Annotated in this window: 33 protein-coding genes and 1 pseudogene (1 of these 34 running past the window's edge); 23 read left to right on the plus strand and 11 right to left on the minus strand. The window is 45.4% G+C overall.

What is annotated here, in order from left to right; translation table 11 throughout:
• From C9991_RS13775 to C9991_RS13785, 3 genes are all read left to right on the plus strand, one after another.
• Positions 1-422, plus strand: partial view of an HlyD family secretion protein gene (locus C9991_RS13775; protein WP_198643821.1) — the end only. The gene continues 715 nt to the left of window position 1, outside the view; 422 of the gene's 1,137 nt are visible here — the last part of the coding sequence; its start codon lies off the left edge, out of view; it ends in the stop codon at positions 420-422.
• The gene (locus C9991_RS13780; protein ID WP_106813096.1) at positions 422-2,119 is read left to right on the plus strand and encodes an efflux MFS transporter permease; all 1,698 of its coding nucleotides are present in this window, start codon (positions 422-424) and stop codon (positions 2,117-2,119) included. Before C9991_RS13775 ends, C9991_RS13780 begins: the two co-directional genes overlap by 1 nt.
• 110 nt (positions 2,120-2,229) lie before the next feature.
• Positions 2,230-3,105 (plus strand): AraC family transcriptional regulator, encoded by an 876-nt coding sequence (locus C9991_RS13785; protein WP_106813097.1) that lies wholly within the window; start codon positions 2,230-2,232, stop codon positions 3,103-3,105.
• On the opposite strand, the gene C9991_RS13790 is transcribed toward C9991_RS13785, so the two are convergent.
• The 5 genes from C9991_RS13790 to C9991_RS13810 form a co-directional block, all read right to left on the minus strand.
• Positions 3,098-4,807: a T9SS type A sorting domain-containing protein gene (locus tag C9991_RS13790; protein WP_106813098.1), complete on the minus strand. Its 1,710-nt coding sequence runs from the start codon at positions 4,805-4,807 to the stop codon at positions 3,098-3,100. The genes C9991_RS13785 and C9991_RS13790 overlap by 8 nt on opposite strands.
• A 274-nt stretch (positions 4,808-5,081) precedes the next feature.
• Positions 5,082-6,491 (minus strand): RagB/SusD family nutrient uptake outer membrane protein, encoded by a 1,410-nt coding sequence (locus C9991_RS13795; RefSeq protein WP_106813099.1) that lies wholly within the window; start codon positions 6,489-6,491, stop codon positions 5,082-5,084.
• A 57-nt stretch (positions 6,492-6,548) separates the two neighbouring features.
• Positions 6,549-9,812 (minus strand): SusC/RagA family TonB-linked outer membrane protein, encoded by a 3,264-nt coding sequence (locus C9991_RS13800; protein ID WP_106813100.1) that lies wholly within the window; start codon positions 9,810-9,812, stop codon positions 6,549-6,551.
• 33 nt (positions 9,813-9,845) lie between these two features.
• Positions 9,846-12,416, minus strand: coding sequence for a zinc-dependent metalloprotease (locus tag C9991_RS13805; protein ID WP_198643822.1), 2,571 nt, complete (start codon positions 12,414-12,416; stop codon positions 9,846-9,848).
• A 163-nt stretch (positions 12,417-12,579) separates the two neighbouring features.
• Positions 12,580-13,620, minus strand: a complete 1,041-nt coding sequence (locus C9991_RS13810) for a carbohydrate porin (protein ID WP_106813102.1) — start codon at positions 13,618-13,620, stop codon at positions 12,580-12,582.
• Between the two features lie 280 nt (positions 13,621-13,900).
• Between C9991_RS13810 and C9991_RS13815 the strand changes: the two genes are divergently transcribed.
• Complete coding sequence (locus C9991_RS13815) at positions 13,901-16,330, plus strand: PCMD domain-containing protein (RefSeq protein WP_106813103.1); 2,430 nt, start codon at positions 13,901-13,903, stop codon at positions 16,328-16,330.
• 270 nt (positions 16,331-16,600) lie between these two features.
• Here C9991_RS13815 and C9991_RS13820 read toward each other — a convergent pair whose 3' ends face one another.
• A complete protein-coding gene (locus tag C9991_RS13820) occupies positions 16,601-16,813 on the minus strand; it encodes a purine biosynthesis protein PurH (protein ID WP_106813104.1) in 213 nt (70 codons plus the stop codon).
• 40 nt (positions 16,814-16,853) lie between these two features.
• A complete protein-coding gene (hrpB, locus tag C9991_RS13825) occupies positions 16,854-19,367 on the minus strand; it encodes an ATP-dependent helicase HrpB (protein ID WP_106813105.1) in 2,514 nt (837 codons plus the stop codon).
• A gap of 136 nt (positions 19,368-19,503) precedes the next feature.
• Between hrpB and C9991_RS13830 the strand changes: the two genes are divergently transcribed.
• A complete protein-coding gene (locus C9991_RS13830; protein WP_106813106.1) occupies positions 19,504-21,798 on the plus strand; it encodes a S8 family serine peptidase in 2,295 nt (764 codons plus the stop codon).
• A 90-nt stretch (positions 21,799-21,888) separates the two neighbouring features.
• Positions 21,889-22,785 (plus strand): M48 family metallopeptidase, encoded by an 897-nt coding sequence (locus tag C9991_RS13835; protein ID WP_106813107.1) that lies wholly within the window; start codon positions 21,889-21,891, stop codon positions 22,783-22,785.
• Positions 22,786-22,992: 207 nt separating this feature from the next.
• On the opposite strand, the gene C9991_RS16765 is transcribed toward C9991_RS13835, so the two are convergent.
• Together C9991_RS16765 and C9991_RS13840 are read right to left on the minus strand one after the other, a co-directional pair.
• Complete coding sequence (locus tag C9991_RS16765; RefSeq protein WP_157949491.1) at positions 22,993-23,154, minus strand: hypothetical protein; 162 nt, start codon at positions 23,152-23,154, stop codon at positions 22,993-22,995.
• Positions 23,155-23,334: 180 nt separating this feature from the next.
• Positions 23,335-24,900 carry an ATP-binding protein gene (locus C9991_RS13840; protein WP_106813108.1) on the minus strand — a complete coding sequence of 522 codons (1,566 nt, stop codon included), beginning with the start codon at positions 24,898-24,900 and terminating at the stop codon, positions 23,335-23,337.
• A 390-nt stretch (positions 24,901-25,290) separates the two neighbouring features.
• On the opposite strand from C9991_RS13840, the gene C9991_RS13845 reads away from it, so the two are divergent.
• The 8 genes and pseudogenes from C9991_RS13845 (at position 25,291) to C9991_RS13875 (ending at position 32,051) form a co-directional block, all read left to right on the plus strand.
• Positions 25,291-25,596, plus strand: coding sequence for a hypothetical protein (locus tag C9991_RS13845; RefSeq protein WP_106813109.1), 306 nt, complete (start codon positions 25,291-25,293; stop codon positions 25,594-25,596).
• Positions 25,597-25,616: 20 nt separating this feature from the next.
• On the plus strand, positions 25,617-26,162 hold the full coding sequence (locus tag C9991_RS13850; protein WP_106813110.1) for a hypothetical protein: 546 nt from the start codon (positions 25,617-25,619) through the stop codon (positions 26,160-26,162).
• 40 nt (positions 26,163-26,202) lie between these two features.
• Positions 26,203-26,670 (plus strand): NfeD family protein, encoded by a 468-nt coding sequence (locus C9991_RS13855; RefSeq protein ID WP_106813111.1) that lies wholly within the window; start codon positions 26,203-26,205, stop codon positions 26,668-26,670.
• A gap of 42 nt (positions 26,671-26,712) precedes the next feature.
• Entirely contained in the window at positions 26,713-27,669 is a 957-nt protein-coding gene (locus tag C9991_RS13860; RefSeq protein WP_198643823.1) for an SPFH domain-containing protein, read from the plus strand.
• A 375-nt stretch (positions 27,670-28,044) separates the two neighbouring features.
• Entirely contained in the window at positions 28,045-30,213 is a 2,169-nt protein-coding gene (locus tag C9991_RS13865) for a BspA family leucine-rich repeat surface protein (protein WP_106813112.1), read from the plus strand.
• Positions 30,214-30,414 (plus strand): annotated as a pseudogene (locus C9991_RS17210) (BspA family leucine-rich repeat surface protein); the annotation flags it as partial. It abuts the gene before it with no gap.
• A 48-nt stretch (positions 30,415-30,462) separates the two neighbouring features.
• Entirely contained in the window at positions 30,463-31,839 is a 1,377-nt protein-coding gene (locus C9991_RS13870; protein WP_368356641.1) for a BspA family leucine-rich repeat surface protein, read from the plus strand.
• Between the two features lie 14 nt (positions 31,840-31,853).
• The gene (locus tag C9991_RS13875; RefSeq protein WP_106813114.1) at positions 31,854-32,051 is read left to right on the plus strand and encodes a toxin PIN; all 198 of its coding nucleotides are present in this window, start codon (positions 31,854-31,856) and stop codon (positions 32,049-32,051) included.
• 177 nt (positions 32,052-32,228) lie between these two features.
• On the opposite strand, the gene C9991_RS13880 is transcribed toward C9991_RS13875, so the two are convergent.
• Positions 32,229-32,612, minus strand: a complete 384-nt coding sequence (locus tag C9991_RS13880) for a desulfoferrodoxin (protein WP_106813115.1) — start codon at positions 32,610-32,612, stop codon at positions 32,229-32,231.
• 401 nt (positions 32,613-33,013) lie between these two features.
• On the opposite strand from C9991_RS13880, the gene C9991_RS13890 reads away from it, so the two are divergent.
• The 3 genes from C9991_RS13890 to C9991_RS13900 all read left to right on the plus strand — a co-directional run bounded on the left by C9991_RS13890 (position 33,014) and on the right by C9991_RS13900 (position 36,247).
• Positions 33,014-34,093 carry a UDP-N-acetyl glucosamine 2-epimerase gene (locus C9991_RS13890; protein ID WP_106813117.1) on the plus strand — a complete coding sequence of 360 codons (1,080 nt, stop codon included), beginning with the start codon at positions 33,014-33,016 and terminating at the stop codon, positions 34,091-34,093.
• 63 nt (positions 34,094-34,156) lie between these two features.
• Entirely contained in the window at positions 34,157-34,861 is a 705-nt protein-coding gene (locus C9991_RS13895; protein ID WP_106813118.1) for an SIMPL domain-containing protein, read from the plus strand.
• A 42-nt stretch (positions 34,862-34,903) separates the two neighbouring features.
• Complete coding sequence (locus tag C9991_RS13900) at positions 34,904-36,247, plus strand: MATE family efflux transporter (protein ID WP_106813119.1); 1,344 nt, start codon at positions 34,904-34,906, stop codon at positions 36,245-36,247.
• 466 nt (positions 36,248-36,713) lie between these two features.
• Here C9991_RS13900 and C9991_RS13905 read toward each other — a convergent pair whose 3' ends face one another.
• Positions 36,714-40,958, minus strand: coding sequence for an AAA domain-containing protein (locus C9991_RS13905; protein WP_198643824.1), 4,245 nt, complete (start codon positions 40,956-40,958; stop codon positions 36,714-36,716).
• A gap of 127 nt (positions 40,959-41,085) precedes the next feature.
• On the opposite strand from C9991_RS13905, the gene C9991_RS13910 reads away from it, so the two are divergent.
• From C9991_RS13910 to C9991_RS13935, 6 genes are all read left to right on the plus strand, one after another.
• Complete coding sequence (locus tag C9991_RS13910) at positions 41,086-42,984, plus strand: heavy metal translocating P-type ATPase (RefSeq protein WP_106813121.1); 1,899 nt, start codon at positions 41,086-41,088, stop codon at positions 42,982-42,984.
• A gap of 137 nt (positions 42,985-43,121) precedes the next feature.
• Positions 43,122-43,991 (plus strand): tetratricopeptide repeat protein, encoded by an 870-nt coding sequence (locus tag C9991_RS13915; RefSeq protein ID WP_106813122.1) that lies wholly within the window; start codon positions 43,122-43,124, stop codon positions 43,989-43,991.
• Between the two features lie 316 nt (positions 43,992-44,307).
• Complete coding sequence (locus tag C9991_RS13920) at positions 44,308-45,138, plus strand: prephenate dehydratase (RefSeq protein WP_106813123.1); 831 nt, start codon at positions 44,308-44,310, stop codon at positions 45,136-45,138.
• Between the two features lie 50 nt (positions 45,139-45,188).
• Positions 45,189-46,364 carry a pyridoxal phosphate-dependent aminotransferase gene (locus tag C9991_RS13925; protein ID WP_198643825.1) on the plus strand — a complete coding sequence of 392 codons (1,176 nt, stop codon included), beginning with the start codon at positions 45,189-45,191 and terminating at the stop codon, positions 46,362-46,364.
• A 14-nt stretch (positions 46,365-46,378) separates the two neighbouring features.
• The gene (locus C9991_RS13930; RefSeq protein WP_106813124.1) at positions 46,379-47,446 is read left to right on the plus strand and encodes a bifunctional 3-deoxy-7-phosphoheptulonate synthase/chorismate mutase type II; all 1,068 of its coding nucleotides are present in this window, start codon (positions 46,379-46,381) and stop codon (positions 47,444-47,446) included.
• 188 nt (positions 47,447-47,634) lie between these two features.
• Positions 47,635-48,426, plus strand: coding sequence for a prephenate dehydrogenase (locus C9991_RS13935; RefSeq protein WP_106813125.1), 792 nt, complete (start codon positions 47,635-47,637; stop codon positions 48,424-48,426).
• Positions 48,427-48,727: the final 301 nt, after the last annotated feature.

Consider the following 48,727-nt stretch of genomic DNA (forward strand, 5'->3'; position numbering starts at 1 on the left):
CAAAGCTTAACCTGTCTTATTGTGTAGTTACTGCTCCTTGCGATGGCAAACTTGGTCGTCGTGCATTGGAGGAAGGACAATTGGTTAACGCTGCTCAGACCATTACATATATTATGCCTGACACACAGAAGTGGGTTATTGCCAACTATAAGGAGACACAAGTGGAGAAGCTATATGTAGGACAGAAGGTGACAATGACCGTAGATGCTTTTGAGGGTAAGGAGTTTCAGGGCAAGATAACAGCTATATCAGGTGCTACAGGCTCTAAATACTCGCTTGTACCTACAGACAACTCAGCTGGCAACTTTGTAAAGATTCAGCAGCGTGTGCCAGTGCGCATAGAGTTTGAGGGAATATCCAAGGAAGACAACGATAAGTTGGCTGCCGGAATGATGGTTGTAGTAAAGGCTCAACTTAAGTAATGACACAAGCAGAGATATATACGGCGGTGCCTGAGCATCTGCCTAAGAATTTTCCGTTCTATAACTGGGTGCCAAAGCCTCTTGGCATTGCCTTTCTCGTCATTCTTTTCATACCTATCATGACGGTAAGCGGTGCCTACACCGTAAACAGTAGTGAGATGGTGGGTGGGCTTGGCATCCAGTCGGAACATATTGCGTTCATTAGCTTTGTAACGTCAATAGGTATGGCGGCATTCTCGCCATTCTTCTATTCACTGGTTAGTGTACGACGTCAGAAGCTAATGAGTTTGGTAGGCTTCTCTTTGCTTGCCATACAGAGTTATATATGTGCCAATACAGACAGCCTGTTTATCCTTGCTCTCAACAGCTTGATAATGGGTTTTGTAAGGCAGACATTACTGATGTGCAATCTCTTCACGCTTATCAAGTATGGCTTTGGTATAGAGGCAACGCGCAACGTTACGCCTGGCAATGAGCCAATGGATGAGGCAGGATGGGATGCACTTGATACAGAGAAGAAGGCGAGTCAGCCTATTATCTACTTCTTCTTTATGTTGCTGGGACAGATAGGTACGTGGATAACAGCATGGTTTGCATACAACTATCATTGGCAGATGGTGTACTATGCAATGTTGGGTGCCATACTTGTGGCGCTGCTGATAACATTGGTTTGCATGCCTTATAATCCGTATCCTACCAAGCGTGCGCCACTGTCGTTCTCTAAGTTTGGCAATGTGGTAGTGTTCTGTCTGATGTGCTGTTCGTTTGTATATGTTGCTGTATATGGCAAGGTGTACGACTGGTACAGTTCTCCATTGATATGTTGGGCTACTGTGATATGCGTGGTTTCCACCTTATTATTTATATATCTGGAGAAGACACGCCGTTCGCCATACTTTATGCTTAAGGTATTTAAGTCGCGCAGCATTAAGGGAGGTATACTGTTATTCATCGGACTGATGATATGCAACTCGAGTTCGATGCTTGTAAACATATTTGTTGGTGTGGGCATGAAGACAGACCAGATTCAGGTGGCAGCTCTTGGCAATTGGGTATTGCTGGGCTACTTCATAGGATTGGTAACTATACTCATCCTTAACAATAAGGGAGTTCACTTTAAGTGGTTCTTTGCCCTTGGCTTTATACTGATTGCAGCAGCCTCGCTGTTTATGTACTTTGAGGTGCAGACAGCCGGAATGTTGGAGCGTATGAAGTGGCCTGTAGTAATACGTGCAACGGGAATGATGCTGCTATATTCGCTTATAGCTGTTTATGCCAACCAGCGTATGCCGTACAAGTTGCTGTCTACATGGGTGTGCATAATGCTAACAGTACGTATGGTGATAGCACCAGGCATTGGTTCGGCATTGTATCAGACGGTGTTCCAATATCGTCAGCAGTATTATATAACACGATATGCCCACGATTATGACCGTACAAATATAGAGACAGCCATGACTTATGATCAGACAGCCCGTGGCATGCAGTATCAAGGCAAGAGCGAGACAGAAGCGCAGAACATGGCTGCAATGTCGGCTAAGGGCAAGGTACAGGTACAGGCAACGTTGTCGGCTATAAAGGAGATGTCGGGTTGGACAATATATGCATGCCTTATACTTGCAGGCTTGATGCTTGTAGTGCCTTGGCCTAAGAGGGACATATCTAAGGATACGAGGGAAGGGTATATAGAATATTAATAAGCCCCAACTACAACCGCTCCTCCAATATGGTGGGGCGGTATGTTTTTTTTATTTTTTGTTATTCCATATATTTTTGCTAAATTTGTCGCGTACAAACGGCTAAAGTAATGAAGAATAGCAATAACGACATAGATATACTCGAACAGCAGATGGCCAACAATGAGGACATCTGCTGTTCGTGTGGTAATATACAGTCTTTTCCGAAAATATTTTTTGACAACTTCCGCGTTGCTGATGTGGGCATTATAGTGTGCACATCGGGTAGGTTTAAGTTTAGTTGTGAGGACGTGGAATATGTGGTAAACAAAGGCGAGACTGTTTTTATATCGCACAATGTTTACTTTTCGGTTATTGATCACAGTGCCGACAGCTCTGTGGTTATTATTCTTTATCGCGTAGATTCTATACGCGACATCCTTGGCAGTACCGTTGTCGGGATGCGATTCATAGAGATGCTTAATCCAAGGGCGTGCTGGGTGATGCACACAGGACATGAGGATGAGTTGACAAAATACTCAGAACTATTGGCTGTGGGCAACCGATACAGTAATGTCTTTGCCGCTAACGAACGTAGACTGCTATTGCTATCGCTTACGTATAGGCTTTGCAGCATATTCCATGAAATGTCGAAGGAAGGGGATAATGCGCCAAGTAGAAAACTTGAGACATATATGCAGCTGATGCAGTTGATAGACCAATATTATATAAAGGAGAGGGGGGTGAGGTTTTATGCCGACAGGTTGTGCCTGTCGCCAAAATACTTGACCTCGCTTGTTAAGTCGGTGTCGGGCAACAGCGTTCAGCAACTTGTGTTCAAGTCGATAACAAAAAAGGCCATCTCCTTAATCTCTACTACAGATAAGAGTATTAAGGAGATAGCCGATTATCTAAATTTTCCCAATGCATCAGCCTTCGGCACATTCTTTAAGAAACAAGTGGGAATGTCGCCTATGAATTATAGGCAGAGCGAAATGATTACTTAACAATCTTGATGGTCTGATTGCCAGCCTTAACCATATAGATGCCAGCTGCTACATTAGCGAGCGACATAGAAGATGCATTGTTAGCCTTCTTTACAAGCATGCCGCTTGCGGTGTAGAGGTAGATATCGGCAGCCTTAGCGAGGGTAACGGTGTTGTTGTTCCAGCTAATAGTGTTGCCGTTTGCAGTGAGCTGCTTAACACCAGTATCCTCTCCATCTTTGTAGAAGTTGTATGTATATACGCCTTCTGTAGGATTCTCGTCAGCCTTGTTGTCACTTTGAGTGATAGTATAAATATCGTTGTGTGCTACAGAGGTGGCAAAGATAGCATCGGTACCAGCCTCAACCTTCATCTCAGAAGGAACAGTTTCGATATCGATATAGAAGTTGAGAGGAGTTTCTACAACATGTCCGCTTGTTTGTTCTGCCCAACCAGTAAGCTGCACATCACCATTAAAGACAGCCATGCCAGTTACAACCTCAGCCTTCTTGTTTACATCACCCTCATCGTAACCACTTGTAAGTGCCCAGTTCTTAGACAAGTCGGTTGCCTTAATACTTGCAATATAAGTATCGCAACCACCAACGTATGCCTTGGTATTATCAAACGGGAAAGTCTCATTGAATGTACCAGCCAAGTAGATATTGCCATTGTATAAAGTCATCTGGTCAATAGTATTGAACTTGGCATCGCGCAGATTGTTGTCAATCTTAGAGTGGTATGTCTTTGTTGCTGTGATGTTGCCATTCTCGATAGTAGCAAAGATATAGGCGTGCTCGTATTTGGTCTCCTCGCCTGTAACACTATTAAGCAAGTCGGTAATCTGCTTAGAATCGTTAGCCGACTTCAAAGTGAGATCGTTGCCATAAGCCACGAAGGCAGCATATACCTTAGAGCCATCAGTTGTGAAATTGGCTTCATCAGCTCCGTAACCCACTTCTGTCTCCATATCTGTTGCAGCCAATTGTGCTACAAGCTCGGCATTGTCAAAGTTGGCTGACAATGAAACGATAGCTAAAGTAGGAACATCCCATGTGTAAATGCCAAACAAACTTCCGTACTGACCAACCAAAGCAAGGTTGTTAATATTGACGTTGCCTTGGAAAGAAGCGGCAAGATAAACCTTTCCGTTTGATGCTATTAGTTTAGAAGGGATGAAGTTAGGGTTTGGATCGCCGTATCCCTCGTCATTACGAGCCTGTTCTGGAATTACAACCTTTGAAGCCACATACTCACCTTCCTTGTTGTACTTAACGATGAAGGCAGAAACCTGAGCAGTCTTACCATCCATACCATTGATAATCTCCTTAGAGTCGCCATTGCCGTTGAGAATCTCAACCTTATCGGCGAACACGCCTGCAGCATATACATTGCCTTCAGTATCGTTGGTGACAGCTGTAATGGTGGCAGCACCCTTCAATCCGGCAGCCCACTTCTTGTTTCCTGCCTTGTCGTACTTAGCAATGAAAGCACTTGTTGCGATAGGCTCAAGATAGCTGCTTGCAAACTCAATATCCTTAGTATAAGTACCAGTAACAATGGCATTGCCCTCATTGTCTATAGTCATGGCTGAGCCACGCTGCATGTCGGCTACCTGCTCTGTTGTAGCAAGGTTGGCTGTCCATGTAGGAGCTGCATTCTCTTCTGCATTGGCAACTATCGTAGCCAATGCCAACATAACAGAAAAAGTAAATTTCTTCATATGCTAAAAATTTTTTAGTTTGTATACCTTATTATATATGTATATTATACCTTATTATATATATGGAGGGTGTGTCAAAAGTTTCAAGTGGTACGCCCCGAAGGGGCAGAAGCGTTGATAATGAATGCTTTTGCCCTTACATGGCGTATTATTATAATATCCGTTTACCCGGCGCTGCCCTGGGCCAGGAGCAATTTGGGCTTTCAGCCCGCATTGTTTGAGTTTTGATACACCCTCCAATTTAAGTCAAGCACTGGAGTACTGATTATTCCGGTTATTTATTCCACTTCTCGATATTGGGGTTAGCCTCTACAGCTTCGGTCGGGAATCGGAGTGTATAACGCGAGTCGTTCTCGTTGAGTTCAAAGTTGTGTACGATTTCTTCGTCACCCTTTTTTTCCTTATAGCTCTTGCTAAGTGCAGGGCGAGTGGTGCGACGAAGATCAAACCAACGATGTCCCTCAAAAGCAAGTTCTGCTGTGCGTTCGTTGTATATAGCCTTAAGCAAGTCGGCCTTCTGCATATTGTCAAGTTCTTTGGCATATGTTTTATACTTGGCAGATGCATATCTCTTAACCATAAGATCCTTGAGATATGTGCGTGCATCGTTAAGGTTATTGTCTGTAGCGTCAGCGTTATCAGCAGCCAGATTAGCAGCAGCCTCAGCAGCTATGAGGTAAGCCTCGGCAGAACGGAAGCTGCAACGATATCCATCATTTCCCTTATCGCCATACTTGGTAAGGCTGTATGCGCTGGCAGTAATAGCCTTATAGTATAGAGACTTGCGCTTGTCGCCAGTGCGATAGGTATCAATAAGCGCCTTGTTGGGTTCGCCAATCTTGATATATCCAGAGGTCATAACCTGCTCCAATGCAACGATGCTCTCAACCGACTTGTAGTAGTTAGGCAGAACCTTAGATGTATTAAGGTCTTCCAAGGTGCCATGTTTCTCTATTACTGTCTTGGCTTCTGCCAATGCATTCTGCCAGTCGCCCTTGTATAGATAAACTCTTGCCAATAGTGCGTCGGCCGAAATCTTATTAAATCGATAGGTAAAGCCCTCGTCCCAAGTGTCCACAGTAAGGTACTTCTTGGCATTGTTTATGTCGTCTATCACCTGCTGGTATACCTGCTCAAGACTGTTGCATGACAGCACAGCATTGACATCAGCCACCATAGAGAGAGGAATGCCACGTGTTGTAGCAGGATTGCAGTGTGTATAAGGCTCGGCATAGAGGTTAGCCAAAAGGAAGTGGCAATAGGCTCTCATCATATAAGCCTCGCCCACCAACTGGTTGATCTCGTCGCTTGTGGCCTCAGTAATATTTGTCTGATGCTCGATGATATAGTTGGCTATATATATAGCGTGATAGTATCGACGCCATCCAAACGACACCGTAGTGCTTTGTTGCTTGAGGTCGTTCCATGCCCATATGTCAAAGTATGAGTCGTAATCCTCTGATGATGTTGCATCCTTGCTCAGTGTCATCTCGTCGCTGCGCAATGTAGACAGTCCACGGTCTTCAGGGAAGTTCTTGTATTCGTATGTTAGCAAGGCTCTATATTCCTTGCCTGTCTTGGCTATAACCTTTCCGGTAGGGGTGATGTCGAGAAAGTCGTTGCAACTGGTAAGTGTCAACGCAGCCAAGAGCATGGCGATGCCCATCAGATATTTTCTTTTCATTGTGTTCAATCTTTTAGAATTATATATCCCTTTCTTTTCCAAACTCACGTTTCCTTTTTAGAAGTTTACGTTTACACCAAAGATAAAGCTCTTAGGTATAGGCTGAGCGTATGGGTTGCCCATTGTCTCTGGGTCGAGATAGTTGTCGTAGTTGCTTGCTATTACAAAGAGGTTGCGAGCTTCGAACGAGAGTGAAGCACTCTTTAAGCCAATGTGGTTTATCCACTGAGTTGGAAGCTTGTAGCCAAGACGCAGGCTCTGCAGACGTGCGTAGTTGCAACTCTTAACCCATGTGTCGAGCATACTGTAGAGGTTGTACTCGTTGTATTGTACAAACTCGCGTGGACGCTCTGTGCTTATCATCAGTTTGCTGAACTTGCCCTGTGTATTGTCTGCAGTCCAACGATTAAGTATATCGCGGTTTACATTCAATCCACGGTCGTAGCTTGCAGGCGAATAGCTTGGCTGCACTCTAACCTTCATACCGAGGTTGAATATGAAGTTGATGCCCAACTGCCAGTTCTTGTAGTCGAATGTATTGATGAAACCACCAGTCCACTTAGGGTCAGTGCTACCCATATATGTATACAGGTTGCGTTGTTCTTCAGCTGTAAGAGTACTTGCTCCATGATTGTTAAGCTTAAGGAACTCAGTAGCAGAAACCTTATTGCCATCCTTAGTTACGAATAGAGGATAGCCGTCTGCATCGAGGCCAGCTGTCTTATATGCAAATAGAGCACCTACGGGATAGCCTTCACGTCCAGGGTAAGTGGCGTTCTGTGCTACAGTCTCCTGAATAACCTTGTTCTCGTTGTAGCCAATGTTCAAGTTGGTTGTCCATGTAAAGTCCTTTGTCTTGATATTACGTGTACCAAGAGCAATCTCTACACCCTTGTTGTTCATACTTGCCCAGTTGATGGTAGTAGACGAGAATCCACTCTCAAGAGGCAGCATCTTCAAGCCTATAAGGTCTGTACTATGACGATAGTAGTAGTCTACCGACAGGGTGATGGCATTGTTTAACAAAGCCAAGTCGACTCCAGCGTTCACGTTCTCTGTCTTCTCCCATTTAAGGTTTGGGTTAGGAGCTGTCTCGCTGTTGATGATATCCTCTGTAGTGCCAGGCAGGATAGTGCCTTTCTTAAGAATACCTATAAGATAAGGTGAAGTGTTCTTGTCGATGTTGCCCTGCAAACCGTATGATGCACGTAAGCAAAGGTTGTCGAGCCACTTAACCGACTTAAGCCATTTTTCCTCCTTTGCTCTCCAAAGACCGCTGACAGAGTAGAGTGGCAAGTAACGATACTTCTTGGCAACGCCAAAGACGTCAGATCCGTCAAAACGTACACTACCACCAAATGTATAGCGGTTGAAGAGAGAATAAGAACCAGTGGCATACCAAGACACGTAGGCATTTTCCGATTCTGTTTCTATATGCAGAGGATAGGCATCAGCCCATGTTTGGCTTGGGAATATAACAGGTTGTGTTGTAAGAGTGCGCGAGTCGTAGCCGTAAGCTACACTATAGATAGAGTTAGACTTGGCATGACGCACCTCGGTACCAAGCATAAAGTTGACATCGTGTATGCGGTTGAATGTCTTGACAAACTCAGCCATTGCCTTCCATGTCCATTGACGGTTGTGGTATTCAGTAGTCTTGTGCATACCACCATCAGGCAAGAAACTCTTCTTAACGCCATCTGCACCAATATATTCGGTGAATAGTATCTCCTTGCGCATAGCGTATGTGTTCTCGTTGGCATACTTGCTAAGCGAGTAAGAATCCTCCTGTAATCCAAACTGTGATGTAAGCTTGAGATAGTCGGTAAGTCTAAGCTCGGCATTAAGTATAGCCATCATTGAACGGTCGCGACGCTTGCTGTTGGCATTGAGTCGTTCCTCAAAGATGTTAAAGTTAAGTGATGAGTCTTCCTTACCCTGCACATTGGTATCATAGTTATAGTTGCCGTTCTCGTCGAATGGAGTGAAGTAGGGGTTAGCCAGACGCGAGTAGTATACAGGATTGGTGAATCCGTTGCTGTCGGTAAGATATGTGTTCTGCTTACGCTCGTTGGCATAAACCGAAGCACCTACTTTAAGCATCTTGTTAACTTGATAATTTGTTTTAAGAGTGATGTTATAACGGGTATTGCCCACACCCTTTACGGTACCTTGCTCGTCGTTATAGCCCACAGATGTATAGTAGTCGCTCTTGTCGCCACCACCCGAAATACTCATATTATACTCCTGTGTGAGCGCATTGCGGAAGAGAATATCGTTCCAATCGGTGTTAGTGTTGCGCAACTGGTTTATTTGGTTGCGTGCCGTCTCGCTCAGCGCATCCCATCCGCCGGTCTTATATGCATTGGTCTCGCCAAGAGAGTTTAGAATGCTTGCAACACCACCCTTGTTCTGGCGATAGGTGTAATCAGAAGCCAAAAGACTAAGCTCCAAGTCAACCTTCTCCTTGCTGTTCAGCAGGTTAAGGCGGTCGATATCTGTCTTAGGCATATATGTCAGTTTGCCAGAGAAATTGATAAGCGGTTTGCCGGCACGTCCCTTCTTGGTAGTGATAACGATAACGCCATTGGCAGCTCTTGCACCATAGATAGCAGTAGCGGCAGCATCCTTAAGTACTGTGATATTGTCGATGTCTGAAGGATTAAGTCCAGCTATAGAAGTCTGGTATATGTTGTCGATATCCTTCAAATCCTCCATATTTGGAATATCTGTACCTTCCATAGGAATACCATCGAGTACCCACAAAGGTTCCTGAGTACCGTTGAGCGAGGCAGTACCACGTATACGAATCTTAACCGGTGCACCAGGAGCGCCAGTAGATGTAATAGACGAAAGACCTGCAATCTGTCCTGCCAAAGCTTGGTCGATATTGTTTACAGCGCCAATCTTCTCCTCGTTAATCTTAAGAGTAGTCACAGCCGAAGTAAGCTTACGGCGGTCGAGTTCCTGATAACCAGTAACAACCACCTCGCCAATAAGCTTGTCGTCAGTGTTGAGCACAACTCTATAGTCGTTCTTTCCTGCAACTATTTTCACGTCTTGTGTCTCAAAGCCCATGAATCTTACAGAGAACAAATTGTCCTTGGCATCGATTTTAAGCGTAAACTTACCATCATAGTCGGTAACCGTTCCATGCGAAACTTTCTTGTTTGGTCCGCTCAACACAGATATAGTAGCGCCTGGCAATGGATCGTCGCCCATAGTGCCATCTACCACGATGCCCGTGATAGTGCGCTCTTGTGCCGAGAGCATGTTCATGGTGAAAACCATGAGCAATAGCATGAATGTTCTCATTCTCATTTTTCTCTTTCTTTTTTGTTATCCTTACTATTTTTACTTAATCTCTTGTCCCAATGCAGTTTGTATACGCATTATTACGTCCTCGTAGTGGAACTGTGTGGCTGTATCGCCAGAGTGGCGCTTCGACTTAAGCAAACCGAGAATTCTAATCAATTCGCCACGTTTAATGCTTATTGCATCACTCACACGTGCAGTCTGTGTGCCACCCATGTCTATAGTGCGTGATGCAGAGCTGAGGCTATGGCATGGCATGTTAAATTCAGGCGAGTCGATAATGGCAGGCGAATTGAATATACGCTTGTTAATCTTCACTCCCTCCATCTGTGCAGCTGCTGTGATAAGCGCATCCACAAAGTTCTTCTGAAGCTGACGCTCGTCTATGCTTAGAGTCTTGCCGGCAATGGTATTGCCAAAGAAGTGCTTGTGCAGCATATTCATCATGTCTACAGCACTGAAAGCCTCCTTGCCATTAACTTGCTCGTTAGCAAACATGCGCATAATGCGACTGTTGTCGAGCATATCCCAAAGCATATAGCTCTGCTGATTTTGCAAGGCATAGTCGGGCGACTGTTCCTGTACACCAATCGGAGTGTTCTTGTTGATGAATGTGTATTTGTTGAGCTCGCTTCTGAAGAGCCACTTAGGACATGTAAATACCTCGTCGATAAGGAACTGTACAGCACGTTTTTGCTTGTCCTTCTCTACAAATGTGAAGGTAGGTTTGCCGTCGTCAACAGTAGTGTTGTCGATATACATACCACCCACATTGGCAAGTACATGGTATAGGTAAAGGCTCCACTGGAATATAACACCCTGATATAGCTTAGAGGCCTCGTCGTATGTCTGACCAGATTCGCCGGTGCGTGTCCATTCGATGATGTTAGGCATCACACGCTTTAGGTTCTCTATACCATAGTGAGCCGACTTCATAGCGTCATCGCCAAGGTCCTCGCTCAAAGAACGTGGGTCTATGGCAGTGCGCTGACTCTGTGTCTCGCTATAACGATATTCCTTGCTTGTGTGCTTCTTTAAGAAGTCGTTAAGCTTGGCTGTTGCATCCTTCTCCTCTGGGAACCAACGGTAACCCCATTCTATAGCCATCAAGTCGTATGGACCGATTTGTGGCGAAATCATACGAATGTTGTCTCCAGGCTGTGCTATATAGTTGAAGCGGGCATAGTCCATAATAGAAGCAGCAGTGCCGCCAACACGATCGGTAAACTCTCTTGAGCGTAGCGAGTCGGTAGGGTAGGCATTAGATGCAATCATATTATGGCGCAATCCAAGAGAATGGCCTACCTCGTGGCAAGCAACAAAGCGAGCTGCGTCGCCAATCAATGTTTCTGGCAATTTATACTGACGTGCATCCTTGTTGTATGCGCCAGTCTGTACCATAATCCATTCGCGCAATAGCGACTTAACGTTATGCCACCAGATGATGTCTGCCTCAAGAATCTCGCCAGTACGAGGGTCGATAACCGATGGCCCCATAGCGTTTGCCTTTTCAGATGCATCGTATGTCAAAACCGAATACTTCATGTCGTCGCCCTCTGCAGCAATACTGTCGGTAAGGTCGAACACCTGAACGGCATTCTTGAAACCTGCTTTCTCGAAGGCAACGTTCCAATCGGTCATACCTCTTTTAATATAAGGACGTAGGAATTCGGGTACAGCCTGGTCTATATAGAATACTATAGGCTTCTTTGGTTCTACCAGTTCGCCGCGCATATAAGCCTGTTCGTCCTTAGGCTCCAAGCGCCAACGTGTGATATAATTGTTGCTTGTAACTTCTTGCTGATGGTCGCCATACTGCAATCGAGTTGTTGTGAAGTAGCCTACACGCTGGTTTTCCTTACGAGCCACCATAGGCTGTTCGGGCAAAAGCACCAACGAGCTGCTCACCTCAATGGTGATATTGGTTTTGCTTTTTCCTTCGTGTACAACTGTTGTAAGCTCTGATGTAGCTGTAACGTTGTTGCTGAAAGCCTTGATATCGATAATCTGTGAGAGATCCGAGTCGGCAGAAGTGCCGAGATTGATAAGGTTGAATACGTCGTTAAAGTAAGTCTTCTTGCCGTTAAAGAGGTCGTTTACCTTAAAAATAACAGTAGACGAATCTTTAGCGACAGCCTCTACCTTAAGGCTCGCTATTAATGGGTCGATGTAATTGTTCTCCACCGATGCAGCCATAGCGTCATTGGCATTCACTTCAGGAGTGGCACGCTGTTGACGCACAAAAACAGTTTTCTTCTTCTTGTCCCATTCAAAGCGTATGCACTGGTTCTCGTAGTTGATACCACGGTTAACACCAGCCTCGTTCAGCTCATGAGGAACACGTTGTAGCTTGTTAGATACCAAAAAGACTCTGCCCATAAGCTTTGTTGGCATTTCAAGATAAAAGTCCTGGTCCTTTTTTACAACATTCATTACACCTTTGACATTGACAGAATCGCTGCCAACAAGTTTCTTATAATCCGAATCGGTTTTCTGCTCTACCTTCTTTTTTTTCTTAAAGATTCCCATCTCGGGTATCATTTCTAATGTTGTTGCCTGGCAAGAGCTACCGATAAGTGAGGCCGCAAAAGCCCCTAGTATAATTTGCATTCTATGCATGGGTAAAAACTTATAAATTCCTGAATTTAATGTTATTGATTCGTTTTAACTGTGCAAAGTTAAGTATAAATATCCATTTGTCCAAGAATTTATAGGTTTTTATGACTTGTTGGTGTGCTTGTATGCATAATTATGCAAAAATGTATACAAATTATTAAAAACTATAGTAAAGTCGTGTGCTTAGAACGGTGAAGTCGCCATTTTTGTTATTTATATATTGAAAGTAGGGTTGCAGTGCGATTGATTCTGTCAGTTGTCTTTTCCACGTCAGCTCTAAAGAGCATTCGGTGCCTTGATTGAAGCGGGCATATTGAGCCGATATGCCACACTCGTTTTTACTGTCTTTATAAGCGCATCCAGCTTCGGCAAACCTGTAGCAGCCGTTGCTGTGGTTTGTATTCTCCGAATATTGCAGCATAGCCGATATGTTTTTATCGTCAACCGACCATATTGTTTGTTCGCCATATATCCACCATGCGCAAGTGGTGTTGTTTGTGGCATCGTCAGATGTTGCCATTTCGCCTTCGTCATCAATTTTAAAGTGGCGTGTGTGAAGGGCAGCACCGGCAAAGTAGTGTCCTTTTGGGTACTGGTATTCCAGTTGCGACATATTGAAGATGCCGTCTCTTTTAGGTTTTATTATAAATGGATTGTTGTTGTGCTTCCATCCGTTATAGCCTACACCGTTGTATATACTGTTACGGAATGTCCAACCGCCTTTTGTAACATCAAAATAAATTGTCAGCCCCGATAAGGGATAGTTGGCTATTGGATAGCTTGCCGATATTGTAGGGAATATTCCACCTGAGCCATTGGCAAATAGAGACGTTACGTCAGACGTGAAGAAATCCTCGTTCACATTTCTTACACCAACAAACAGATGTCCCGATTTCCATTCGTGCATATATCCCAAAACGGCAATAGCTGCAAACATATCATCGGCCTCTATATTTGAGAAACCCTGCCAATCGTCAATAATAGTCTCGTTGGTCTTTGCCACATGCAGTGTGGCAGCCTCAAACGAGTCGTTGCCTTTGCCTACTGGTATGCTGAGGTTCAGTCTAAGTTGATTTAGCCAATTGGTTTTGTTGTTAAAATTCCACTGCCATTCCGTAGTATACTCTCCGCTAAAGTTCTGGGCTTGCACGACATAAGCATTCAGGCAAACCAATACTATTATTATTATCCTATACATATCTGTTTGTTTGATAATGCGATTCTTGTATTACTATATAACTCTCATTTTCGTCTGCAAAATTACAACATTTTTCTTTAATACCCAATAGTAGGTATTTTAGAAAATCATTAGAAGTATGTTAGAATCTAATTAGAGTTTTGGGTGTCTGTGTTAGTCATTTTGCGACAATTAGTATTCAAAAGGTCGCTAATTAAGAAAACTTTACAATATATTATGGGTTTCCTTACATTGTTTTTTATTACCTTTGCATCGTTTTATTATACTTAAAAAATAAATTATGAACAAGTTTTACACTCTACTTCTTTTGAGTGGTGCTGCGCTTTCTGTTAATGCACAGCAAATTAATGGTAGTTTTGATGCTGAGTGGGGCAAATGCGTTCCTTGGACTAGCAAGGGCAATACTAATGCTGTAGGCACTACCCCAGAAGGGTGGGCTATTTCTAATGTGTATATTAGTAAAGGAATAACGGCAACGGTTGGTAGTGAAATTGAGGGCAACAATGGAGGAAAGGCTGTTAAACTAACAAATATAAATGCTGCAGGACAGGCTGTGCCTGCTTATATTTCATTAGGTACTCCTTGGGCTACTGCAGAGGTTAAGAATTTTATGCCTACTAATGCCGATGGTGGTACTTGGGGAGGTAAGAAGTTTACATATCATCCTGATGCTCTAAGTTTCGATTATAAGCGCGATAACTCTAATGGCCCAGAAGATGCCACAGTTGTAGCTTATCTTTGGAATGGCACTTGGACACAGAAAGACGTGCCTGGAAATACATCTATTGTTGGCACTGCCAAAAAGGTTGATATGGTAGACCGCGACCGCAATGTTCTCGGTATGCCGAAGACCAATGCAGTTCTTGGTGGAGATGTTACAAGCACAGAGGGTGCAACCTGTGTAGCAAAGATCAACTATGCCATTACCGGCAACACAAAGAAGCCGTTGGCAGATGGTGAGGAAGACAAGAACGAGTATGAGTGGGTATCTAAGACTATCGACTTCGACTATGGTAACAATGTTGATGCCAAGGTCGAAAAAATCAATGTGATATTCTCGGCAACCAACTACTTTGGCGACCGCAAGTATATTGTAAAGAACAACTCGCTCTCTATCGACAACGTTAAGCTCATCTACTGGCATGGCTTAAAGTCGCTTAAGGCTTTTGACAATGAGGGCAATGATGCTGCACTTGAGTTCGACCCTAATGTATATACATATAATGTAAACTCTACTTTTAACGATTGGTATACACCAAAACATACAAAGAAGGGTGCTGGTGCCAAGGTCGAGGCTAAGTATGATGCTAAGACAGCCCAGTATGTCATCACCGTTAAGGCTGAGGACTATGATGCCGAGACCAATCCTGAGGCTATAAGCACATACACAATACAGTATGTAAAGCCGTCGCCAACATTGACATCGCTCTCTATCGATGGTCATGAGTTTGGCGGTGTGTATGGTTTGGCTAACGAGATTAACGTTACAGGCAAGTACAATGATAATGCAGAGGTAACGTATAAAGCTTCTTCAGAATATGCTACAGTAGAGAAGAGCTTTGAAGGCAAAACTCTCACAATCACTGTAAGCGAAGAGGGTACCACACCAACTGTATACACAGTTACATTCGAGGGCAAGGAGAACGATGCTGTTTATCAGATACCTAACTCTAACTTCGAGGCTTGGACAGCAGAAGGCAAGCTGAATGAGGGCTGGAATTCATTCGAGTCGGCAACAGGTGCGTTGGCTTCTTTTGCTGGTCCTATGTCACCAAAACCAAATATGATTGAAGATGGTTTTGAGGGTAAGGCTGTGCGTTTGCGCTCTGCCAATATAATTGGTGTTAATGCCAACGGCAACCTCACTACTGGTACAATAAGCATGGGATCTGCAGACCCTAAAGATGCTGCCAACTACAACTATACCGACCGTACCAATGTAAGTGGCAACCTTCCATTCGCTGGTACACCTGACGCATTTGAGGTTTACGCTCGCTTTACACCGGGTACTGCACGCGACCTGACAGATGAGGAGAAGGCTAACGGTACAGAGATTAAACTCCAGGGACGTATGCAGCTTATCCTTCACGATAATGCTCCTTATCACGACCCAGAGCTTGAGGCACAGGTTGGTTCGAAGATTGCATCGGCAAGTGTTCTTATTCCTGAGACAGCCAAGTGGACTAAGTTTACTGGTGAGTTCAACTATGTTGGCGAGCCTTCTGCTAAGCAGTATATGCTTGCTTCGGCTACAACAAATCCTATACCTGGTGCTTCAAAGGACGACCAGCTCGACCTTGACAACGTTAAGCTTATCTACTGGCACGCTCTGTCAGAGCTTACATTCGACGGTAAGGCTGTAGAGGGATTTAATGCCGACAAGACCGAGTATACTGTTAAGGGCAACCTTGCTGATGACAGCAACAAGATAGCATACAAGGTTAAGGGTAAGGGCGCTAACGCCTCTACATCAGTCGACCTTGAGAACAACGTGCTTAAGATTACTGTTGAAGGCAACGACATTAGCGTTAATGCCGACAGTAAGACAGTATACACAATCCACTTCGACAACACTTCAACAGGTATAGGCTCTATCTCAGCTAATGAGACTAAGAACCACAAGGTATACACCCTTGGTGGTGTGCGTGTCAACGGCAAGCCTGCAGCAGGCTTGTATATTGTTGACGGCAAGAAGACGGTTGTTAAGTAAGGAGATAAGGGTGTGTCAAAACTCAAACAATGCGGGCTGAAAGCCCAAATTTCGCCTAGCCCAGGGCAACGCCCTGGGTAAACGGATATTATAAATAATACGCCCTGTAAGGGCAAAAGCGTTGATAATGAACGCTTTTGCCCTTACAGGGCGCTTTGCTTTGGGATACATTACACCCAGGGCGCTGCCCTGGGCTAGGAGCTTTTGCCCCTTCGGGGCGTACCACTTGCGACTTTTGACACACCCTCAACTTCTTAACTCCTTACCTTCTTACCTTCTAACCTCCTCTTTAACGCTCCCGCCATATCTTTGGCTAAACTCCATGTGTATCTCGGCAAGTTCTTTGCGTCCAAAGATATAGTCGTCGTACATGTCGTCCATGTCGATGCCTTCGCATTCGCCGTCGCCAAAACCCTTGAGCGCTTCCTTTACGATGTCCATGCGCTCGTCTACTGTAGTGTCCTTAATAAGTAAACTCTTCATACTTGATGTTATTTTTTTATTGATTTGTTCCTGTTGTTTTTTATTGTTTTCTCTTCACGCCTCTCACAGCCTCTGCCTCCAACGGATTCTCAGGCCAATAGTGCTTGGGATAACGTCTGCGCAGTTCCTTACGCACCTCAAAGTAGGTGTCGCGCCAAAAGTTGGCAAGGTCTTGAGTAAGCTGTACTGGCTTAAATCCTGGCGATAGCAGTTCCATAAGTATAGGTTGCTTTCCGTCGTTTACGCAAGGTGTCTGTTCCATACCGAAACATTCTTGCAGTCGGACGCTAAGCACAGGTGCCTCGGCTCCTTGTCTGTAGTCTATGCGTATGTGCGACCCCGTAGGCACTTGTATGTGTGTAGGAGCCAGTCGGTCAATCTCCAGTTGCTTGTCGTATGCAATAGTGTTCCATAATATCTCGGCAAGATTCAGTTTATGCAGTTCTGCCGTTGTGCTGCGCACGCGACTGCCGTCATCAAGATATATAGGCAACCATTCTATAGCTGTGCTAAGCATGTGTTCGGTCGAAATATCGGGCAACTCCAGTTCGGGGTGCCATGCCGCCACTTGTGCCACACGGCGCTGTAGTCGTTGAACATTGTCGTTGCTCCAATCCATCATACTCAGTCCGTTCTTTGCCATTGCCTCACACATTATATTAATAAGCAAGTTCTTGTCGGCGTTATGTATGGGTTTGCTGTCTACAACCAGTTTGCCAATCCTTCTTTCCTTCCTCATCGTCAGACAGCCTTGTTTTGCGTCCCACGATACGTTGTCGCGTTGGCTTATGGCATTATCGTCCAGCTCGTTGGTATTAAGCGGAGCCGCAAGAAACACCCTTCCCGTCTTGCCAGGCTGACTGTACAGCGACGCCACAGCAATCCACGTATGTGCCGAAAGCGAGTCGGCAGAGTCGAGTTGTATGTTTCCGCCACCCGCCAATCGGTATCCTCCAATGTTGTCGTTAGCCATAGCAATGCGCTCGGGATAAGCATAAGCCACAAGCAATCCTACCTCCGTTGGCACAGGGTCGGTATTGTCTTCGGTTGTATGCGCCATATTCCGGTATTCGGCAGCTATCTTTGCAATGCGTTGCCATCTGCCTATTTGCTTCTTTCCTCTTGCCCTTCGCAGCAACGACAGTCGCAATGTCATGTCGGTGTCGGCATTATCGGCAAGCGGGTCTTTCTCCACAAGCAAGGCGGCAATATCGCATGCCAGAGCCTTTCGTTCGGCTGTATCGGCACATACAATCATTCTTGCCATACGTGGATGGCAGGGTAGGGCGGCAATGCGCTTGCCCAAAGGTGTAATATTGTTATCGGTGTCGATGGCACCTAACGATACAAGCAAGTCTTTGGCACTTGATATATTGGCACGTGGTGGCTGTGTTAGCCATGGCAGGGCATCTATGTTCTTCTCGCCAAACATTGCTATGTCGAGAGCCATAGGAGCAAGGTCGGCATATTCAATCTCTGCCGTTCGCTGTTCTGCCATAAGATGTTCCGAAGCCTTGGTCCATAGTCTGTAGCATGTACCCTCTGCCACACGTCCGGCACGTCCCATACGTTGGGTTGCCATATCTATACTAATGCGTGTGGTTTCAAGATGACTTAGTCCGGTACGTGTATCGAACATAATTTGGCGGCACAATCCAGAGTCGACCACTACCCTTACACCCTCAATGGTTATAGATGTTTCGGCAATAGGCGTGGCAAGTACCACCTTTCGCTCGCCCTTATTGGATGGAGCAATGGCGTGTCGTTGCTGTTCAGGCGACAGATTGCCGTAGAGAGGCAGTACATGCGTGGGTGCCAGCGATGTGCCAAGCAATTGCATGCAACGCTCAATATCGCCCTGTCCGGGCAGAAACACAAGAATGTCGCCCTCGTGGTTGCGGTGCGCCTCAATAACGGTAGCGGCTGCTGCCTGAGCCATATCGTGTGGGTCGGTATCGGTAACGGCATAGCTTAGCCTTACATCATACATCTTGCCCTCGCTCTCTATTAGTGGAGCCTGCAGAGCCGTGCAGATATATCCGGCATCTATTGTGGCCGACATGATGACAATCTTAAGGTCGGGTCGTATTATGTCTTGTGCTTGTCGGGTAAGTGCAAGTGCAAGGTCGGAGTTGATGCTACGCTCGTGAAATTCGTCGAATACAATTACGCTCACGCCGTCAAGTGTAGCGTCGTCCACAATCATGCGTGTCAGTATGCCCTCAGTAAGCACCTCAATGCGAGTATCTTTGGATACCTTGTTCTCAAATCTTACTCTATATCCTACAGTCTGTCCTACAGGCTCGCCCAACATTTGTGCCATACGTTCGGCTATCTGTCGTGCTGCCAGTCGGCGAGGCTCAAGCATAAGCACCTTGCCACCATTGTTGCCAAGCGAGGCCAGTAGTGTAAGCGGCAGCAATGTCGACTTACCGGCACCTGGTGGAGCTGTAACAACGAGCGAGCTGTTATGTGTTAAAGCCTCGTTCACGGTGTTTGCTATCTGCGATGCAGGCAGCGAGCTATATAGTTCTGTTATGTCCTTAACGTTCATCTATTGTTAAATGTGTGTATGTTGCGTGTTTTGCGATTTCAAAGTTACTGATTTTTTTGCTAACTTTGCATTTGTATGATACAAATATGTATAACTTGCTCAACTTTCGCATGTGTAGAATTTAAAGAAATTAAATATGTTAGAGATTATAAAGCCGTATGCCCTTCGGTTAAGAACATTTAGAGCCAATGCATTGTTGCTTGCATTGCTGTTGGCTGTTGACATGTTTGCGCAGCCAATGCCAAAGCGTTTGGTGCCCAGACAATATGCATATAGCCATAAGTTGTCGTCGTCGTTGCGACAGCTTGTCTATGATAATGCAGCTTTTCGCCTTGCGCCAGGGCGTGCCGCACATCCACGCCGTGTGTGCGCCCTTGTCAAGACATCTGATGCCACAGCCCAACCTCTATTCGACAATGGTTGTGTGCCAATAGCACGGATAGGCAACATCTTTGTGGCTGATATCCCCATGTCGGCATTGCCACGTCTTGCTGCCGACACACGCATAAGCCGTATTGAGGCAGAACGAGGCAATAGGCTGCAGCTCGACTCTATGGCTCTATACACCAATGCCACAGATATATATGCCGGCACACGTTTGCCCCAGGCATATACTGGCAAGGGTGTGGTGTTGGGTATAATGGATGTGGGGTTCGACCTTACCCATCCCACGTTTCTCGATGCCGATGGTTCGGCTATGCGCATAAGTCGTTTATGGGACCAGCTTAGTGCCGATACCATCAACAGTAATATGTATGTTGGTGCCGAATATACCACTCCCGAGGCAATACGTGCATATGCCCACTCTCGAGATGGCGAGGTGATGTATCATGGCACCCATACTCTTGGCATTGCAGCCGGCAATGGTGCAGGGTCGCATTATGTGGGTATGGCACCCGAGAGCGAGCTGTGTCTTGTAAGCAATGCCGTTTCTGGCGACGAGCCTTTCATCTCTGACGAAGATATGTACCGCTATACCACAGCCACCGACGTGCTTGGTTTTAAGTATCTATTCGATTATGCCGAGTCGGTAGGCAAACCTTGTGTGGTGTCGTTCAGCGAGGGTTCGCACCAGAGTTTTAGTGGCGACACCCAATTATATTACGAGGCTTTAAGCCAGCTTGTAGGTCCGGGTAGGATTCTTGTTGCGTCGGCAGGCAATGAATGTACGCACAACAGCTATATGGCAAAACCTTCGGGACGACATTCATCGGGCACTTTCCTTGGTGCCAGGGATAATACAACCGCCTTTAGTGTAAAGACCGACAAGCCTTTAGAACTGCGTACTATTATATATAATGTGGAAGATGCAACAACTATAGACATTCGCTCCAACCATGCTGCAATGGCTGATGGACGATTGGTGCTCAGCGTATGCACGGCTGATGTTTGTGCGGCTGCCGACTCGTTGATTTCGGATACTGTTATTGTAGACGGTATACAATTTGTGCAGCAGATACAGGCTTATCGCTCGTGTTTCAATGCTTCCGACCTTGTGTTTGATGTGTTGCAGACCAGCGACAGCGGTATGGACAGCAGGCTTGTGTCGATGCAGATGGTGGGCGATGATGCCAATGCCGAGGCTTTCCTTATATATGGAGGTTTTGGCGGTTCGCAGATAGACCCTACGCTAAACGATGCAGACATATCGCATAGTATCTTGTCGCCGGGTAGTACACCCGACGTTATATGTGTAGGTGCCTCAGGCTACCGCCCCGACTTTGTTAACTACAAGGGCGAGCCACAATATACTCCTTGGGGGGAGCATGGTGCACGTAGCGGATTTTCTTCTGTAGGTCCCACGTTTGATGGCCGTATAAAACCGGATGTTATGGCACCTGGCTCAAACATAATATCTGCCATGAGCAGCTATTATATAAAGGCTAACCCAGAGCGTCTTGGTTGGCTTGTCAGCACTTTCGACTATGATGGACGCACCTATGGCTGGAGTGCCAACTGCGGAACATCAATGTCCACACCTGCTGTAGCCGGTATTGTAGCCTTGTGGCTTCAGGCCAATCCGCTGTTGTCGCCCGATGATGTTATGGGTATCATCAAGCGCACCAGTAGACCATGTGGCGATTATGGCACCGACACACCCAATTATTGTGGCTATGGTGCCATTGATGCTTATGCCGGATTGCTCGATGTGCTTGGCATGTCGTCTATAAAGGGACTCAGCACAACCCGTCTGCAAGGCGTAGATATAACCATTGCCAATGGCAACACTATGCGCCTGAAGTTTGCCGACAGTACGCAATCGGCAGTGGCGTTGCGTGTATACGACACAGCTGGTAGGTTGCATCTTAAGCGTAGTCTTGCAGCAGGAGCCGACAGTTATACTGTAGATTTAGCAACGCTTCAGGCAGGTGTGTATGCCGTGCAAGTGGAGTGGGGCCAGTGTAAAGGCTCGCTGCTGATAAAGCTGTAGCGTATATTTTTTGATATTAAATTGTTGATTATACGTAAAAAATGCCTACTTTTGCAGCCATATATAACAACAATTTAATATACTGATAGTATGAGAAAAGTTAAATTTATGTTGATGGCTCTTGTAGCAGCCATCGTAATGTCGTGCGGTACAACGCGCACAGTGCCCATCACAGGACGCAAGCAAAACATCCTTGTAAGCGACGAGCAGGTGCTCTCGCTAAGCAATAAAGAGTATTCCGACTATATGAAGTCGGCCAAGCTTTCTACCAATTCTGCCAATACCGCTATGGTTAAGCGTGTTGGTCAGCGTCTTGCCACAGCTGTAGAGAAATATCTCAACGAGCATGGCTTGCAAGCAGAGACAAAGGAGTATAGCTGGGAGTTCAATCTTGTTCAAGACCAGTCGGTCAACGCCTTCTGTATGCCTGGAGGCAAGATTGTGGTTTACGAGGGCTTGTTGCCCGTAACAAAAGACGAGGCATCGCTTGCTATTGTGCTTGGACACGAGATAGCACATGCCGTTGCCAAGCATTCTGCCGAGCAGATGAGCAAGCAGATAAAGAACCAGTATGGTACGGAGATTCTTGGTCAGGTGCTTAATGCTGCCGGTGTTAGCTCGGGCACAACACAGCTCGCACAGATTATAGCACAGAAGGGATTGCAGTTCCGCAGCCTGAAATATTCGCGTGACAACGAGAGCGAGGCCGACCGCATGGGTCTTATATTCGCTGCTATGGCTGGCTATGATCCTAATGTGGCTGTTAGTTTCTGGCAGCGTATGGCTCAGATGACAGGCAATAGCAACCAAAGTGATGTATTCAGCGACCACCCGTCAGATGCTAAGCGTATTGCTGCCATCAAGCAGGAGTTGCCCGAGGCTCTGACCTACTACAAGCCTGTAACTACAACATCCAAGAAGAAGACTACGACAACAAAGAAGAAGACCACATATTCAAAGAAGAAGACAAGCACCAGAAAAAAGTAATATAATATAAATGGCAAAGTAATATATATTAAATGGCCAAATAATATAATATAAATGGCCAAGTAATATATATTACTTTTTTTTAAAAGTAACAGTCAGAATTTCATTACATATAGTAGGAGGGTATGGCATCCTTGCCATACCCACTATATCTGCTTGGCAATCATGGCAGAGTGGATATGGCAGGTATGCCATATCCTCCTACATTTAGTCTATAAAGATGTTGCCGTTCCCATCTGTAAGATTGTATATATTCTCGTTGCTGTAATCAGCTTCCTTAGCCTTCTCTATTTCAGATACAGCGAGTATAGCCTGTGTCTCCATTTGTAAGACAGCAATTTCAGGCTTTATATATTCTTTCTTTTTCATAGCGTTCAAAGTGTTGCGAGCGATACCTCGAATGGCAGGCAGAGTGTTCCCCAGGTTGTGCCAGTATTAATAGTGCGGCTATAAGAGGCAGCCTTGGCAGAGAACGGCTCGTAAGCCACGAAGTCCTTATGTCTACTTCCTACGAATGCGACACCTTTTTGGCGGTTTTTACGATGAAAATTATGCTTTTTCTGTTACCCAACTCTCTATATTTCCAGTAGTACTGTCGAAGTTGATCCCAACTTTGGTTATTGGCTTACCGCTTAGCGCGAAGCGTTTATGATAGTTCTTCAGGTTGATTTGCTGCATTGCAGACTGTGCACTCTTGTCCAATTTAATCTCTAATAGGAAAAGGTCGGTATGGGTGAGCAATACGATGTCAACTCTGCCGTTGGGTGTATGAACTTCAACGTCCACCTGATAGTCTGTTAGCAGAGAGAATATGATGAAGAGCATCTGCTGGTAATGTCCCTCATAATGAGCGTTGTTGCAGTAAGGAACTGTTGCCAGAAATGTCTGGAGTAAGGTTAAGGCTTCCTCCATATTCTGCTTATCCAATGCCTGTGCGATACGACGGGCTGTATTGGTTGTTGCAAGCGTATTCTGTGTGACGTATGATGGAATCAGTGCTTTGGTTAGTCCCATTTTCACCTCCTTGTTAGGAACATCAAGAACGTAATAGTTGTAGTCTTCATGATATTCCTTGATGGTGATATATCCACTTTGGTAAAGCAGCGGCATGATGGTTGGCATATTCTCCGTAGGTGCATCAAACTCGCTGGCATCAGCCTCCACTCGTGTGATGACGTCTGATGGTACAACCTGATACTTGCGCATCATATTGATGAGATAAGTTGGAGTGCCAGAAGTAAACCAATAGGATCCGAACTTGTTTTCTGCAAAGCAATTCAGCAGGCTATATGGATTGAAGATATCGGGTGAGAATCTTGTGAAATGATAGCCGTCATAATTATCTTTTAACTTGTCGATTACTTGCTCTTTCGTCATGTTTCTTCTTTGGGCAAGTTCCTCGATGTCTGCTGACATTTGCGTCAAGAGTTCTTCTTTTGTGATTCCGCAGATACCAGCATAGTCATCATTCATGGATATATTGGTGATGTTGTTCAGTTCGCTGAAGATGCTGACTTGTGAGAACTTGGTGATGCCCGTCAGGAAGACAAAGCGTAGTTTTGCTTCGCTATATTTCAAAGGACTGAAGAAGTTGCGCATGATATTGCGCAAGGAATCCAACAGTTCTTGTTCATGAGCTACATCCAGCATGGGTGCATCATATTCATCAATAAGCACGACGACCTGTCTGCCGGATTTCTCGTATGCAGTATTAATAAGTTCTGTCAAACGATTGTTGGCATCAATTTGTGGCTGTGTGACACCCCATTTCTTCTCTTCTGTTTCCAGAATGAATGCGAGATATCTCTCCAGCTGTTCCTTATCCATATGTTTGCCTCCGCTCAAATCAAAGTGGAGCACAGGATATTCTGTCCACTCCTTTTCCTGCTTTTCGATGGCAAGACCATTGAATAAGTCTTTCTTGCCTTCAAAGTAACTCTGGAGGGTGGTTAGAAATAGGGATTTTCCAAAACGGCGTGGACGTCCCAAGAAGAAATATGTGCCGCTTGTATGTGTCAAGCGGTAAACATATTCCGTCTTGTCGATATAGAGCTTGTTTTCCTTTCGGATTCGCTCGAAAGTCTGTATGCCCAATGGATATAACTTAAGTGCCATAATCTTAGATGTTTGTATTTCCACCGCAAATTACAATAATAATTTGATATATACAAATAATCGGATGCAATTATTTTCTTAGCAAGTAGTTTTAGTATACTTGCTCCATTTTTCATAGACTAACAATTGAGAGGCTACTGTGAAAAAATGAATACGTATTTGTAGGCCAATGATAACATATTCGTTGGCGATCGATAACGTGTTCGTAGGCCAATGAATACGTATTAATAAATTAAGAGGCTTAGATAGAGAGAAAGATAAATTATTTGACAACATCTGATAAAAATCCTTTCTTCTTTCGTGCTTTTTGTGTAACTTTACAACAGTAAAACGGTAATGTTGCTGTTTGTACACATTAATTAATAACGTGTAGACAATATAGAGAACATAATGTATCAGAAATTTATAATAAACCAGGATGGGGTGCTGAAGTTTGGCAATGTCTATCTGCACAGATATCTGCTTGACAAGGGCGAGCGATGTCCGTATGGTGGAGGTCTGTGGAAGATTGACGAGAAACGTGGAGCTATATTGCTTTATGGACGATCGTTCGACTTCGGACGACCCGACTTTGACTTTCTGCGCAGTGTAGACTGGAGCTTCCTTGGAGGCAATGAGCATCCGCTGCTTTATCTGCCACATTGGCCCGACGAAACAGAAGTGGTGCCAGTGGTGGTGGCTAATATGTATAAATAAAAATAAAACTTGAGTAAAAGATGAACAACAACAATACAACAGATTTTGAGAAGCTGTTCCACGACGACCTTTACATGTATCTCCGTTCTACCGATATGGTAGACGAGCGTTTGCCTGAAGCACCCGACCTTGAAGAACTATGGCCGCAATTGGGACAGAGTTATGTGGCTGATGGAATACGCGAATATAATACAGGATATCCGTCGGTAGCGCTTGGCTGGATAATGTTCTTGGGTATGGCGGTGGCTAAATATTGGGATGTGGAATGGGACACCTACTCAAAGGTGCCCGACCTATATCTATACTTGCGCGACCGCATCGACTTTGACCATATGGACGACTATATTCTTGATAAAGTGTTGTGTCTTGACGCCGAGACACGTGCCAAGGTTAACGATGTTGTGGCCGAGTCGGCTTCGCGCACATATAGCAAGATTTGCCATTTGCACCTGGAAGAAGGCACAGCCAATGCCTATCGTGCCTTTGTTGCCGCCCTTCATCAGCTGTATCTTATGGGTATTGCTGTGGAGCTGAAGGCGTTGGGCTATCACATGACGAAGATGTAGGTAGTTAAAATCGAAATATAAACCTTAAACCTTACATAATATGATGGAATATATCATGCAACATTGGTGGACCCTATGGGCTGTAGTGGCAATGGTCTGCCTCATTATGGAGATGTCGTCGGGCGACTTTTACATCACATGCTTCGGCATTGGTGCATTGGTAGCGTTGGTTGTGTCGATATTTGCCGTGCCTCTGTGGGTGCAGATAATAGTGTTTGCCGTATTCAGCGTGCTGTCCATATTCTTTTTGCGTCCGCATCTTGTGGCGCTGATACATCGTGGAGGCCACGAACGCCTTAGCAATGCACAGGCTATTATAGGTAGAATAGGCGAGGTGTCGGAGACGGTTAAGGCTGGAGGCTATGGCCGTGTAAAGCTTGATGGCGACGACTGGAAGGCGCAAACCGACTGGGCAGATGATTTGCCCGTAGGCACAAAGGTACGCATCGTAGGCATGGACAGCATCATTGTGAAGGTGGAACCAGAGAACAGTCAGTACAAATCATAATCTGAATAACACAAAATGTTAACCCTTTAAACTTTAATCATTATGGAAATTATGTCAGTATTTCTTATTGCACTTGTAGTGCTTGCCATCGTTTTCGTTAAGATGGCGGTGGTTATCATTCCACAGAGTGAGACAAAGATAGTAGAGCGCCTCGGCAAGTATTATGCCACGCTTAGTCCAGGTATAAACATCATCATTCCGTTTATAGACCGTGCCAAGACCATCGTTACAATGAATCGCGGACGTTATGCCTACTCTACAACGATTGACTTGCGCGAACAGGTGTACGACTTTGACAAGCAGAATGTTATCACAAAGGATAATATCCAGATGCAGATAAATGCATTGCTCTACTTCCAGATTGTAGACCCGTTCAAGGCTGTTTACGAAATCAACAATCTGCCTAATGCTATTGAGAAACTTACACAGACCACTCTGCGTAACATCATTGGCGAGATGGAGCTTGACCAGACTCTTACCTCGCGCGACACAATCAACACAAAGCTGCGTGCTGTGCTCGACGATGCCACTAACAAATGGGGTATCAAAGTAAACCGTGTTGAGCTTCAGGATATTATTCCACCGTCAAGCGTGCTTCAGGCTATGGAGAAGCAGATGCAAGCAGAGCGTAACAAGCGTGCCACTATTCTAACAAGTGAAGGACAGAAGCAGGCAGAGATTCTTAAGTCGGAAGGTGAGAAGACTTCTACAATCAACCGTGCCGAGGCTGCCAAGCAGCAAGAGATTCTGCATGCCGAAGGTGAGGCTCAGGCTCGCATACGCAAGGCAGAAGCTGAAGCTATAGCCATCGAGAAGATAACAGAGGCTGTGGGCAAGAGCACCAACCCTGCCAACTATCTGCTTGCACAGAAGTATATCCAGATGATGCAGCAGCTTGCCGAGGGCGATAAAACTAAGACCGTATTCCTGCCATTTGAGGCTACAAATATGCTGGGCAGCTTGGGAGGAATAAAGGAACTGTTTAAGGAGGAGAAGTAAAAGCCGCAGCCTTGATGCCTACCTATATGGGGAGGGATAACACCTTATTTTATTATATTACACCCAAAAAGGTGTTGCATTCCTATGAATGCAACACCTTTTTGGGTAGGAATGCAACACCTACTATAGGAATGCAACATATCAATATCAAATTTTATTTCTATCTTTGCAGAAAGTTGCACCTCGGCAATCTGTAGGAGGGTATGGCATCCTTGCCATACCCACTCTGCCATGATTGTCCAACCGGTTTAGTGGGTATGGCAGGGAATCCTATTATTCTTACTGCTTACAATAGTAGACAAGTTGTGGATGCATAGCTTGAATTAAGGTTAATTATAAACAAAAATAAATCATGGAGAAAAGTAAAAGTATTGTATGGAGGACGCTCCTCGTCCTCTTTATCGCCTTCCTCTGGGGGGCGAATTGAGTGCTTATGCTGCTAAGAAGGCATGGGCAAAATGTGATAGGTCGGCAAAGACCCTAACGTTCTATTATGGCGAGAAAGGAAGTTTGGGGGCTGATGAATATGACCTCAATAAAGATTGGAAAACTCCTGAATGGTACAACAAAAACTGCGAAAGATTTGTCACAAAAGTCGTGTTTGACAAATCTTTTGCCCAGGCTCGCCCAACTACATGTTATGAATGGTTTTGGAAATTTGGTGAATTAACATCAGTCGAAGGAATTGAAAACTTCAATACTTCGAATGTAACGAACATGTCAAATATGTTTTATGGCTGTACAGTGCTCTCCTCTTTGGATGTATCAAACTTCAATACTTCGAATGTAACGAACATGAGTTCAATGTTCTCCAGTTGCAAAAGTCTCACCACATTAAATTTGTCAAACTTCAATACTTCGAATGTGACAAACATGAGATATATGTTCTTCAGTTGCAAAAGTCTCATCACATTAGATTTGTCAAGCTTCGATACTCGGAAAGTGACGGATATTTCATATATGTTTAACGGTTGTTCTAATCTAACTACGATTTATGCGAGCGATAAATTCGTCTTAAGTAGTGTGACGACAGTTGAAGGCGGCAAAGAGGTATTCTCGGGCGATAGGAATCTCAAGGGTGCCATCGCCTATGACCCAAGCACGTACGACAAAACCTACGCAACAATAAATGGCGGATATTTTCTTGACAAAAAATATACGCGTCCTTGGGTAAAGTATGCTAACGGAACGCTCAGCTTCCAATATGGATACAAGAAGACATTAGGGAATGATGAGTATCCACTGAATGAAGAAGATAATTCACCGAGTTGGAATGAAAAGAGAGATGTCACAAAAGTTGTGTTTGACAAGTCGTTTGCCCAAGTTCGTCCTACTTCATGTTACAAATGGTTTTATAATTTTGGCAAGTTAACAACAATCGAAGGAATTGAAAACTTAAATACTTCGAATGTGACAAACATGGGATATATGTTTTATGGTTGCTCAGTTCTTACCTCTTTGGATGTATCAAACTTCAATACTTCGAATGTGACGAATATGAGCTCCATTTTCAACAGCTGTAAAAAGCTCACTTTTTTGGATGTATCTCATTTTGACACTCAGAATGTAGTATGGATGTCATATATGTTCAGTTTTTGCTCTGGGCTTACCTCTTTGGATATATCCTATTTTGATACTAAAAACGTAGTAGTAATAGATGGAATTTTCGCAGGTTGCTGTGGGCTTACCTCTCTGGACGTGTCCCATTTAAACACTCAAAATATGGCAAGCATGGCACAGATGTTCTACCTTTGCTCTGGACTCACGACATTGGATTTATCAAACTTCGATACCCAGAAAGTGTCGGATATGTCAGATATGTTTAACGGTTGTTCTAATCTAACTACGATTTATGCGAGCGATAAATTTGTTTTGGACAGATTGACAAGCGATAAAGATAGTGAAAACATGTTCTCAGGCTGTACAAATCTCAAGGGCGACATCAACTTTGATGTAACTAAGGTTGACAAGACCTATGCAACTATCGATGGTGGATATTTTATAGACAAAAATTTACCAGATTGTCCTTGGGTGAAATATAATGATGGTACACTCACCTTCCTATATGGATATAAGAAGAAATTGCAAGAGGGTGAGTACTGGCTAAATGCAGATGACTTTGCAAACCCAGACTGGCTTATTAGAAATACAGATGTCACTAAAGTTGTGTTTGACAAGACTTTTGCCCAGGCTCGCCCAATTACATGTTACAGTTGGTTTAATGGGTTTAGCAAATTGTCAACAATCGAAGGCATTGAAAACCTAAATACTTCAAATGTGACAGGCATGGCATATATGTTTTTGAATTGCTCAGGTCTTACATCATTGGATGTATCTCACTTCGATACTCAAAAAGTAAAATACATGTTTGGTATGTTCTACGGTTGCAAAAAGATTACCTCTTTGGATGTAACCCAATTCGATACTCAGAATGTGACGGACATGTCATATATGTTTGTTGATTGTTCTAAACTGGCCACTTTGGTCCTGTCAAGCTTCAGCACTCAGAAAGTGACGGACATGGCACAGATATTCTCTGGTTGATCTGGTCTGACTTCTTTGGATTTATCAAACTTCGATACACAGAATGTGACAAGTGTTTCAAAAATGTTCTACAATTGCTCTAATCTCACCACGATATATGTGAGCGACAAATTCGTTGTAAGCAGTGTGACAGATAGTAAAGGGAAAGATATGTTCTCTGGTTGTAAGAAACTCAAGGGCGACATTGAATATAATCCAAGCAAGGTTGACAAAACGTATGCAACTGTTGATGGTGGATATTTTAGAAACATAAAATATCTTCGTCCATGGGTGAAGTTTGTTGACGGTGTTCTTACCTTTCAATATGGATATAAAGAGACAGTGGGAAATGATGAGTATCTACTGGTTGGAGGAACCTCTATGCCAGGTTGGAGATATAAAGATGTCACAAAAGTCGTGTTCGACAAGACATTTGAACAAGCTCGTCCAACTTCATGCTACGAATGGTTTCGTAATTTTGAAAAGTTATCAACAATCGAAGGAATAGAAAACTTTAACACTTCGAAAGTGAGGATCATGTATCGTATGTTCGATGGTTGCTCTGCGCTCACCTCCTTAGATGTATCAAACTTCAATACATCAGAAGTGACGGACATGAGTAGTATGTTCTTCGGTTGCTCAAGGCTCACTTCCTTAGATGTGTCACACTTTAACACTTCGAATGTGACGAGCATGTATTGTATGTTCGACGGTTGCTCTGCGCTCACTTCTTTAGATTTATCATCGTTTGACATTCTGAATTTAAAAAATGTCGGATATATGTTTGCGAAGACACCAAATCTAAGTGCCATATATTTTGGCAACAAGTTTGATGCAGGCAAATTGAGCAGTATTAGTAATACGGATATGTTTAGCAATAGTCCTGCCACTCTCTACTGCTCCCCATTGCAATACGAGAGCTTCAAGAGCAATAGCATCATTGCATCCTATGGCCAAGCCGTGAAGCCATACGTCAGCATCAACAAGACGCCGGAATATGGTACGCTTTGTGTGCCAGTGGGCAGTAGCCTCGTAGCAGGCAGCTTCACAGGTTTCGACAAGCTCTATCAGGTGACAAATGCAGATAAGAACAAGGGTTCGATTACCTTGACTGAGGCGAAGAGCATTGAGCCAGGAGTGCCTTATGTATATCACCGCTATCTCGAAGGTGTGGACTTCGATGGCAAGAATGATATGAGCGTCATTACATTCGAGGTGGATGCAGATGCTTCATCTTCAGTTACTGCTCCTAAGAACGAGGGACACCTCTTGAAGGGTACCTTCGAAAGCATGGTGGCTAAGGGTGGTAGCTATATCCTCCAGACCGATGGCAACTTCCACCCAGTAGCGGCAGACAATACGACCTTGAAGGTGGGTGCTTATCGTGCTTATCTTGACCTCAGCTCTACTGAAATCGGTGGAGGTGATGAAGGATTCGGCGAAGCCAAGGCTTACAGCATGGTATTCGAGGGTGGTGAGGCTACGGGCATCGACCGCATCAACGGCGATAGCTCTAACAAGGGCATTTACGACCAAGCCGACTTGCAGCCTAAGGTTTACTTCGACTTGATGGGTCGCAAGGTGGCTGCTCCTCAGAAGGGCGAGATATACATAGTGAACGGCAAGAAAGTAGTGTATAACAAATAAAAAGATAGAAAATTATGAAGAAATATATCAAGCCAACAATGATATTGTTGGAAATAGAGAGTGAGGGCATGATGGCAGGTTCTCCTGGAATTAGCAAAGATCCTGCCACAGGTCCAGCCTGTGCCAAGGAGTATTCTGGTAGCTTTGTCTGGGACGATGATGACTATTCCTCAGAGACCACCGACTCGAATCCGAACGTTTTCGGTGAATAGTAACTCGCGCCTACAATATATATAATGTGTTTAGGTGCCTGAAAAGGCAAAACCGCCGCATATCCGAATAGTCAGGATATGCGGCGGTAGTCTTTTGTATATTACGATTTCGGCCTTAATGGCATTCCTCGCAATGTTGCTGTCGGCAATGAACTCGAAATATGCGTTATTCAAAGCTTATTTGTTGGCATCTCCTTTCCACAACCCATGGAGGTTGCAATACTCGCGAGCCGATACCTCTTTGGCATCTGTTAGGAAGATTGCCTCTGGCTTCTCGCCTGGCTTTAGCTCATGGCGAAGTACATCGGTAGGAGTGAGCAACTCTATCCATTGGATATAATGCTCTGGGAGCATCGGATGCTCTACGCTTCCCACCTTTACACGATAGCCGCCCTCGATAGGTTCTATCACTGGCACATGCTTCTCCTTTGCCGCATCCGTGGTGTTCTCCTTCATCAGTTTCATGGGCTGACCGCAGCAACTTAGCACGGCTCCGGGATTCACAACCTCTACCACATTGCCACAAACCGTGCAACGGTAGATTTCTCTTGTCTTAGTCATAATCGTTCCTCCGAAAATTTAGAAAATGAAATGATGTCTTTATTCTTTAACGATTATAAAGATACTCATTTTCTGTGGGTTACACAAGCTTTAGAGCCTTTTTTATTCAAAAATTAAGTAAAATTATGCTTGTGGATATTCATTGGCGAAACTTTAGTAACCGAAGGCTTTCGTTAAGCCATATGAGCAGAGCTAAGTTTGCTTAAGCTTTGCCATGGCGAGAAAACGTGTCTGGAGTCAAAAATTGCTCCACGACCCGAAAATATTCCTCCCAAAGGAGTGAGATTCTCAGATTTAATTTGTATTTTTGCCATGTCTATTGTCAGATTCTCTTGTTTGTTTTGCAACAATAAGATAAGTGAAAAACTTCTGACATGGCAAAAAATAATTTTTATACTATTATGAACATTTGTATTTTTGTTGGTGCACGTCCCAACTTTATAAAGGTGGCTCCCATTCTTCGTGCAATGGATGCAGCTGGAGTAGACCACAGCCTTGTGTATGCAGGACGCGAAGACGACCCTACACTTGAGGCATCATTGTTTGACGACTTGCAGATGTCGCGCCCTGATGTCTATCTTGGCGTAGACTGCGAGAACCTAAATGAGCTTACAGGACAGGTGATGTCGGCATTCGAGCGCTATTTGCAAGAGAATAAGACAGATACCGTAATTGTAGTAGACGACCTTGCGTCTACAATGGCTGCGGCTATCGTAACCAAGAAGCAGGGCATACGTTTGGCTCATCTTGTGGCTGGCACACGCTCGTTCGATATCAACATGCCTAAGGAGATAAACCGACTCGTGATAGACGGTCTGTCTGACCTTCTGTTTACAGCAGGTATAGGTGGCAGCAGCGCCGCTACTCGTGAGGGGGCAGAATCGTCTAAGATATATCAGGTGGGCAATATACTGATGGATACATTGCGCTTTAATCATCAGCGCTTTGTTCGTCCTGCCGTTATGGACGAGTTGCAGTTGACCGAGAACAACTACATCGTTTTCACCCTAAACCGCAAGGCTCTTATTGCCAAAACCGACGAGTTGCGCTCGCTATTGCTAAGCATGATGTCGCATGCTGGCGATATTCCGGTTGTGGCACCGCTACGCAAGTTGGCTGCCGATGCCGTTAAGAGGGTAATAGATTCAAATCCGTTGCTCTTCAAAGGTCTTCATATCGTTAGTCCGCTTGGTTATCTGGAGTTTGGTTGGCTTACGGCACACGCTCTTGGTGTTATTACCGACTCGGGCAATGTGGCCGAGGAGGCAACATTCAACACCGTACCTTGCATCACCCTCAACAGCTACACCGAGCATATAGAGACTGTAAAGACAGGCTCGAATGTGCTTGTAGGCGAAGACCCAATAAAATTGGGCGAGGAAATGACGCGAATGGTTAACCATGAATGGAAACATTGTGGAATACCAGAGCGTTGGGACGGTCGTTCGGCAGAGCGCATCGTACAAACTCTGATAGAGTAGGAGAAGTTAACTCCTAAACTCCTTTCGCTTGCGAAACTTGAATAAACAAAAAATTTTTTGCTTATGAACAACAAATCCATTATGTGCTCTGCGCTTATAGCATTGAGCATTGTTGTCCTTGGTTTCTGTATCAAGGGCGGTATAGACAATTTTGCCAATAAAGACCGCAAGGTTGCCGTAAAGGGACTGGCAGAGAAAGAGGTGGATGCCGATAAGGTGACGTGGCCTATCGTGTCAAAGGAGATAGGCAACGAACTGCCCGATCTCTACACACGTCTTGGTAATACACAGGCAAAAATAAAGAAGTTTCTTATAAACAACGGCATTAAGGCCGACGAGATTAGCGTCAATGCGCCTAAGGTTATCGACCAGAATGCCGACCAATACAGCGACAACCGCCGTGTTTACCGTTACAACATTACGTCGGTCATTACTGTTACGTCAAACAACGTGAAGCTTGTGCGCTCTATCATAGCGCGCCAAGGCGAGTTGCTTAAGGAGGGTATTGCCATTGTAGACGGTGGTTGGGACAATCCTATTAAGTACGAGTATGTGTCGTTTCGTGACATGAAACCCAAGATGATGGAGGAGGCAATAGCCAATGCCGAGAAGACAGCAGAGCAGTTTGCCGAGAACTCTAAGAGCAAACTCAATAAGATTGTGTCGGCAGACCAAGGACAGTTCTCTATAGAGGACCGCGACCAGAACACTCCATACATCAAGAAGGTGAGAGTGGTTACAACGATTGTTTACTCGCTTAAGGATTAAAGTATAATTAGCCCCTCTTATTGAGGGGTGTTTCCAACACGTATGAAAACACAGCATAGAGACAATTACGAGTTTCTTACACAGGCGCCAGTGTCGCGTGTCATCCTCACGATGGCGGTACCGACGATTGTCTCTATGCTTGTTACGTGTTTGTACACTATTGTCGATACCTATTTTGTAGGCCAGCTCAACACACAATCTACGGCAGCAGTAGGTATCGTCTTTTCTTTGATGTGCCTTATTCAGGCGATAGGCTCCTTCTTTGGTCATGGCAGCGGTAGCTACATGTCGCGCGAACTTGGAGCTCGTCGCATCGATAATGCAGCGTCTATGGCTGCAACAGGCTTTGTTTATGCTATTATTACGGGTGTGGCTATTGCCGCAGTAGGATTGATATCGCTCCAAACATTGTCTCTGTGGCTTGGCAGTACGGCCACGGTGTTGCCTTATACCGAGCAATATATGGCAATAATCTTGACGGGAACACCTTTTCAGATAGCCTCCTTCACACTCAACAGTCAGCTGCGCATGCAAGGCAACACACGCCATGCCATGTGGGGTATTGTGAGTGGAGCTGCGCTTAATGTGCTGCTCGATCCCTTGTTGATATTCGGTTGCTCGTTAGGGCTACGTGGCGCAGCCCTTGCCACTGTTATAGGCCAGGCTGTAAGTTTCCTTATATTATATATAATGTGTAACCGTCGTGGTGCAACGTGTGTAGGCATCCATCTAACGAAGTTTTCTCTGCGTTGGCATTATGCGCGCGAGATAATCTATGGCGGTTCACCTTCTCTCTCGCGCCAAGGCTTGGCAAGCATCTCTGTTGTGCTGCTCAATCTGGCAGCGGCAAGCTATGGCGATGCTGCAGTTGCCGCAATGTCGATAGTAAGTCGTGTCACCATGTTTGTAATGTCGGTGATAGTGGGATTAGGACAAGGATTCCAGCCATTCTGCGGCTATTGCTATGGAGCCGGACTATATGCACGGCTGCGTCAAGGCTATTGGTTTACGGTAAAGACAGGCTTTGTGTTTCTTGCTATCTTTGCTGCTGTAGTGTATTGTTTTGCTGAACAAACTGTAGCTTTGTTTCGCGACGATGCAATAGTTATAGCTGTAGGAAGTACAGCCTTGCGTTGGCATTTGGTGGCTTATCCGCTCAACGCTTACATTATGACATCCAACATGATGTTGCAGACAACGCGCCGACCCTTGCGTGCCAATTTACTTGCATCAGCCCGCCGCGGACTTGTGTTTATTCCTTTCATCCTTCTATTGCCTCATCTGTTTGGTTTAATGGGAGTTGCGATGTGCCAGGCTGTATGTGATGTGGTGACGTTTTTGCTGGCAATACCTATTATGCGACTTACTTTTAAAGAATTGGTTTAAATGTTGTATATTGTTGCATTTATGGTAAAATAATTTTAAAATCGTAAGAAAACCGACTTTATTTGTTGCTATTTTCAAGAAAAATCGCTATATTTGCATTGTTTTTCAACAACAACTAAAGGATGGAGTCTCACATCCCCAAATGGTAATCTTAAAATGACAGGCGCGAGACACCGGTCAGAATAGGAGGGTATTATGATGAGAGAAGTAAAAAGAGCTTATGACCTTGAGTCGTTCGAGCTCGACAACATCTACAACGAGGAGGAAGAGCGTTACACCCGTGTAGAATCATCCATTTGGTACAATTAGTTAGGTTGCGGTTTGTCAACAAAGATAGCAACCACATTTAAAAGCAAGTCCCCGGAGAGAACGAGTGGCACACCCATGTATGCACTCGCCCTCTTGGGGGATTTCTTTTTTTTATGTTCTTTCGATATTTGTTTGATACAAAACTGTACTGCTGTGATTATTTAGACAAGAGAACCTTACTGAATACCTCATACGACCGTAGCTTGTCGTCGTCTGTCGATTGTTGCACCACGACCATATAATCGTTGTCTGCATTTGTTGTCATCATGTTCTTAATCTTGCTTGCCAGTGTTTCTGCCGTTTCTACATCTATACAAGCAAAGAAATGCGAGAAGTTAAAGATAACGAGTGCGCTGTCTTTGCTTGCCAATAGCCCATCAGCATCGTCAATGGAAGCCAGAAATAGCCAAGAGATGTTGCTGTCCTTGTCTGTTTGTCGCATTTCCTCCTTTTCTCTTTTGTTCGTCTCCTTTCCTCTCTGGCTTTTCTCCATTAGAGACTGCATCTCCTCTTCAGCCTTTATCCTCATAGCTTCCGACACGTCAACACCAATATACTCGAGGCTTAAGGGTGTTACGCAGTCTTTGTTTTCTTTCAGGCTTTCAGCCAAAGCCACACCGCATGTAGCCGGTCCGCATCCTATGTCAACCATCTTGATGCGTCCGTTATGCTTAATAGCCCCATCCATTATTTCCTTCATACGCTCGATGTACATCCTCTTTGCGTTCTCCAGATATTGTGGCATAAGATAATGGCAGTAAATATCCACTTGGTGGGCAGCAGTAAGTGCAATCGACTGTTGCTCCATCTTGCTGTACACCATCATTCCATGCGCGAAGTCAGACCTTCCATAGTTGATAAACACAAGGTTGGCGTTGCGGTTGTTGCCGTACATCATGTCGTTGTCAACATCTTGGTCGTTTACGGCATGAATATTGAATTCGCCCTTGCAATAAAGCTCCACGGGAACATCTATGTACGAGGCTTTGCTCTTGGCATATTCCAGCAGCTTGTAGAATGTGTAGTTCTCGCGCAGAATGTCCGCATTGCCTACCATCAGCAGATGCAGACGGGCTCGTGTCATAGCCACATTCAGCTTGCGGTCAATCACCATTCCGTCCTCCTCGAAAACATTGTTTGTCAGGAAGTTTAGCTGGTTGGGTTGCTGAACCGTAAAGCCATAAATAATGTAGTCGCGCTGACTGCCTTGGTATCGTTCCACTGTGTCGATAGTTATGTTGTGTAGAGGAGCAATGCCCGAACGGTCGATGGCGTTGCGTACGGTAGCTATCTGGTTGCGATAAGGCACAATAACGCCCACCGTCTGACTCTCGTCAAACGACTCTTTAGTAAGGTGGTATATTTCTACCACCGTTGCCGCAATCATCTCTGCCTCTATACAGTTGGTTTTTACCGATGCAGATGTTCTTGGTCTTTGTGCCGCCACAAAAGCCATACGTCGCATACTCAGCAGTTGCACAATGCCGTTGTCGCTGCACGATGTGCTACAAGGCAGCGTCTGATGCTGCAAAGGCACCACTTCGAGGCGGTTGCCGTAGAAGGCATAGTTGGCAAATTCGGCTATTGTCTGGTGCATGCGTCCCTGTCTGGTTAGCATGTATACGTATCTTGGATCGTAGCCATTATCGGTTTTAAATCCAAACAACAAGCGTTCGAATAGCGACAGGCGGCAGTCTACAAGTCCTATGTCGCGCAGCATAGGTTCGTCCACATGCGATTCTTCAGCCGTCTGTTGCACAACGGCAGGCAGCTGCTTGTGGTCACCAATAAGCACAAATCTGTCTATGGCATCGCGTTCGCCCGATGTGGCGCTAAGCAAGGCTATGAGATGAGGCTCAAGTATTTGCGACGACTCGTCTATTATAGCCAAGTCGAAGTGCTTAATCTTAAACAGGTGTATGTTGGCGTTCATGGCGGCTGTTGTCGCACAAAACACGCGCATATTGCTTATCACTTCCTTCACCTCGCGTGCTGTGCCGCATTTAGCCACACGGTTGACCAAGAGATGGTTGTGGTAAGCCTCGTCACAATTTAATTCCGATCCGATGCGTAGGAAGTCTATGTCGCTTTCCACAAGTTTCGAGCAAATCTCGTCTACCGCCCTGTTGGTGTACGACAGCAGAATAACGTTAGAGTGTGGGTCGGTCAGTTCCTCCTTTAGGATGTTAAGCAGTCCGAATGATGTCTTGCCAGTACCCGGAGGTCCGATTACCAGAAACAAGTCGCGCGATTGTTTAGCCCTTTCCACTAACGTGTTGAATCGTCCATAATCGCCACGTATGTGCACGTGTTCGTCTATTGTTGGTTTGCGTTGGCACAGTATCAGGTTGCGACGCTCCTTTGATGCCGACAGAAAGCTGTGCAATCCACTATACAAAGCCCTTGCCGACGACTCAAACATGTCGTGCTCTATAGCCCAAAATGTGCCTTTTGGCACATCAAACACCTGCTTGTCGGTTTGCGAGTTGCGCAGCACAACCTCCACTCCCGTTGTCGTTATCTCCTTTATAGACGCGCGGTTCACCATCTGGGCGCAGGCATTGGGAACAGCATCCTCCTTGTAGGGATAAAGAATAACGATGTCGCCTTTGCGAAAGTTGGACGTGTCAGCCGACTGTTCTTCGGCAAATTTCAACTTAAGGCTTTCCACCATTCCGTCGTGGCTCTCTCCAAACTGCTCAATTGTCAGTTCCTCGTAAATGTTGCCCGCCGCCCTTTTGTCCTCAATAGTGTCCAGCCATATTGCTGCAAATCCGCTGTCGTCCTTGGTCTTGTTACCTACTTTCGACAACAGGTGCTCGCGTTCTACAAACTGCATCATTCTGAAGTAGTAGGCACGTTCCAGGTCTGTAGCGTTGTGTATTGGTTTAAGCAGTCGCTCCAGTTCGGGGCGAGTCCATTCCTCCCACAGTCTGCCCTCCACACCCTTGCGGTTCAGCATTTCGGGCGTAAGTTTCTCCAGCACTTTTATGCCATTGTTGCCTTGTGTAAGGTCGCACCATGTAAGAAGGTTGCGCATGCGTATGGCGCGTAGAGTCAGTTCTGGCAGATTGGCAATCGACACCAGTCCCTCGTTGTATTTAGAGTATAGCAGCATAAAGTGGCGCAGTTCGTCAGAGTGTTTCCTGAATTCGTAATTGAACAGCGCGCGATACATAGACAGCTGCACTAGGTGTTTCTCTTGCGGAACTGGTCTGTTAGGGTTATATTCGGGCGATGTATAGGGCACAAACTCGCCCTTGCCCGACTTCTGTTCTATTATTGTAGTGCGTCCGTCCTTCTCGTGCAAAAGGTCCAGACGTCCCTGAATGCCCAGCACATCGCTAAAGAAGGTAGGCTCAAGCACCACCGCCTTAGGGTCGTAATCGTCTACCTCCTTAGGCAGGTCCGTACCAATAAGCTTCTGTATGTTGCGTTTTTGTGCGCGTGCGTCCTGGTAAAACTTCTGCACGGTAGGCTGGTCGTTCATGTCGTCGCACGATGTAAGGCTGATGGTGTTGGTCTTGAAAAACTCCATAATGCCTTTGCCAAACGACACGTCGCGGTTGTGCACGGTGTCGTCAAGAAAGCGTCCGGCAAGATTACCCAGATGTATGTGTACGGTGTTGGCTTGCGGTTTCAGTCGGTTCACCATGTTCACGTATGGCGACTCGGCGTACGTCTCAAAGCACGACGCAATGGTTGTGATGTCTATCAGGTAGTCGGGTTCGTATATTATCAGTTCGGGCATGCACACGTTGTCCTCCATGCGTATGCGCACAAGGTTCAGCTGCGCCCCTTCAGTCAGAATCTGTTTTAGGTAAGTCCAGTCGCCCTTGCCGTTATGTGTAAGGTATCTGTTCTGCTGTCCGTAGCAAATCTTAAGTTCCGACGCGTTCATCTCCTCCGTAGCATAGATGTACTCGTCGTCCCACGACACCACGATGCAGCGCAGCAGGTTGATATCAAACTTGCTCCAACGGCTTTTTCGGTCCTTCTTAGGCAAGTGTTTGGCAAGCGATGGCGGTATTGCCACATCGTAAATGCCAGCCACCAGCAAGGCTGTTGCCTTGATGTCATGCCGAAGCGACATCTTCAGTTCGTCGTTGCCTGTGTTGTGTATGCGTTCCAGTGCCTTGCGCGTGTCGTGTATCAGTATGGCCTTCTCCGTCGCAATGTTGTGTTGTTTTATAAGATAGTCAAGCTTAGCAAACATTCCGATAAAGTTGATGCTGTTGTGTGCAATGGCTTGGTTCACCACACGCTTGAAGATGTTGCGCAGAATGGTGTATTTTTCGCGTATGGTGAAGTCGGCTGCACACACATCCTCCAGTTGGTCGAAGAATGACATGGCACAGTCGGCTGTATAGTCAATATTCTCGTTTTTATTATAATGTTCCATTTCAGTATGCAAAGGTAGTGCAAAGCCAAGACAAGTCAAAAAAATCATAAGTCCATTTTCCACATCTTATAATCTTTCTCCATAAATCTGCAATCGCAAATACAATAAAAGCCGTAACTTTGCACCCATGGAAAAGAAGATACTGCCCGTATTGGGAATGGCATGTGCCGGATGCAGCGCCAATGTAGAGCGCAAGCTTAAGGCCATGGACGGAATAAAAAGTGTGTCGGTGTCGTTGCCCGGACGCACAGCAATGGTAGAGTACGACGAGAAGATAGTAACACCAGCCGATATGAAGCGCGAGGTTGATGCAGCCGGTTTCGAGCTGATAATCGACGAGGAGACACGTGTCGACACGCTTGAGAAAAACTCGTATCGCCTGTTGCTTCGCCGCACGGCATTGTCGTGGCTGTTTGCTTTGCTTACCATGTCGGTGTCGATGGGATGGGTGAGTGCAGGCTCGCCCGACGCCTCCAACCAGGTATTGCTTATCATCTGCATTGTAAATATGATTTATTGTGGACGCCAGTTCTACCTCAACGCTTGGCGTCTGCTTCTGCATCGCTCTGCCAATATGGACACGCTCGTGGCAATGTCCACATTAATGTCATTTGGCTTTAGCGTGTTCAATACCTTCTGGGGTTCCTCGTTCTGGGGCTCTCGTGGAATAGAGTGGCACACCTATTACGACGCTTCGGTTATGATTGTAACCTTTGTGCTTACAGGCCGAAGCCTTGAGGAGCGTGCCAAGAAGTCAACAGCCTCTGCCATACGCTCGCTTATGGGCCTTGTTCCACGCATGGCCCACATCGTAAGCAATGGCGATGTGACAGATGTTCCGCTTGCAGCCGTATCCGTAGGCGACGTGGTAGAGGTGCGCAAGGGCGAGAAGATTCCCGTCGATGGCACCTTGACAGAAGGCACAGGCTATGTAGACGAGTCGATGATATCTGGCGAACCATTGCCCGTAAGCAAGTCGACCGCAGCCCGTGTGCTTGCTGGAACAATAGTGAGCGAGGGCACATTGCGATTTCGTGCCGAACAAGTTGGCCAGCACACCATGCTTGCCAATATAATACGTATGGTGCAAGAGGCTCAGGGCTCCAAGGCTCCAGTTCAGCGGTTGGTCGACAAGGTGGCGTTGGTATTTGTTCCGTGCGTGTTGGCTGTGTCGGTGCTTACGTTCGTTTTGTGGCTATTGATTGGTGGCGAGTCTGTGTTGCCTCAGGCCCTGCTTTCTGCCATCTCAGTATTGGTAATAGCCTGTCCTTGTGCCATGGGTCTTGCCACGCCTACTGCCCTTATGGTTGGCATAGGCAAGGCGGCACAATGTGGCATACTTGTCAAGGACGCCACGGCTGTAGAGCAGATGTGCAAGGTAGACGCGCTTGTTATAGACAAGACGGGCACGCTCACAATACCTAATAAGGATGTGGATTTCAAGTCTGCCGAGAATATTGCACTTGAGGATCGCGAGCAACTCAAGCCTCATGCCGTTGAGGCCATAGCCATGCTTAAGGCGCGTGGCATTGAGGTGTGGATGATGAGTGGCGACAAGGAGGAAGCTGCCGCTTATTGGGCTAAAAAGGTTGGCATAGACCATTGGAAAAGTTGCTGTATGCCTCAAGACAAGGAGGACATTGTACGTCATTTGCAACTTCAAGGCAAGACGGTGGCAATGGTGGGCGACGGCATTAACGATTCGCAGGCTCTTGCTCTTGCCGATGTCAGCATAGCCATGGCACGTGGCACCGATGTGGCCATGGATGTGGCTCAGGTTACGCTCATGGGCGACGATCTGCGCCGCATAGCCGATGCTTGTCGTCTGTCGCACAACACCGTAGCCATGATACGTCAGAATCTGTTCTGGGCATTCGTCTATAATATAATATGTATTCCTTTGGCGGCTGGTGCCTTGCGCTTGTTTGGTGTCGACTTCCAGATAACGCCAATGTGGGCAAGTGCGCTCATGGCCATGTCGAGCGTCAGCGTGGTTACCAATAGCCTAAGGCTATCGAAGTCTTAAGAATAATAAAAAGACGGGTGATTCCCTCATAAAATGTGAGTGGCAGAGTTGTGCCGATATTTTTTTAGTCACTATACCATTACGAACAAGATAAAAGTTGTATCTTTGTACAAACTTTAAACCATTAATTATAGAATATGAACTTTTTTAGAGCCTTGTTCGGTGGAAACAAATCCAAGAAAGAAGAGAAACCGAACGAAAGCAAGAACTTCGACGTGTTAAAATATGATGGTGTTCGAGCTCTCAAGCAGCATCAGTTCGATTATGCTGTGCAATGCTTTGTCCACGCATTGCAGCTGAAAAGCGACGATTTGGAATGTCGCGACTATCTGTCTCAAGCTTATATCGCTTTGGGCGACTTGTCTCAGGCATACGAGCAGTTGCAGCTCATAGCCGATGCACGTCCTGATAATGTAGCCGTATTGTTGCGCTTGGCCGACGTTGCCTATATGATGGAGAATTACACAGCTATGGCAGATGTTGCAGAGAAGGCTTTGCTTGTCGACGACAATAATGTGCAGATTTACTACTATTATGCCAAGGCTTGCCGTGGACTGGGCGACCTTACCAATGCCATTGCAATGTTGACCAAGGCATTAAAGCTTAAGGATGACTTTGACACAGCCCGCTTGTTGCGTGGAGAGGTATTGCTCGAGAATGGCGATACTGATGAGGCTAACGTGGATGCCGACATATTGCTTGCACGCATAGAGGGCAACGAAGACGTATGCTTGCTTAAGGCACGTGTGCTTAAGGCTAAGGGCGATGCTGCCAATGCCGAGAATATGTACAATAAGGTTTTAGAGGCCAATCCTTTCTGCATAGAGGCATTTGCCGAACGTGCTATAGTACGTCGCCAACAAGGCAATGAGGACGGAGCTAAGGACGACGAGGCTACTGCCGAAGAGATGAGGGCATCGGCACCACAAGCCGACGAAGGCATTGAGCAGAAGATAAAAGAAAAGATGCAACAAGCCGACCCTTATAAGGTGTTTAATAACGATTGATAAGCTAAACTTCAACTTTTATTGACATTTTATCGTAAATTATTTGCACGTAACAAAAAAATGTTATACATTTGCACACATCAAATAACAATATAAACAAATAGAATAAATAATCAACAAAGTTATGAATAAGTCATACGCATATATTTACCGATTTTACTTTTACTTTACAAGGAATTGTGAAGCGGTGAGTTGTGCATGATATTCAACTTAAGGTTAGAGAGTGTATAAAAATATACGAGCCCCGCTTCACAGAATAGTGAAAGCGGGGCTTTTTGTTTTACAAGTAGCTTAGTCTACCGGTCAACTGATAAATATGAAAAGAATAGCTATACAGGGTTTTAAAGGCTCATTCCACGATATTGCCGCTCACCAATACTTCAGTGGCGAACAGATACAGCTGATATGCTGCGCCACCTTCGAGCAAGTGTACGAGAATATGCGACGCGACCCAACCGTTATTGGTATGACGGCAATAGAGAATACCATAGCTGGTAGTCTTCTTCACAACTACGAGCTTCTGCGTGAGTCGGGTGCAACAGTAGTGGGTGAGCACAAACTACATATTGAGCATTGCATCTGTTGCTTGCCAGACGACGATTGGTCTACTGTAACCGAGGTTCATTCACATCCAGTGGCTCTTGCACAGTGTAATGCCTTCCTATCCAATCATCCCGACATCAAGGCTGTTGAGGCTGAGGATACAGCTGGTTCGGCAGAATACATTGCCAAGTACAATTGCAAGGGATGGGCTGCCATATGCAACGCTTCTGCTGCAAAGATGTATGGACTTAAGATTCTGCAAGACCAGATACAGGACAACAAGCACAACTTTACGCGTTTTCTCGTAGTGTCAAATCCTAACAAGGCCGACTTCCTTCGTCCATTGGAGAAGGCTAATAAGGCAAGCATCGTCTTTCATGTTGCCCATGAGGAAGGATCGCTGTCAAAGGTACTCACTATTCTCTCGTTCTATGGCATCAACCTCACAAAGATACAGTCGTTGCCAGTAATAGGATGCGAGTGGGAATACCTGTTCTATGTAGACCTGACGTTCGACAACTTGACAAGATACCGACAGAGCATTGACGCGATAATACCGCTTACTCGCTCGCTTAAGATACTTGGAGAATATGAAGCGCGCTAAGCACGCTCAAAACTCAAAACTCAAAACTCACAATTCAAAACTCAAAACTTATGAAAATACAACCCGCCGACCGACTATCGTTGGTTCAAGAATATTACTTCTCACGCAAACTCAAGGAGGTTGCAAAGTTGAACGCTGAGGGTAAGGATATTATATCCCTTGCCATCGGTTCGCCAGATATGCCGCCATCGCAGCAGACAATAGACAAGCTATGTGAGGTGGCTTCAAAGCCTGAAGCTCATGGCTATCAGCCCACTATGGGTACACCCGAATTGCGTGAGGCTATGGCTGGTTTCTACAAGCGTTGGTACAATGTAGATGTAGACCCCAAGACAGAAGTGCAGCCGCTTATTGGCTCTAAGGAGGGTATATTGCATGTTACACTTGCCTTTGTCAATCCTGGCGAACAGGTGCTTGTGCCTAATCCTGGTTATCCCACATACACATCCTTGAGCAAGATACTTGGAGCCGAGATAGTGAACTACAACTTGCGTGATGACAACGGATGGCAACCCGACTTTGACGAGCTTGAGAACATGGATCTGTCGCGTGTGCGCCTTATGTGGACCAATTATCCCAACATGCCAACCGGAGGCAATGCCCGCCGTGAGACATATGAGCGACTTGTGGCTTTTGCCAAGAAGCACAACATTGTGGTGGTTAACGACAATCCCTATTCGTTCATCCTTAACGACAAGCCAATGTCGCTGCTTCAGGTTCCGGGCGCTAAGGACTGTTGTATAGAGTTCAACTCAATGTCGAAGAGTCATAATATGCCGGGTTGGCGTGTAGGTATGTGCGTGTCTAATCCAACATTCATATCATGGATATTGAAGATAAAGAGCAATATCGACTCGGGTACATTCCGTGGCATACAGCTTGCAGCTGCCGAGGCTTATAATACCAATACTCCCGAATGGCACCGCGAGGCTAACATCACCACATATCGTCGCCGCCGCGATATAGCCGAGCAGATAATGACAGAACTCGATTGTACGTTCGATCCTAATCAGGTTGGCATGTTCCTATGGGGCAAGATACCTGATAAGTATAAGGATTGCGAGGAGCTTACAGAGCGTGTGCTGCATGAGGCAAGGGTGTTTATCACACCTGGCTTTATTTTCGGTAGCAACGGACAACGCTACATCCGTATCAGTCTTTGCGCAAAGGATGAGAAGATACAGGAGGCATTGGAGAGAGTGAAATTAATGAATGACAATAAGTAAAAAATTATACGACTATGGATTTAGAATTACAGCCTTTAAACCTACCGAGTGACAATCCACGCCCATTCGTAATTGCCGGACCATGTTCGGCTGAAACTGAAGAGCAAGTTATTACAACAGCCAAGCAACTTAAGAAACTTGGATGCCATATGTTTCGTGCTGGTATTTGGAAACCGCGTACCAAGCCGGGTGGTTTTGAAGGCAATGGCGAGGCTGCTTTGCCTTGGATGAAACAGGTTAAGGAAGAGACGGGTATGCTCACAGCTACTGAGGTGGCAACACCTGAGCATGTGGAACTCGCCTTGAAGTATGGCATCGATATACTTTGGATTGGTGCTCGTACCTCTGCCAATCCGTTTGCCATGCAGGCTCTTGCTGACAGCCTTAAGGGTGTAGACGTACCTGTATTTGTAAAGAACCCTGTAAACCCCGACCTTGAATTGTGGATTGGTGCCATGGAACGTATCAACCAGGCGGGTATCAAACGTATGGCTGCCATACATCGAGGCTTCTCAAGCTTCGACAAGAAAATATACCGCAACCTTCCTATGTGGCAGATTCCTATCGAGCTGCGCCGACGCATCCCAGAGTTGCCTATAATCTGCGACCCAAGTCATATAGGTGGACGTCGCGAACTTGTAGCTCCTCTTTGCCAACAGGCAATGGACCTGGGCTTTGATGGATTGATGGTGGAGAGCCATTGCTCGCCAGACAATGCATGGAGCGATGCCAAACAGCAGGTAACGCCAGATGTACTCGACTACATCTTAGGCCTGCTTGTTGTGCGCGACGAGACTGTTACAACTGAGGGAATACACGAATTGCGCAAGCAGATTGACGAGCTTGACAACAATCTTATGGACCTTCTTGCCAAGCGTATGCGTGTGTGTCGCGAGATTGGACAGTATAAGAAGGAGCATAATATGACTATCCTCCAGACTGGTCGATACAACGAGATTCTCGACAAGCGTGGTGCGCAAGGCTCGCTCTGCGGTATGGACTCCGATTTTGTTAAAGAGATATTCGAGCATATACACGAGGAGTCGGTAAGACAGCAGATGGAGATTATTAATCAGAAGTAATACGCTTCGCGAATTTTGAATTGTGAGTTTTGAATTTTGAATTATTCTCGGCTTCGCCTGCGATTTTGAATTTATGAGTTATGAATTCTCAATTCAGAAGTCGTCATTGGTGAGAAATTCAAAACTCAGAACTCACAATTCAAAATGCGCAAAGCGCACAATTCAAAACTCAAAACTCAAAACTCAAAATGAAAATCCTAATCCTTGGTGCCGGCAAGATGGGCAGCTTCTTTCTCGATGTTCTCAGTTTCGATCACGAGACTGCGGTATATGAGAAAGACCCTAAGCGAATGCGATTCACCTATAACTGTCAGCGTTTCACCACGCTCGATGAGATTAAGGAGTTTGAACCGCAGCTCGTCATCAATGCCGTTACACTAAAATACACTATATCTGCCTTTAAGGAAGTGATGCCTGTGCTACCGCAAGACTGCATCATAAGCGACATATCATCGGTAAAGACCAATCTGAAGGAGTTTTACGAGCAGTCGGGACATCCTTATGTATCTACACACCCTATGTTTGGACCTACGTTTGCCAACCTCGGACAACTGTCGGAGGAGAATGCAATCATAATAACCGAGGGCGACTATATGGGCCGCATATTCTTTAAGGACCTCTACTCCCGACTCGGTCTCAACATATACGAGTACACATTCGAGGAGCATGACAAAACGGTGGCCTATTCGCTCAGTACACCTTTCGTAAGCACATTTGTCTTCTCTGCTGTTATGAAGCATCAGGATGCGCCTGGTACTACCTTTAAGCGACATCTGCGTATAGCAAAAGGAGTGCTCAACGAGGACGACTATCTGCTTCAGGAGATTCTGTTCAACCCATACACCAGTGCACAGGTGGCTCAGATTCGCAACGAGCTTGGCGAGCTTATAGACATCATCGACAATAAGGACGCCAAGCGTATGAAGGCTTATCTTACTAAGATTCGCAACAACGTTAAGCAGGATATAGAGAATATCTAAGTAGTGCAGTTTTGTTTGTTAGACTTCACACAAGTCTAAGTTTTGGCATTACTTTTTTATATTCTATATCTTTATAAAGTCAAAGACAATATATTTAAAGTTTATATTCCGTGTCACCGAACGGCCGTTCCGTGACACGGAATGTACGTTCCGCGACACCGAATGGCCATTCCGTGTGTGGTTTAACGATTTTAGTTGACCACTCTAAGTATTATTGATAATACAAGTTGACTCAGTTATTACTTATTTATAATTCACGTTGACTTATTTAATTTTAGTCATACTTATAGTTGACTACTTA

This window comes from Prevotella merdae, from assembly GCF_900290275.1.
Lineage (GTDB): Bacteria > Bacteroidota > Bacteroidia > Bacteroidales > Bacteroidaceae > Prevotella > Prevotella merdae.

Coding starts and splice junctions, on each gene's coding strand:
- C9991_RS13780 (WP_106813096.1), top strand. CDS start 422: ATGACACAAGCAGAGATATATACGGCGGTGCCTGAGCATCTGCCTAAG.
- C9991_RS13785 (WP_106813097.1), top strand. CDS start 2,230: ATGAAGAATAGCAATAACGACATAGATATACTCGAACAGCAGATGGCC.
- C9991_RS13790 (WP_106813098.1), bottom strand. CDS start 4,807: ATGAAGAAATTTACTTTTTCTGTTATGTTGGCATTGGCTACGATAGTT.
- C9991_RS13795 (WP_106813099.1), bottom strand. CDS start 6,491: ATGAAAAGAAAATATCTGATGGGCATCGCCATGCTCTTGGCTGCGTTG.
- C9991_RS13800 (WP_106813100.1), bottom strand. CDS start 9,812: ATGAGAATGAGAACATTCATGCTATTGCTCATGGTTTTCACCATGAAC.
- C9991_RS13805 (WP_198643822.1), bottom strand. CDS start 12,416: ATGCAAATTATACTAGGGGCTTTTGCGGCCTCACTTATCGGTAGCTCT.
- C9991_RS13810 (WP_106813102.1), bottom strand. CDS start 13,620: ATGTATAGGATAATAATAATAGTATTGGTTTGCCTGAATGCTTATGTC.
- C9991_RS13815 (WP_106813103.1), top strand. CDS start 13,901: ATGAACAAGTTTTACACTCTACTTCTTTTGAGTGGTGCTGCGCTTTCT.
- C9991_RS13820 (WP_106813104.1), bottom strand. CDS start 16,813: ATGAAGAGTTTACTTATTAAGGACACTACAGTAGACGAGCGCATGGAC.
- hrpB (WP_106813105.1), bottom strand. CDS start 19,367: ATGAACGTTAAGGACATAACAGAACTATATAGCTCGCTGCCTGCATCG.
- C9991_RS13830 (WP_106813106.1), top strand. CDS start 19,504: ATGTTAGAGATTATAAAGCCGTATGCCCTTCGGTTAAGAACATTTAGA.
- C9991_RS13835 (WP_106813107.1), top strand. CDS start 21,889: ATGAGAAAAGTTAAATTTATGTTGATGGCTCTTGTAGCAGCCATCGTA.
- C9991_RS16765 (WP_157949491.1), bottom strand. CDS start 23,154: ATGAAAAAGAAAGAATATATAAAGCCTGAAATTGCTGTCTTACAAATG.
- C9991_RS13840 (WP_106813108.1), bottom strand. CDS start 24,900: ATGGCACTTAAGTTATATCCATTGGGCATACAGACTTTCGAGCGAATC.
- C9991_RS13845 (WP_106813109.1), top strand. CDS start 25,291: ATGTATCAGAAATTTATAATAAACCAGGATGGGGTGCTGAAGTTTGGC.
- C9991_RS13850 (WP_106813110.1), top strand. CDS start 25,617: ATGAACAACAACAATACAACAGATTTTGAGAAGCTGTTCCACGACGAC.
- C9991_RS13855 (WP_106813111.1), top strand. CDS start 26,203: ATGATGGAATATATCATGCAACATTGGTGGACCCTATGGGCTGTAGTG.
- C9991_RS13860 (WP_198643823.1), top strand. CDS start 26,713: ATGGAAATTATGTCAGTATTTCTTATTGCACTTGTAGTGCTTGCCATC.
- C9991_RS13865 (WP_106813112.1), top strand. CDS start 28,045: ATGGAGGACGCTCCTCGTCCTCTTTATCGCCTTCCTCTGGGGGGCGAA.
- C9991_RS13875 (WP_106813114.1), top strand. CDS start 31,854: ATGAAGAAATATATCAAGCCAACAATGATATTGTTGGAAATAGAGAGT.
- C9991_RS13880 (WP_106813115.1), bottom strand. CDS start 32,612: ATGACTAAGACAAGAGAAATCTACCGTTGCACGGTTTGTGGCAATGTG.
- C9991_RS13890 (WP_106813117.1), top strand. CDS start 33,014: ATGAACATTTGTATTTTTGTTGGTGCACGTCCCAACTTTATAAAGGTG.
- C9991_RS13895 (WP_106813118.1), top strand. CDS start 34,157: ATGAACAACAAATCCATTATGTGCTCTGCGCTTATAGCATTGAGCATT.
- C9991_RS13900 (WP_106813119.1), top strand. CDS start 34,904: ATGAAAACACAGCATAGAGACAATTACGAGTTTCTTACACAGGCGCCA.
- C9991_RS13905 (WP_198643824.1), bottom strand. CDS start 40,958: ATGGAACATTATAATAAAAACGAGAATATTGACTATACAGCCGACTGT.
- C9991_RS13910 (WP_106813121.1), top strand. CDS start 41,086: ATGGAAAAGAAGATACTGCCCGTATTGGGAATGGCATGTGCCGGATGC.
- C9991_RS13915 (WP_106813122.1), top strand. CDS start 43,122: ATGAACTTTTTTAGAGCCTTGTTCGGTGGAAACAAATCCAAGAAAGAA.
- C9991_RS13920 (WP_106813123.1), top strand. CDS start 44,308: ATGAAAAGAATAGCTATACAGGGTTTTAAAGGCTCATTCCACGATATT.
- C9991_RS13925 (WP_198643825.1), top strand. CDS start 45,189: ATGAAAATACAACCCGCCGACCGACTATCGTTGGTTCAAGAATATTAC.
- C9991_RS13930 (WP_106813124.1), top strand. CDS start 46,379: ATGGATTTAGAATTACAGCCTTTAAACCTACCGAGTGACAATCCACGC.
- C9991_RS13935 (WP_106813125.1), top strand. CDS start 47,635: ATGAAAATCCTAATCCTTGGTGCCGGCAAGATGGGCAGCTTCTTTCTC.